This is a genomic window from Pseudarthrobacter sp. CC12, from assembly GCF_039907755.1.
GTDB classification, from domain to species: domain Bacteria; phylum Actinomycetota; class Actinomycetes; order Actinomycetales; family Micrococcaceae; genus Arthrobacter; species Arthrobacter niigatensis.
In genome coordinates this window covers 1-55,438 of the sequence record NZ_JARDJH010000032.1, presented here as the reverse complement: position 1 = coordinate 55,438, position 55,438 = coordinate 1, and the positions used below count along the sequence as shown (strand labels likewise).

At 64.5% G+C, this 55,438-nt stretch carries 55 protein-coding genes and 3 pseudogenes; 36 read left to right on the top strand and 22 right to left on the bottom strand.

Annotated features, from left to right (window positions below; all coding sequences use genetic code 11):
• Positions 1-382: 382 nt before the first annotated feature.
• The 3 genes and pseudogenes from lepB (at position 383) to PV772_RS18295 (ending at position 2,351) form a co-directional block, all read left to right on the top strand.
• On the top strand, positions 383-1,027 hold the full coding sequence (gene lepB / locus PV772_RS18305) for a signal peptidase I (RefSeq protein WP_347887089.1): 645 nt from the start codon (positions 383-385) through the stop codon (positions 1,025-1,027).
• Positions 1,028-1,245: 218 nt separating this feature from the next.
• Positions 1,246-1,377, top strand: a pseudogene (locus tag PV772_RS18300) (c-type cytochrome biogenesis protein CcsB); the annotation flags it as partial.
• Between the two features lie 71 nt (positions 1,378-1,448).
• Positions 1,449-2,351, top strand: coding sequence for a cytochrome c oxidase assembly protein (locus PV772_RS18295; RefSeq protein WP_347887088.1), 903 nt, complete (start codon positions 1,449-1,451; stop codon positions 2,349-2,351).
• Between the two features lie 524 nt (positions 2,352-2,875).
• On the opposite strand, the gene PV772_RS18290 is transcribed toward PV772_RS18295, so the two are convergent.
• Positions 2,876-3,610: a ZIP family metal transporter gene (locus PV772_RS18290; protein ID WP_347887087.1), complete on the bottom strand. Its 735-nt coding sequence runs from the start codon at positions 3,608-3,610 to the stop codon at positions 2,876-2,878.
• A 656-nt stretch (positions 3,611-4,266) separates the two neighbouring features.
• Positions 4,267-4,593: a hypothetical protein gene (locus tag PV772_RS18285; protein WP_347887086.1), complete on the bottom strand. Its 327-nt coding sequence runs from the start codon at positions 4,591-4,593 to the stop codon at positions 4,267-4,269.
• A gap of 644 nt (positions 4,594-5,237) precedes the next feature.
• Here PV772_RS18285 and PV772_RS18280 point away from each other — a divergent pair.
• The 3 genes from PV772_RS18280 (at position 5,238) to PV772_RS18270 (ending at position 7,147) form a co-directional block, all read left to right on the top strand.
• The gene (locus PV772_RS18280) at positions 5,238-5,564 is read left to right on the top strand and encodes a metalloregulator ArsR/SmtB family transcription factor (protein ID WP_347887085.1); all 327 of its coding nucleotides are present in this window, start codon (positions 5,238-5,240) and stop codon (positions 5,562-5,564) included.
• Entirely contained in the window at positions 5,561-6,388 is an 828-nt protein-coding gene (locus PV772_RS18275) for a cation transporter (RefSeq protein WP_347887084.1), read from the top strand. Before PV772_RS18280 ends, PV772_RS18275 begins: the two co-directional genes overlap by 4 nt.
• Before the next feature lie 63 nt (positions 6,389-6,451).
• The gene (locus tag PV772_RS18270; RefSeq protein ID WP_347887083.1) at positions 6,452-7,147 is read left to right on the top strand and encodes a metal-dependent transcriptional regulator; all 696 of its coding nucleotides are present in this window, start codon (positions 6,452-6,454) and stop codon (positions 7,145-7,147) included.
• Positions 7,148-7,172: 25 nt separating this feature from the next.
• Here the strand turns inward: PV772_RS18270 and PV772_RS18265 are convergent, their stop codons facing one another.
• The 3 genes from PV772_RS18265 to PV772_RS18255 all read right to left on the bottom strand — a co-directional run bounded on the left by PV772_RS18265 (position 7,173) and on the right by PV772_RS18255 (position 12,170).
• Positions 7,173-8,423 (bottom strand): Nramp family divalent metal transporter, encoded by a 1,251-nt coding sequence (locus PV772_RS18265; RefSeq protein ID WP_347887082.1) that lies wholly within the window; start codon positions 8,421-8,423, stop codon positions 7,173-7,175.
• A gap of 231 nt (positions 8,424-8,654) precedes the next feature.
• Positions 8,655-9,389 carry a YcnI family protein gene (locus PV772_RS18260; protein ID WP_347887081.1) on the bottom strand — a complete coding sequence of 245 codons (735 nt, stop codon included), beginning with the start codon at positions 9,387-9,389 and terminating at the stop codon, positions 8,655-8,657.
• Positions 9,390-10,253: 864 nt separating this feature from the next.
• A complete protein-coding gene (locus PV772_RS18255; RefSeq protein WP_347887080.1) occupies positions 10,254-12,170 on the bottom strand; it encodes a cytochrome c oxidase assembly protein in 1,917 nt (638 codons plus the stop codon).
• Between the two features lie 577 nt (positions 12,171-12,747).
• On the opposite strand from PV772_RS18255, the gene PV772_RS18250 reads away from it, so the two are divergent.
• The 7 genes from PV772_RS18250 (at position 12,748) to PV772_RS18220 (ending at position 21,362) form a co-directional block, all read left to right on the top strand.
• On the top strand, positions 12,748-13,947 hold the full coding sequence (locus PV772_RS18250; protein ID WP_347887079.1) for a sensor histidine kinase: 1,200 nt from the start codon (positions 12,748-12,750) through the stop codon (positions 13,945-13,947).
• 900 nt (positions 13,948-14,847) lie between these two features.
• A complete protein-coding gene (locus tag PV772_RS18245) occupies positions 14,848-16,788 on the top strand; it encodes a hypothetical protein (RefSeq protein WP_347887078.1) in 1,941 nt (646 codons plus the stop codon).
• Between the two features lie 748 nt (positions 16,789-17,536).
• Entirely contained in the window at positions 17,537-17,836 is a 300-nt protein-coding gene (locus tag PV772_RS18240) for a DUF4193 domain-containing protein (RefSeq protein ID WP_347887077.1), read from the top strand.
• Positions 17,808-18,227 (top strand): hypothetical protein, encoded by a 420-nt coding sequence (locus tag PV772_RS18235; RefSeq protein ID WP_347887076.1) that lies wholly within the window; start codon positions 17,808-17,810, stop codon positions 18,225-18,227. Before PV772_RS18240 ends, PV772_RS18235 begins: the two co-directional genes overlap by 29 nt.
• A gap of 908 nt (positions 18,228-19,135) precedes the next feature.
• Positions 19,136-20,071, top strand: coding sequence for a DUF2971 domain-containing protein (locus tag PV772_RS18230; RefSeq protein WP_237429515.1), 936 nt, complete (start codon positions 19,136-19,138; stop codon positions 20,069-20,071).
• A gap of 167 nt (positions 20,072-20,238) precedes the next feature.
• Positions 20,239-20,556: a hypothetical protein gene (locus PV772_RS18225; protein ID WP_347887075.1), complete on the top strand. Its 318-nt coding sequence runs from the start codon at positions 20,239-20,241 to the stop codon at positions 20,554-20,556.
• Positions 20,553-21,362: a hypothetical protein gene (locus PV772_RS18220; protein ID WP_237429513.1), complete on the top strand. Its 810-nt coding sequence runs from the start codon at positions 20,553-20,555 to the stop codon at positions 21,360-21,362. The genes PV772_RS18225 and PV772_RS18220 overlap by 4 nt, the downstream gene beginning before the upstream one ends.
• 104 nt (positions 21,363-21,466) lie before the next feature.
• On the opposite strand, the gene PV772_RS18215 is transcribed toward PV772_RS18220, so the two are convergent.
• Positions 21,467-22,063 carry a DNA-binding protein gene (locus tag PV772_RS18215; protein WP_237429512.1) on the bottom strand — a complete coding sequence of 199 codons (597 nt, stop codon included), beginning with the start codon at positions 22,061-22,063 and terminating at the stop codon, positions 21,467-21,469.
• Between the two features lie 438 nt (positions 22,064-22,501).
• Here PV772_RS18215 and PV772_RS18210 point away from each other — a divergent pair, with 438 nt between their 5' ends.
• Positions 22,502-22,945, top strand: a complete 444-nt coding sequence (locus PV772_RS18210; protein WP_237429511.1) for a helicase associated domain-containing protein — start codon at positions 22,502-22,504, stop codon at positions 22,943-22,945.
• 103 nt (positions 22,946-23,048) lie between these two features.
• Here PV772_RS18210 and PV772_RS18205 read toward each other — a convergent pair whose 3' ends face one another.
• From PV772_RS18205 to mobC, 3 genes are read right to left on the bottom strand one after another with little or no spacing between them, the layout of a single operon-like run.
• The gene (locus tag PV772_RS18205) at positions 23,049-23,837 is read right to left on the bottom strand and encodes a hypothetical protein (RefSeq protein WP_237429510.1); all 789 of its coding nucleotides are present in this window, start codon (positions 23,835-23,837) and stop codon (positions 23,049-23,051) included.
• Between the two features lie 17 nt (positions 23,838-23,854).
• Positions 23,855-25,414 (bottom strand): relaxase/mobilization nuclease domain-containing protein, encoded by a 1,560-nt coding sequence (locus tag PV772_RS18200; protein WP_237429509.1) that lies wholly within the window; start codon positions 25,412-25,414, stop codon positions 23,855-23,857.
• On the bottom strand, positions 25,414-26,178 hold the full coding sequence (gene mobC / locus PV772_RS18195) for a plasmid mobilization relaxosome protein MobC (RefSeq protein ID WP_347887074.1): 765 nt from the start codon (positions 26,176-26,178) through the stop codon (positions 25,414-25,416). Before mobC ends, PV772_RS18200 begins: the two co-directional genes overlap by 1 nt.
• A gap of 62 nt (positions 26,179-26,240) precedes the next feature.
• Between mobC and PV772_RS18190 the strand changes: the two genes are divergently transcribed.
• Together PV772_RS18190 and PV772_RS18185 are read left to right on the top strand one after the other, a co-directional pair.
• Positions 26,241-26,501, top strand: a complete 261-nt coding sequence (locus PV772_RS18190) for a hypothetical protein (protein ID WP_347887073.1) — start codon at positions 26,241-26,243, stop codon at positions 26,499-26,501.
• A 9-nt stretch (positions 26,502-26,510) separates the two neighbouring features.
• Complete coding sequence (locus PV772_RS18185; protein ID WP_347887072.1) at positions 26,511-26,819, top strand: hypothetical protein; 309 nt, start codon at positions 26,511-26,513, stop codon at positions 26,817-26,819.
• Between the two features lie 416 nt (positions 26,820-27,235).
• Here PV772_RS18185 and PV772_RS18180 read toward each other — a convergent pair whose 3' ends face one another.
• From PV772_RS18180 to PV772_RS18170, 3 genes are all read right to left on the bottom strand, one after another.
• Positions 27,236-28,588 (bottom strand): ParB/RepB/Spo0J family partition protein, encoded by a 1,353-nt coding sequence (locus PV772_RS18180; RefSeq protein WP_347887071.1) that lies wholly within the window; start codon positions 28,586-28,588, stop codon positions 27,236-27,238.
• Positions 28,589-29,078: 490 nt separating this feature from the next.
• Positions 29,079-29,573, bottom strand: a complete 495-nt coding sequence (locus tag PV772_RS18175) for a hypothetical protein (RefSeq protein WP_237429503.1) — start codon at positions 29,571-29,573, stop codon at positions 29,079-29,081.
• On the bottom strand, positions 29,570-29,869 hold the full coding sequence (locus PV772_RS18170) for a hypothetical protein (protein WP_011689558.1): 300 nt from the start codon (positions 29,867-29,869) through the stop codon (positions 29,570-29,572). The genes PV772_RS18175 and PV772_RS18170 overlap by 4 nt, the downstream gene beginning before the upstream one ends.
• A gap of 529 nt (positions 29,870-30,398) precedes the next feature.
• On the opposite strand from PV772_RS18170, the gene PV772_RS18165 reads away from it, so the two are divergent.
• The 3 genes from PV772_RS18165 to PV772_RS18155 all read left to right on the top strand — a co-directional run bounded on the left by PV772_RS18165 (position 30,399) and on the right by PV772_RS18155 (position 32,970).
• Positions 30,399-30,884, top strand: a complete 486-nt coding sequence (locus PV772_RS18165) for a Chromate resistance protein ChrB (RefSeq protein WP_237429502.1) — start codon at positions 30,399-30,401, stop codon at positions 30,882-30,884.
• Positions 30,885-30,965: 81 nt separating this feature from the next.
• A complete protein-coding gene (locus PV772_RS18160) occupies positions 30,966-31,670 on the top strand; it encodes a VTT domain-containing protein (protein ID WP_347887070.1) in 705 nt (234 codons plus the stop codon).
• 196 nt (positions 31,671-31,866) lie between these two features.
• Complete coding sequence (locus PV772_RS18155; protein WP_347887069.1) at positions 31,867-32,970, top strand: alkaline phosphatase family protein; 1,104 nt, start codon at positions 31,867-31,869, stop codon at positions 32,968-32,970.
• An 89-nt stretch (positions 32,971-33,059) separates the two neighbouring features.
• On the opposite strand, the gene PV772_RS18150 is transcribed toward PV772_RS18155, so the two are convergent.
• From PV772_RS18150 to PV772_RS18140, 3 genes are all read right to left on the bottom strand, one after another.
• A complete protein-coding gene (locus PV772_RS18150) occupies positions 33,060-35,033 on the bottom strand; it encodes a DUF2156 domain-containing protein (protein WP_347887068.1) in 1,974 nt (657 codons plus the stop codon).
• Positions 34,937-35,731, bottom strand: coding sequence for a hypothetical protein (locus PV772_RS18145; protein ID WP_347887067.1), 795 nt, complete (start codon positions 35,729-35,731; stop codon positions 34,937-34,939). The genes PV772_RS18150 and PV772_RS18145 overlap by 97 nt, the downstream gene beginning before the upstream one ends.
• A 70-nt stretch (positions 35,732-35,801) precedes the next feature.
• Positions 35,802-36,530, bottom strand: a complete 729-nt coding sequence (locus PV772_RS18140; RefSeq protein WP_347887066.1) for a phosphatase PAP2 family protein — start codon at positions 36,528-36,530, stop codon at positions 35,802-35,804.
• Between the two features lie 156 nt (positions 36,531-36,686).
• Between PV772_RS18140 and PV772_RS18135 the strand changes: the two genes are divergently transcribed.
• Positions 36,687-37,370 carry a response regulator transcription factor gene (locus tag PV772_RS18135; protein WP_237429497.1) on the top strand — a complete coding sequence of 228 codons (684 nt, stop codon included), beginning with the start codon at positions 36,687-36,689 and terminating at the stop codon, positions 37,368-37,370.
• 91 nt (positions 37,371-37,461) lie between these two features.
• On the opposite strand, the gene PV772_RS18130 is transcribed toward PV772_RS18135, so the two are convergent.
• The gene (locus PV772_RS18130) at positions 37,462-37,743 is read right to left on the bottom strand and encodes a hypothetical protein (RefSeq protein WP_347887065.1); all 282 of its coding nucleotides are present in this window, start codon (positions 37,741-37,743) and stop codon (positions 37,462-37,464) included.
• A 130-nt stretch (positions 37,744-37,873) separates the two neighbouring features.
• Complete coding sequence (locus PV772_RS18125; RefSeq protein WP_347887064.1) at positions 37,874-39,328, bottom strand: ATP-binding protein; 1,455 nt, start codon at positions 39,326-39,328, stop codon at positions 37,874-37,876.
• Positions 39,329-39,514: 186 nt separating this feature from the next.
• Here PV772_RS18125 and PV772_RS18120 point away from each other — a divergent pair, with 186 nt between their 5' ends.
• From PV772_RS18120 to PV772_RS18065, 12 genes and pseudogenes are all read left to right on the top strand, one after another.
• A complete protein-coding gene (locus PV772_RS18120) occupies positions 39,515-39,853 on the top strand; it encodes a hypothetical protein (RefSeq protein ID WP_347887063.1) in 339 nt (112 codons plus the stop codon).
• 158 nt (positions 39,854-40,011) lie between these two features.
• Complete coding sequence (locus PV772_RS18115; RefSeq protein WP_347887062.1) at positions 40,012-41,334, top strand: alpha/beta hydrolase-fold protein; 1,323 nt, start codon at positions 40,012-40,014, stop codon at positions 41,332-41,334.
• 91 nt (positions 41,335-41,425) lie between these two features.
• Positions 41,426-42,163, top strand: coding sequence for an ABC transporter ATP-binding protein (locus PV772_RS18110; protein WP_347887061.1), 738 nt, complete (start codon positions 41,426-41,428; stop codon positions 42,161-42,163).
• Positions 42,160-43,062: an ABC transporter permease subunit gene (locus PV772_RS18105; protein WP_011689704.1), complete on the top strand. Its 903-nt coding sequence runs from the start codon at positions 42,160-42,162 to the stop codon at positions 43,060-43,062. Before PV772_RS18110 ends, PV772_RS18105 begins: the two co-directional genes overlap by 4 nt.
• The gene (locus PV772_RS18100; RefSeq protein WP_347887060.1) at positions 43,055-44,023 is read left to right on the top strand and encodes an ABC transporter permease subunit; all 969 of its coding nucleotides are present in this window, start codon (positions 43,055-43,057) and stop codon (positions 44,021-44,023) included. The genes PV772_RS18105 and PV772_RS18100 overlap by 8 nt, the downstream gene beginning before the upstream one ends.
• Positions 44,024-44,028: 5 nt before the next feature.
• Complete coding sequence (locus PV772_RS18095; RefSeq protein WP_237429491.1) at positions 44,029-44,616, top strand: hypothetical protein; 588 nt, start codon at positions 44,029-44,031, stop codon at positions 44,614-44,616.
• A 183-nt stretch (positions 44,617-44,799) separates the two neighbouring features.
• Entirely contained in the window at positions 44,800-45,468 is a 669-nt protein-coding gene (locus PV772_RS18090; RefSeq protein ID WP_347887059.1) for a DedA family protein, read from the top strand.
• Positions 45,469-45,694: 226 nt separating this feature from the next.
• Positions 45,695-46,021, top strand: a complete 327-nt coding sequence (locus PV772_RS18085) for a hypothetical protein (RefSeq protein WP_286404819.1) — start codon at positions 45,695-45,697, stop codon at positions 46,019-46,021.
• Positions 46,018-46,698, top strand: a complete 681-nt coding sequence (locus PV772_RS18080) for a curculin domain-containing protein (protein ID WP_347887058.1) — start codon at positions 46,018-46,020, stop codon at positions 46,696-46,698. The genes PV772_RS18085 and PV772_RS18080 overlap by 4 nt, the downstream gene beginning before the upstream one ends.
• Positions 46,699-47,681: 983 nt before the next feature.
• A pseudogene (locus tag PV772_RS18075) lies at positions 47,682-48,265 on the top strand (prolipoprotein diacylglyceryl transferase family protein); the annotation flags it as partial.
• A 59-nt stretch (positions 48,266-48,324) separates the two neighbouring features.
• A pseudogene (locus PV772_RS18070) lies at positions 48,325-48,633 on the top strand (recombinase family protein); the annotation flags it as partial.
• A gap of 469 nt (positions 48,634-49,102) precedes the next feature.
• Positions 49,103-49,474, top strand: coding sequence for a GrpB family protein (locus tag PV772_RS18065; protein ID WP_347887057.1), 372 nt, complete (start codon positions 49,103-49,105; stop codon positions 49,472-49,474).
• A gap of 1,290 nt (positions 49,475-50,764) precedes the next feature.
• Here PV772_RS18065 and PV772_RS18060 read toward each other — a convergent pair.
• Positions 50,765-51,265 (bottom strand): DUF2975 domain-containing protein, encoded by a 501-nt coding sequence (locus PV772_RS18060; protein ID WP_347887056.1) that lies wholly within the window; start codon positions 51,263-51,265, stop codon positions 50,765-50,767.
• A 343-nt stretch (positions 51,266-51,608) separates the two neighbouring features.
• Between PV772_RS18060 and PV772_RS18055 the strand changes: the two genes are divergently transcribed.
• Positions 51,609-52,103: an HAD domain-containing protein gene (locus tag PV772_RS18055; protein ID WP_347887055.1), complete on the top strand. Its 495-nt coding sequence runs from the start codon at positions 51,609-51,611 to the stop codon at positions 52,101-52,103.
• Between the two features lie 169 nt (positions 52,104-52,272).
• Here PV772_RS18055 and PV772_RS18050 read toward each other — a convergent pair whose 3' ends face one another.
• From PV772_RS18050 to PV772_RS18035, 4 genes are all read right to left on the bottom strand, one after another.
• Positions 52,273-52,455 (bottom strand): hypothetical protein, encoded by a 183-nt coding sequence (locus PV772_RS18050; protein WP_347887054.1) that lies wholly within the window; start codon positions 52,453-52,455, stop codon positions 52,273-52,275.
• Between the two features lie 137 nt (positions 52,456-52,592).
• Positions 52,593-52,973: a DsrE family protein gene (locus tag PV772_RS18045; protein WP_347887053.1), complete on the bottom strand. Its 381-nt coding sequence runs from the start codon at positions 52,971-52,973 to the stop codon at positions 52,593-52,595.
• A gap of 3 nt (positions 52,974-52,976) precedes the next feature.
• The gene (locus PV772_RS18040) at positions 52,977-53,393 is read right to left on the bottom strand and encodes a DUF302 domain-containing protein (RefSeq protein ID WP_347887052.1); all 417 of its coding nucleotides are present in this window, start codon (positions 53,391-53,393) and stop codon (positions 52,977-52,979) included.
• A gap of 61 nt (positions 53,394-53,454) precedes the next feature.
• A complete protein-coding gene (locus tag PV772_RS18035; protein ID WP_347887051.1) occupies positions 53,455-53,712 on the bottom strand; it encodes a metal-sensitive transcriptional regulator in 258 nt (85 codons plus the stop codon).
• A gap of 131 nt (positions 53,713-53,843) precedes the next feature.
• Here PV772_RS18035 and PV772_RS18030 point away from each other — a divergent pair, with 131 nt between their 5' ends.
• The 3 genes from PV772_RS18030 to PV772_RS18020 all read left to right on the top strand — a co-directional run.
• Positions 53,844-54,461, top strand: a complete 618-nt coding sequence (locus PV772_RS18030; RefSeq protein WP_347887050.1) for a rhodanese-like domain-containing protein — start codon at positions 53,844-53,846, stop codon at positions 54,459-54,461.
• Positions 54,458-55,216 carry a sulfite exporter TauE/SafE family protein gene (locus PV772_RS18025; RefSeq protein ID WP_347887049.1) on the top strand — a complete coding sequence of 253 codons (759 nt, stop codon included), beginning with the start codon at positions 54,458-54,460 and terminating at the stop codon, positions 55,214-55,216. Before PV772_RS18030 ends, PV772_RS18025 begins: the two co-directional genes overlap by 4 nt.
• Positions 55,217-55,253: 37 nt before the next feature.
• The coding region (locus PV772_RS18020) for a rhodanese-like domain-containing protein (RefSeq protein ID WP_347887048.1) at positions 55,254-55,438 on the top strand (185 nt) is incomplete at its 3' end.

Sequence of the window (55,438 nt, the reverse complement as noted above, 5' to 3'; positions counted from 1 at the left end):
CTGGCCACCCATGTGCATTGCGGCAAGCCGATGCGCTTAATAACGGCCGAAGAGATGCCGTTATCGCCAAGAACTGAACCGCAGAACACCGCACAGGAACTGCTCCGAAGTGTTATGACGTACCAGTGTGCCTGTGGTTTCTCCTTTGACCGGCCCCTTTAGCCAGGCCGTGGGCACCGGTGGCCGGCGGCCGCTTTCCCTTCAAGACCGGCTACTGAAGAAGGGACGAAGAATGCCAGGGAAACAGGAAAGAGCGCACGGGCCAGATCGACGCAGCGCTAAAAACACGCCGCGGACCCGTCAGGGATTAAGGGCAGCAAAAGCTGCGTCCGGCAAATCCGGCCCTCACCGGGCCACGGCAGCCTGGATCAGGGAGATTGGATTGGTGGTGCTGGCCGCCGTCGTCCTGTCCTTTCTGATTAAAACCTTCTTCTTCCGCGCATTCTTCATCCCCTCCCTTTCAATGGCGGACACACTGAAGGTCGATGACAGGATTATCGTCAACCTTCTCATCCCGGAACCGTTTGGCTTAGCGCGCGGAGACGTCATCGTGTTCCGCGATACCAAGAACTGGCTCCCGGAGACCTCTCCTGGCCCGGACCGCGGCCTTGGCGGCGTCGTTGAGGACACCCTCGGCTTCGTGGGACTCCTTCCCGAGAAATCGGGCAACTATCTGGTGAAACGCGCCATCGGCCTCCCCGGTGACCGGGTGACGTGTTGCACGGCAGCCGGACAAATCACCGTCAATGGTGAAGCGTTGAATGAGACCTACCTGAATGCCGCGGAGCCGGCCTGGGTTCAGCCCTTCGATGTCGTGGTCCCGCCCGGAAAACTCTGGGTGATGGGTGATAACCGCAACTACTCAGCCGACTCACGCGCGCACAGGGGCGCAGACGGTGGATTTGTTAACCTGTCCGATGTGGAGGGCAAGGCCAGCGTGATCGCGTGGCCGCCGAACAGGACCGGGCCCGTGGACAACTACCCGGGCGTATTCACCGGCGTCCCGGCCCCACGCACCGCTGATTGACCCGCATCCGTCCCGGGCACTGGGACAACCGCCCGCGTCCTGACCGTCAACGCTGCCCGGCCGGCACCGGGTCACCGCACTCCATCCACCCGTCCACTCCATGCGCCCTACCGCCTGGCTGCACCACTACAATCGCCACAGGCCCCACACCGCAATCGGAGGCCACCCGCCCATCTGCCGCTTAACCAACCTGCCTGGGCAGTACATCCAGGCCGGCTTACATCCTCGCCCGGGCCGCACGTGGCGGGCGCGGCAACCGCTCGGCCTGGCTGTGCATCATCGGATTCGCCGCCGTAGTGTTCAACTTCACGGTCGTCAACGTGTACTTCCCCGGCCTGCACTCCTACTCCAGACGCACCTGTCCCCGGCACCGCGGCGGCCAAATAACGATGTATCATCGCTTCGATGAAGGGAACCTGCCATGCCACCGATTGACCAGTGGGTCGCCTTCGAACCCCTCGCGGGCTCGCCAATCGCCGTCGCCGCCCTGCTGCTCGCGGCGCTATACCTGAGGGGGGCGATCTGGATGTGGCGGCATCGCCGTCGCTGGGCAATCGCCCGCACGGCATCGTTCTTGACCGGATGCGTCCTGATCTTTGCCGTCACGACGTTCGGCGTGAACGGCCTGGCCGAGGAGTTCGTCTCGGGCCTGGTGTTCCAACAGATCACCCTGTTGACCGTCGTCCCGCCGCTTCTCATCGCCGGCTCGCCGGGGCGTCTTCTCCTGCGCAGTACGCCGCACACCGGCCTCGGACGACTCGTGCTCCGCGCCGCGCACGCGGGACTCCGAGCACGATTCTGGCGCGCCGCACTACACCCCGTGGTCGCCATCGTCGCCGCGATCCTGCTGTACCCGGCTCTCTATCTCATAGACGTCATCAGCATCATCATGCGCATCCCCTTCGGCCACGACGCCCTGTTGTTCATGATCCTCGTCCTCGGCGTCATCTCGGCGATACCGCTATGGTCGTCCGACCCCTTGCCACGTGTCCCATCCTTCGCTGTGCGGTTCGTCGACATCGTCGTCGAGCTCCAAATCCATGCCGTCTTCGGCCTGATCCTGCTCCGAACCGGGACACCGCTTTTCAGCGCATACGCCAACCCCACCGGCGACCATGATCCGATCCTCGATCAGGCGATCGCCGGGACCCTGGTATGGACCTATGCAGAACTGCCGCTATTCGTGGTACTCATCGTCTGCCTTTCCCGCTGGCGCACCCGGGAGATGCGCACCTCGAAGCAACGACAACGCGTCGAGGATGCAGAGCTCGACACATACAACGAATACCTCGCAAGTATGGCCCAGGGGCGCCTTGAGAGGTAGTGGGATCCTCGTGTGTCGCGGCAAGCGCATCAGTCCACGCTTGCCCATCTACTCGGAGGCCCCGGCACTCCCGACGTTAGTGTGAACCGATGAAAAGTCATCAGCCACATCGAACGAGGGTGCAACAACCGTTGCCGCGACAATTGCTGAAGGGTCCTGCAGCCCACCCCCGCTGCGCGGAAAATATACGACGACGATGCCGCCCTTTGGGATTTCCTCGCCGACCGTCCGCGAGCCACCCAGGCGAGCGGGTTCGTTGGCCAGGGGTGTGACGATGGCCAGTCCTTCGGTGGTGTTGTGGGATCGCGAAACCCGCCCCTGGGCTGGGAACACATCAACCTCACCGGCGACTACACCTGGCCCCGCGCCAACCAGATCAAACCCGACAAATACAGGCCACTACGCCGCCCGCAAAACCTTAGCGTCGGATGTTTCACTTTTTCACAAGCCACCTTCACTAAAGCCTAATATTTGCCGGGCGCCCTACCGAAGTGCACTTGCCGAATATGCGCGGATCCCAGGAGCTAGAGGCCGGCCATGACATAGATGGTAAGGAATCCGAGGAAGAACATCGCACCCAGGAACGCGGTTTCGGTGTGTTCATGGGCCTCAGTCAGCAATTCCTCCACCACCAGGTACAGGAGTGCGGCCGCCCCGACAGCCAGGACGAAGGCGAGGACCTGATGACTAGCCCCGCCGAGTGCGGCCGCCCCGCCGAGTGCCCCGACACCGGTGAGCAGGCCCAGGGCGGTGGTTATGGCCACCGCCCGAGTCCGTGACAGACCGTTCCGGATCAGGGTGATGGTGACGGACAGCCCTATGAAGAGGATCTCGATGGTCAGGGCAATCGTCAGGATCAGGCCCTGCTGTGCCCCCAGCGCCGCTCCGAGTCCCACGAGGAGGCCGTCCAGAAGCAGGTCGATTCCCACGGCGACGAGAAAGCCCACAGGGAGCCCGGTTCCTGATGATTCCTGCTTCCGCTCCAATGCCCGGCCGAGCGCGCCAAGTGCCAGCATGATCGCGGTACCGACGACGAAGCCGGTGATCGCCCAGGGCAGGCTTCCTTCGTTCCGCAGGTCCGGGAGCACCTCGCCTGCCAGTGCGGCCATTACGACCCCGGCCGCGAAATGCTGCACAGCGCTGGTGGCCTTCGGTCCCGGCGGACGCAGGACGGCGATGATCGAGCCCAGAATGGCCGCCGCAACGGGAAAGGCCACGAATACCGCGGCCTGGGCAACGGCTGATGGCCCTGTCATCATGTCAGCTCCTGAAGCTTCGGACCCGGGGCCCTTCGGGCCCCAGGGTGTGATGGAGCGGTACCTTTACGGTATTCCTCCGCGGCACGCCGACCGCGACGCAAGGGCGACAACGCCCGGTCGAGTCGTCCGGCTGGCCTGGCACCACTCTAGACAACGCAGCAGCTGCCCGGAATGGAGAGCCACATGAGGACCGCAGAGACAGCCGCCGCCAGCTTCGCTTTGCAGCAGCGGGGGAACGCTTCTGGACGTCACGGGAACAACATCACGCTTCAAGGCGAAGCCGTCCAATTGGGCGCGGACGCAACCGGCAGACCGGAAATGCCGCGTCATCGGAGCACGTTTGCCACCCGCCCCGACGTGGGATCTCGCGAATAAGGGCCCCTCGACGAGCAGGGCCGCCCCGCGAATCCTGGGCCTACACCAGAAGGTGCGCCAATCCCGAACCTTGCCCAGGAACACGGGCTGGCTTCCGGAGTTTGCGGATACCCTGTGCGGGGCGGCTGCGACCGCGTTGCCTTGCAGGGCGGGGTCGCAAGTGCCGCCATGCAGCCGGTCAGGAAGTAATTAGAGGATAAAACTCGCCGGAATCGCACCGCCAAGTGGACGTCGTAGAGCTGTAGACCACCTCGGATTTTCCCCGTGGGCCCGGGGGTCCTTTAGTCACCAGGCTCTCTGGAGGTGTTTCTGTGCTGGGCTGGTTCATCTGACTCTGAGAAGCCGGCATCAGACTCAGCCGGTCCCTCTCCGCGGCCCTCACTGACCTGCGCCCGGTAGCGGACACGGCGGATCCGGCGGGTCATCGAAACCATGAGAGCCACGACAGCTATCACCATAAATGCCGTCATGACGAATCCGAGAAGGCCTGGCGTTACCTGGTCGGCGCTAAGACCCGGCCGAAGTCCGTTCTCACCCGGACTTGGCGAGGGGGTTGCAGTGAAAAAAGCCAGCCCTTGAGTAAAGGCAGCAGCCGACAAGAACTTCATCTATTCCTCACATTATCTGCACACCTGCGTAGCACAGGTTACGGGGCAAAGGCTCGTCCGGATACGTCTGTTCGAACGCGTGGTTTCCGTTGTTCAAGACGATGCCTGCCGGGGACGAGTGCCCACCAGTAGTGAGCGACAGCGGCAGAAGAAAGTGCAGAGTTCCGGTCTCCCGGACCCCGTTATCAACCGGACAAGCCTACCAAGGGACTTTCGAAAAACGGCAAGACAGCTATCCGGCCCGGGCATGGGTGAATACCAGCGTGCGGGAAACCTGGCAAGGCAGGCCGTCTCCAAGCCAAGGCAGGGATCCTCCGCGGTACTGCCGGATGGTTGTTACTTGATCAGCCTGCGAACCTGGTGCCCGCGGATGACGACTCCTGCCGCATGCAGTACCAGGCCCGCTCCCATTACCGGCAGTGAGGCGAAAGCAGCCCCTGGTTCTGGGTCGTGGTCCCCAGGATGCTAAGCACGATGCCGGCAGCAATAAGCCCCATCGCACCAAACACCAAGGCCTTATAGAACTTCAAGTCAACATTCCAAAACTCATTCAGCACGGAAGTCTTCTATCTGCGTGCGTCTCAAAGCCCTTCGGCCTGCCCGCCACAGTTTGTCTGGGTACATTCACGGCTGTACTTTGAGGTATGGAAACGCTCACTCCGGCGCCCGCGCTGGCACGGTTCGGTTATGCGGCCTCGGACCCGACACGGGCCCGGGTCCTCCTGACCCTGTCAGAAGCGCCGTCCTACCCGTCAGATCTTGCCGAGGCTCTGGGTGTGTCACGGCAGAGCATGTCCAACCACCTGACATGCCTGCGAGGATGCGGGCTCGTCGTCGCCGTCCCGGACGGGCGCAGGACCCGGTATGAACTCGCCGATCCCCGGCTGGGCCATGCGATCAGGGACCTGCTCGGCGTTGTCCTGGCGGTGGATCCGTCCTGCTGCGCCCCTGACGGGGCGTGCTTCGCGTGACGGCCGTGCCTCAGGCGCCAAGCACGCTGCGGCGGGCGGTCCTGTTGCGGCGGATCCGGCTCTTCGCCGCCGCGACCATCACCTATAACCTCGTCGAGGCCGTGGTGGCGCTCTGGGCCGGTGGGGTGGCTGACTCCTCGGCACTGATCGGCTTCGGCCTGGATTCGGTGATCGAGGTGGCCTCAGCGCTGGCGTTGTCGTGGCAGTTCTCTGCCAAAGAGCCGGAACAGCGCGAACACCGGACCCTGCGGATCATCGCCATCTCCTTCTTCGCCCTCGCCGCGTTTGTCACCGCGGACGCCCTCCGGTCCCTCACCGGTGCGGGGGAGGCACAACACTCAACGCCCGGCCTCATCATCGCGGCAGTGAGCCTGGCCATCATGCCGGTGCTGTCTTGGGCGCAGCGCCGCGCTGGCCGGGAACTCGGATCCCGCACCGCCGTCGCGGATTCCAAGCAGACCCTGCTGTGCAGTTACCTGTCGGCGGTGCTGCTGGTCGGCCTTGTCCTGAACATCACCCTGGGCTGGTGGTGGGCCGACGCTGGAGCCGCCCTGGTCATTGCCGGCATCGCGGTCCGCGAGGGCATCAACGCCTGGCGCGGCGATGTCTGCTGCACCGTCCCCGGCCTGGACACGCACGACAGCGACGAGTGCTGCGCCCCGGAAAACAAAGACATTACGAATGAAACCGGTCCTCACCGTGTGCTCACGGCCGCTTCCACAGAAGAAGCCAGGAACGGCGGAGCGTGCTGCGCAGGCTGCGGATCGGACCCGAACCGGGCGCCGGTGGCGGTTACCCTCGGGCCGGGACCGGGGCGCCGATGATCGGACCGCTTCGCTGGCAGGTGCAGGAATGAGCTGGTACGACCACGCCCACGGTCAGGGACGGTGAGCAGCCAACTCCGGGTCGCCGACTTGACCGCCGCCGCGCAGGACTATCTGAAGCTCATTTACACCGTGGGGGAGTGGTCCGATGCCCCGGTGACCATCGGGGTTTTGGCCGGCCGGCTCGGTGTCAGCATGTCCACGGCCTCTGAAGGCATCGGAAAGCTCGCGCGTCAGGGCCTTGTCTCCCATGCCAAGTACGGCAGCGTCGAACTGACAGGACCTGGCCTGGAGTGCGCACTGATGATGGTCCGCCGGCACCGGATCCTGGAAACCTACCTGGTCCGTGCCCTCGGCTACAGCTGGGACGAAGTCCACCCGGGAGCGGAAGCGCTGGAGCATGCCGTCTCGGAGGACCTGATCGACAGGATGGATGCTCAACTGGGGCACCCGGGGGCGGACCCCCACGGCGACCCGATCCCCACCGCGGACGGGCAGGTCACCCGCCCGGACGCCATCCCTCTCAAACTCGCACCACCGGGCGGGAAACTCGTTCTGCGCCGCGTCGCGGATGCTGATCCGGCCCTGCTGCGTTACCTTTCCGGACTGGGGCTCGTTCCGGGCACGGAGCTCACGGTCGCTGACCCGAAACCATTCGCGGCCGGGACAGCGGTCCGGGTCGTTGGATCCGGCGAGGACATTATCCTTGGCGATGCGGCACTTGAGGCCTTATGGGCAGGACCGGCAGGGCGGGACTGAACCAGGGGATGGGACTGCTTCTGCCTTAGGACTGACCGGTGAGCGTGAGGGTAATCAGCACGATGTTCAGGCCCACGATCAGGGTGGCGCTTGTCCAGCCGGCGATCTTCAAGGGTTTAGAGTCCGTGTGGATGCCCATGATTTCCCGCTTGCCGGTCAGGCGGATCAGCGGGATCAGGGCGAAGGGGATACCGAAGCTGAGCAGCACCTGGCTCAGCACCAAGGCGAGGGTTGGCTCGATCCCGGCGCCCAGGATGATCAGGGCCGGGATCAGGGTGATGACCCGGCGGGTGAGCAACGGAATGCGGACCTTCAACAGCCCACCCATGATGGTGGCGCCGGCGTAGCAGCCCACCGAGGTCGATGCCAGGCCTGAGGCCAGCAGCCCGATAGCGAAAATAACGCCGATGGCCGGGCCCAGGGCGGCTGTGACGGCAGCGTGGGCGCCGGCGATCGTGTCGGTTCCTTCAATGCCGCGGAGACTGGACGCAGCCAGCAGCAGCATCGAAATGTTCACCACACCCGCCAGCAGCAGGGCGCCGAGGACGTCGAAACGTGTTGCGCGGATCAGCCGGGTCCGGATGGCTGGGTCCTCGGCGAACCCGTGCCGGTCCCTGGCCAGGGCAGAGTGCAGGTAGATCGCGTGCGGCATGACGGTGGCGCCGAGCATGCTGGCCGCGAGCAGAACGGTGTCGGTGCCCTCAAAACGAGGCAGCAGGCCGCCCAGTGCGCTTCCGCCGTCGGGCGGGTTGACGAACAAGCCGGTCATGAACCCGACCGCGATGACTCCCAGCAGCACCAATATCGCGTACTCAAAGGACCGCTGGCCCCGGTGTGACTGCAGGGCAAGGAGCAGCATGGACGCGACACCGATGATGAAGCCGCCGGCCAGCAGTGGCAGCCCGAACAGCAGGTTCAAGGCCACGGCGCCGCCGATGACCTCGGCCATGTCGGTGGCGCCGGCGACAATCTCCGCCTGGGTCCAGTACAGGCGTCGCCGTTTGGTGCCCAGCCGCTTGCCGAGGATCTCGGGAAGGCTCATGCCCGTGGCCAGGCCCAGCTTGGCCGACTGGTACTGGACCAGGACTGCCATGGCGTTGGCCACGACCAGGACCCACACCAAGAGATACCCATAGTTGGCTCCCGCGGTGAGGTTGGCTGCGACATTTCCGGGATCGACGTACGCGATCGCGGCGACAAAAGCGGGGCCAAGCAGCAGGAGCCGGGACCACACCTTACGCGGTGCCGTCCGGAGTTCAAGAGTGGGTGCAGCCATCGGGTCAGTCCTCATCATCGGGGCATTCTGATACGAGGATAACCGAAAGTTAGGCATACCGAAAAGTAGCTTTTAGGGCCGCCGACCTATGCTGGCTTTGGGGGGAAATGAGGCCAGCCCGCCGTTTATTCTGAAGCCCCACTGCCGGTGCATGATGACCTCTTGGTCGGGCCGGGAAGCCTGACAAGGTCGTCGACGGTCAGGCTTCCCGGGACCATTGTGCCGTGAGGATCAGCTCTTTTTGGTCCTACCGGCGCGGAAGAACGCAGCAACTCCTGCGGCGAGCCCGACCAGACCTGCTGCCAAGGCCGCCCAAATCGGCCCTGCAGCGGGCGCATCGGTGTTCACCGCGGCAACCGGCACGGTGGCTTGATTTGCCGCGGTGGGGCTGCCGTGGCCGTCTTCTCCTTGCTCAGCGGCAGTGGTCACAAAGGATGGGGCAGGGTCTTGGGGTTCGGCCTGGCCGTCGACGACAGGGTCGTCCCAGTTCCGGACACTGCCGTCCGAGTAAGACTGGGCAACGGGCAGTGTGACCATGGTCCCGGACTTCGGAAGCCTACCCACGTATACCGAGAACATTTGATACTGATCGGCCGTCAGCTCACTTGCTGTGTCGCTGGCGGTCCAGGTCACGGAGAGCGGCGCTTCGGTGATTGTGGCACCGTCCACGGTCACAGGCTGAGGCAGCTGTCCTCTGACAACTTCGGCGCTCCAACCCGGGACAGGCTTTACCCGGACCGAGGTGAACGGAGTAGCAGTGGGCAGATCGACCCTGATTTTGGTGGTGGCGGCGGTCTTGGACTCGCCGGGGACCCTGAAGATCACCTCTGTGGAGCCACCCTCGGCGGGGGCGACCGGAGTGACCGAAACGTGGGCGGAGGCCGCACCTATGCCAAGGGTCATGAGGGTTGCCGTGGCCGCCCCAACGGCAGATGCCTTGGAGGGGAAAGGGAATTTGTTTTTCATGGGATGTCCTATGCTGGGGCCGCTCAGGACTGGAGTGATAGTAGGCGGCGCAATGAGGGATTGAAGGGGGCAGCGCTCCCTTATGCCTATGCACGCAGGATGGCAGGCAAATGGGAGCGCTGTGCGCCGGTGGCCCGCGGATGCCTCCGGGGCGGCGATTCCACCATACTGAGGGTCCGGTCTTGGAACTGGACGCAACACAGGACTGTCCATTGCCAAAAACATTGACTGGTTGGAGGGCATGCGTCAGAGGTCGAAACCAGCCAACGAGCCGACGGAGTGCCGCTTCGGCCTTGTGAAACAAGGCTGCAACCAGGATTGCAGCCAGAGCGTGGGCCAACGACATGGCCAGTCCAGGGGCTGTGTGCGTAAGAGCGGAATCCTGGGTCTGGGCCAGGCATGCACCGATCCCATTGGCGTGATGGTGGCTGGCCGGCAGCGGCGCCCCGCATTCGGTTTCAGCGGAAAGAAGGCTGAACGCCTGATGGAGCACTACCTGCCCGATTCCAACGACGGCGGCAATTCTTTCCATGGACAGATGGCGGCCCAGGACCAGCGTCACGGCCGTCAAAACCAGCGCGATCAATGGCACCGAAGTCGCCGCAACAGGGAGAGTCCCCCCACCGAGGACATGGGCACCGGCCGCGGACAGCCAAACTATCCCGGTAACCAGAAGAGGCAACACGAGACGCGGTATGCGTGGGATCATCTTGTCCTCCAGTTCTTGTCCGTGCGGTCCGGTTCCTTATCGAAACTGCCAGTGACCACCGCCGAATACACGAGCGGGGTCCCCCCTGATCCCCTGCGGCTTGGGAGAGCGTCGCAGCAGTCTGGGGGCAGCCCATTTTCGGACGGGGGGAGTGGTTAGCTTGCCATATCCATATGCAGGTCCCGGCCGGGGCCGTTAGCGCGGCGGGCATCTGCGGCCCGTGGACCTCGGTGATGGTGCTTGATGGCCATAACTGCAGTGACGGCGAGCCAGAGGGCTGCAGTGGACCACATCACGGGGCCGCCTATTTCCGCGGCTGCGGCCGGTAACGGACCCCAGGGTCTGCCAACGGCTGTGTACCAGGGCAGTTCCATCGCCGGTGCCTGCTCCGTGATTTTCCAGCCGCCGAATGCGTAGAGCGCGGCGGTTCCTGTCAGGACCAGCAGCCGCTGGCGGGCGAGGCCGGAATCCTGGGTGCCGGTGAGGGCGGCGGTGGCCAGGCAGCCGCTCAGGAGGGCGAGCAGGCTCATGGCGCTGTACCCCACCTGCCCTGTGGCTGCCCAGTCGAGGAGCGGGGTGTAGTAGATGGTGATGAGGGATGCGGCGAGGATGAAGATGGCCAGGACGGGGTCTTTGTTCAGCACTGCCAGTCCGGGCTGGACGGTGTGTTCCACGAATTCATTGATACCGGTGCTGCCGTCCGTTCTGGCCCTGACGGTTCGCCGGACCAGCGTTAGGGGAGCGGCGGGGACCAGCAGCAGCGGCACCACGGCCGTGAGCATCATCTGGGTCAGCACGTGGGCGTTGAAGAGGTAGCCCTGGTAGACGTGCACGCCGCCGTTCGTGACGACGAACAGGACCGCTACCCCGGCCAGCCACAGCACCGTGCGGTACAGGGGCCAGGACCGGCCGTCCGCGCGGAGCCGCCGGACGCCGGCCAGATACGCGAAAACCGCGAAGCCGCAGACCAGGCTCCACAGCGGATCCGGGGCCCAGCCGGAGATGTACTCCAGGAGGCCTGGCTCGGGCAGTACGGTGGCCGATTCCCCCGCGTTTGCGTTGGCATTCCCGGTCAGGCCGGCGCTCGTGCTTTGTGGCGGTTCCGTCCGTGCCAGGGCGGCGGCCATCCCGGAAGCGGCACCCATGACTCCGAGTTCGGCCACGGCCAAAGCGGCGAACAGCCTGCCACCCCGGCGCGGGTTCTTTTCCATTCGGTTGATCGACCAATGCCGGTGGACCGCCCCGAACACCCCAAGAATGACCAGTATCCCCAGCTTGGCGAGGACGATCACGCCGTACGGGCTGAGCAGGGCCTCCACCGTGGTGATTCGAGCCAGGGCGCCGAGGGACCCGGTGACGGTGAGGGCGATGAAGCAGATCAACGCGAGGCTCGAGTAGCGCCGGACCGTCACACCCAGCTGGTCCGGCGTCAGAACTTTGCGGAGCACCACCAGCACCATCAGGCCGCCCACCCAGACCGCCGCGGTGGCCGCGTGCAGAAAGATAGCGGTGGTGCTGTCGGCGTGGTCGGTGCCGCCGGAGGCATGGGATTTCATGACCAGCGGCAGCAGGCCGGCAAACGCGGTAGCGGTGGTGGCGGCGAGAAGGCGGGTGCTCCGCAGCCGGAAACATGCCACGGCCACGGCGCCGGCTATCAGGGTGGCCAGGGCCCCGGCGCGCCCGGCATCGATCTTGGTCAAGTAAGTCAGGAAAGCCTCGCTAAGACCCGTCGAAGGGGCGGTGTTGGCAATAAACAGGAAACTGGCGTAGGTGTGTACCGCGGCCCCGCCGGACCAGGCGGACGCCGACCAGCCGGCGAACCGAAGCGCCCGCTCATGGGCGGCCCCGTGGCGTGGGAGTGCAAAAGCCGCCAGCACAAGGGCCCCGATGGTTCCCGCACTGGCAAGGTTGAACACCAGCTTCGCGGTGGCCAGGCCCCAGGTCACGGCCGGGCCTGCCCTGTCCAGCAAGCCCGGATTTGCACCGCCCCCGTACGTGTAAGCCCAGGTGAGTGACAGCATCCCGGCCGTCAGCAGCACGAGCCACGCCGCTACCTGTGTTCTCAGCGACATCGCGCCCCTTCCGCCCTCACTGTTGGCCCAACCCCGTTGGCATTGGGGAGCTGGCTCTGCCGTGCAAGCTTGGCGTGTGATGCTTGGAAAATTCTTGGCATCGCCACGGCCCTCAAATGCCTCCAGGGCCCTCCGTCACCCATCATGGTTGAGGGCACCATCTATGGCTTCGCGATCGCAAACACGTCGCGGGAATGTTGCTTCTGCCAAGGCCTTGACGGGATTTCAACGCTCAGATTCTGGTCAACGCGACTTGGACTAGGTACCAGCGGAAAGGACCGAGTCGAAGAATCGAGTACCTGGGACTGTTGCTTGCGTGATTACCCGACGTTTCAATAGGACCATGATCCATGGGACAGCTTGAAGGCGTTATGTAATTACCTTGGGACTGGCGAAAAACACAGGCCATGCACAGACCGCCAACAGGGGCGGTGACGCTGCCGAACATCGGGAAGTTTCGGCAGCTGTAGCACGTTTCCTCACTGCCGGTTTCGCTGTCCTGGCCCTGGTGGCCGCCCCCGTTGTCTTCTGGATCTGGGTACAGGCGGAAAGGCACGCCCTGGCAAACGCCAGGGACATGACCCAGCGCCTGGCCGACAACGTGGTTGGTCCGTTGATAACAGACGAGCTCCTCGCCCGCGAACCCGCCGCGCTGGAACTGCTCGACCAGAGGCTGGCACCGTGGCTGGCTGAGAGCGGCGTAACGAGGATCAAGGTGTGGGACGAACACGGCCGAGTGGTCTATTCGGACGCCAAGGCCCTCATCGGGCAGGAGTTCGAGCAGGAGGAATGGGCCCGCGAACTCCTTAAGGGCGGCCCGGCGACGGCAACCCTTGAATCACAGACAGCCGAAGAAAATAAGTTCGAGGCGGACGCCGGCGAACTCGTGGAGGTCTATGCACGCTCCGCTTCCCAAAGCGGTGCACCCATGATTTTCGAAACATACTCTTCCGGTCAGAGAGTCCGCCGAGAACAACAAGCAGTCCTGATGGCAGTGATTCCGCCGATGTTGCTGTCATTGGCTGGCCTTCAGCTGACCCAACTGGTACCGGCAGTTCGCCTGGCACGAAGAATCCAAATCCATCAGGCGGCTCGCAACGCCATGTTGCGGTGTGCGATCGAGGCCTCAGATCAGGAACGACGTCAGATCGCCAGTGAACTCCACGACGAGGTGATCCAGGACTTGTCCGGACTGGCGTACGCCCTGGAATCGGAGGAGCGCCGCGGCCCGCGTGACCTGCAACCAGTCTTCACGAATGCACGTAGCATGCTCCAGGACAACATCCGCACGCTCCGGGCCATGACCAGCGAACTCTATCCTCCTGACCTTGAGGAGTTGGGGTTGAAAGCTTCCCTCGTGCGATTGGAGGCGCCACTTATAGAGCGGGGCATGCAACTTACAGTTGAGATCCCGGACAAACTCGTGCTCGGCAGGGACCTGGCCCTCCTCCTCTATCGTGCAGCGCGCGAAGCCCTCGTCAATGTTGCCAAACATTCCGCAGCCCAATCGGTCCGGATTCGGGTCCGGCAAATCGGTCGGCGCACCCAAATCACAATTTCCGATGACGGCGTGGGCTTCAACCCGGCAGAGCCCCCTATGGAGGGGCATCTTGGTCTAAGGATCGTGAGAGACACTATCCAGCAGGCCGGTGGCACCTTTGAAGTGCGCTCCGCGCCGGGGGCCGGAACATCTGTCACCGTCACGCTGGGAGTAATTGCACAGCCCCCCGCTTCGCTGGCACCCCTCCAGCCGGACTCCGTCAAACCGGTGCGCTAACCGACATGTTGACGGACTCCTCATGTTTCCCGGCAACTGGACATAACTTCCGCCGAGTGCCGCCACTCTGACCCGGCTCACCTTCACCACTATTTAGCGCCTTGCCCGGGTCGTCATCACCGAAGCCGTCTTCGCCGCCCTGGCCCGTCACGGGCTCAGCACTGCCATTTCCACCCTCGGCAGGCATCCGCTGCCGGTGCTGATTATCAATCTTTCCAGAGCGTTGTGGCTCGGCGTACTGCTGGCTCGGTACGCCGCGGACCGGACGCCGGAGGGCTGATTTAGATCCGACTGGCTCGGAGGAACCCGGTTCGCGAGCCTCTACCAGCTACAGCAACGATTTTTCGGTCTGCGTCCACGGTGGCGGTTCTTCGCGCGTGCCAATGTCCGTCACCGTCAGCGGACGACGAGATGCATAGCCAGGTCCAGCAAAGCAAGGGACCCGCCTCCACCTCATTTAACAGCGAATTGGGACGCCCGTTGGGTTTTTCCAAGGTCGGAGAGCAACAGTGGGGACGTTCTGATCCTGGCGGTGCGACTGACAACCTCACTGAACTCGGAACCGGCCGCGCCCGGCGTTGTAGGACGTTACGACGCCGGGCCCGGTCACGACTTTCATCTCTTTATGGCTGCGGAAGCGGCTGTGCAGGGAGCACGTCCTACTGCCTCCAGCGGCGTCGGGTAACGACATTCTGGGGACGCAGGTCACGCCTGTGGGGAAGGTGCGACGCGCATGGCCTTAACGACAAGAAGTGGCGTCTTCGCAAGGTTTTTCCAACCGGGACTCAAAGTGTTTTGCAAGAACCTCCCCGTACACATATAGGGCCACCCCACCCCTTTTGGAGGAGCAAAATGAAACCCAACCCACCACAGGCGCCAACAGCGCGCTTGAGGTCCCGATTGAGTACGCGTAAGGCTGTTGCTGCCGTGGCCGCCATCCTACTCACTGGGACTGGAGCAGGAGCTTCCCTGGCCGCCACACAGGTGACCGTGAAGAACCCGGGAAAGCTAATTGCCGTTGGCCCCGTCAACACCGAACACGGTTTTCCGGCCTGGTACGAGGACAGCACCAAAACCCGCGTTGAGCTGTGCCTTGACGCCCTGAACCCTTTGTGTGGATTCCTGCCCGGCGATGTCCCGGACGAAACTGCCCCCATCTCATTCCCGGACAACTTCCCGGAGGAGGCCTTTTACATGCTGGCCGGCTCGGGACTGGATCTGCCCGGCGGAGGACGAGCAGTCCTGGTTCTCGGTCTGGAAGCTGCATTCGCCAACGCGGTCACGGATGGTGACCAGGTAGTGTTCGGCCGCCAGCGCATCGTTGTCAAGGGCGGCCCGGCAAACACGACGCTGGAGTTCAAGCACCCGTATGGCACCATCACCATCGACACCGACGGGTCCGGCGACGGGAAACTCGTCGAAGACATCTCGCCGGCAATCGGTAACTTCAGCACCGCTTTGAAGAGCAATATTGGACCCTTCTTGAAGTGGGATCCTACGGTCGCCCCGGCAGCACCGGAAGGATACCTCGGTGACCCCAACCAGGAACATGCGGTCACGGGTAGCCCCATGAACTACAACAAGTTCTCTGTCACCGGTGGGGGCCTGAACCTGGAAACCGACCAATTCGGCCTCCAGGGCAAGATTTCCACCAACCGCGGAGTCAGCGCCGACGGCGCCATCCACAACGGCGACATGGTAGATGTCTTCGTCAGCAGCGGCCCCGAGGCTCAGCTCCAGGTAGACGGATTGGGATCGACGTTCGAGACAACGCCCATGGTTAGCGATCCGGGATCCGGCCGGTACTATGCCCGGATCAAGTTCAACGGCTCTGCACCGGAGAGCATCAAGATCACCAACATCGGTGACAAGCCCGCCAGCAGCAGCACCGTCAAGGTGGCCAAGCCCAGCACCATCTCCGTTACCAAGGCATCATTTGACGGAACCGCCCTTACGGTCGCCGCAGTATCAAGTGAAACGGGTGCGTTGACTGTCACTGATATCGGCACTCTCGACAACGCAACTCCCGGAACCCAAACCGAGAAATCGTGGCCGATCAAGGCCCCACCTGCAACTGTCACCGTGAAGACTGCCACCGGCGGTTCGGCTTCCCTGCCGGTCACCATCAGCGGCGGCGGCGTCACCCCTGTGGGCCTGGACCCCATCACCGCACAACCGGATCCGGGTCCTGTGACGGACACCGGCGGCGGGACAGGCACGGTCACCCCGGCACCTGTAGACCCGAACGCGCCTGCAACCGCAACAGCCACCGCCGCTTCGCCGTCATTGAACCGTGGCGGCACCGTGCAGCTGGACGGCAGCGCATCCACCGGCGCCGTCAGCTACAAGTGGCGCCAGGTAAGCGGCCCTGCAGTTACCCTGTCGAGCGACACCGCGGCAAAGCCGGTGGCTTCCATTCCTTTCTACGCCAAGAGCACGGACACGGCCCCGCTGAATGAGAAGGGAGATGGCTCGGTAAAGATCGAGCTGATTGTGACCGATAAAAACGGTGCAAAGAGCGCCCCGGCCACCGTTGACGTGGCCATCCAGGCCGACACCGTGACAGTTGACGCCGGTTCCCGCCACCGGATTGGAAAGGACATGAGGATCACGGGTACGTCAACACTGGGTGGCAGCACGGCACTCCTGATCCCGGCCACGACCGTTGTCATCTACGACACCACCCCCGGCAGGGGAGTTACCAAGCTCGGTACCGCACAGGTTGACACCTTGGGAGCCTGGTCGCTGCAGGCCAAGCCGGGCCCGAGCCGGCAGGTCACCAGCGTGATGGTCCAGACCAGCCGTGGCGGGACCGCGACGGGAGCAGTTACCACGCGCTAACCGAGAGCAACAACAGTTCAGGGTTCTGTCCGCTGGCGCGGGCAGAACCCTGAACTATGACCGTGGAGGGGGTGGAGAACAGGGAAAGGCCACTAAGCAGTCCGATTGCAGCAGCGGAAGCAGCAGCGTCGGCCTGCTTGCGCAGGACCTCAAAACCGGTCAAGGACCAGGTTAACCAGCGACCGGGATGGCGTAACCTCTTGTGACTGTCCGTAGCGGCCCGGTACCGCCGGCGCCAGGTCGCAAATACCGGCGAAGGACGCTGGCGCAGCTTTCCAAATCAGCCTTTCAGATTGACGCCGCACATCATTTCCCGGAGATTGCCTGCCCAGCGACGGACCCGAGCAACGAGGTTGCCGAGTCACGGCACGACTGTTTTTCCAATTGGCGAAGCTCCGGTCAAATAGCGGTTGACCGAAGCTCCGGTCCATTATGCGTCCTCGAAGCTTGGGATTGGCCGGGAACTTAGCCGAAGAGAGCCCGGACCAACATGGAGGGGTTAGTGGCTGTTCCCGCGTCAAGCGAACTTTTGAAAGAGACTCTAAAGAGCCGACAACAGTAATTCCGTTAAACGTGCCTTTCTCGGCCGAGTCGCCCGGCTACGACGTGCGGCGGTCGTTGGCATAGGCGTGTCCTTTCCGATGAGTAGGGGAGGGGGAGGAACAGCGCCGCTTTTTGGGGAATTCTTCCCATGTCCTGTACGTTGCAGGACCGGTAACCCACCCCTACAGAAATGAGATGCACCGCCGTGGCAACCGATTACGACGAACTGCGCTCCGACGTTAAGGAGTCCCAGGAAAACTCGTTGGAGGCCCTGAAGTCCGCCAAAGCACCGGATGCCAAGTCAGTGGTTCTGGAGCTCGACGAGGCTGACACCCTCGACGGCCTCACCCCGGGCGGCGAGTTCATTGCCGAAGAGCTCGTTGTCCAGGTCATTCCGCAGGCTGAGGATGAGTTCACCTGCAACTCGTGCTTCCTGGTCCGCCACCGTTCGCAGAAGGCGCGCGAGAAGGACGGCCATGCCTACTGTGTCGAATGTGAGGGCTGAGCCCCACTACTGGCCGGCTGTCCCGGAGCAGGTCTGGGACAGCATCCGCGAAGAATTTACCCTGCCAACCGCGGCAGACATGGAGACCCACTTCCGGTCTCTCGGCGAGCCCGAAGGGATGCGCCGGACCGTCCGGGTGTTTATCGGCGAGGGAACCTTCTGCCCGGGTTTCCAGCTCAAAGTCGGGGTTCTCCACGAACCCGTACTGCGGCTCTTTGACCACGCCGTGGCGCTGAAGGTCCCGCACAACGTGTTCGCCGCGTGGTTGGTCAGCCCGCTGTCAGCCAGGGCGTGCTCCAGACCCCTGGACATGCTGGACAGCATGACGCTGCTCCAAGGCTCCCTCGCTGCTTTCGCAGACAGGTACCGTCCGGTCGAAAAACGACGCTGACGCCATGATGGCTTTTCTCTTTGGCCACGCGTGCATGATTCGAGGTCTTCAGCTGGCTTTGGGTTCTGATCATCAGCTGCGCCACGTGAGGCTCGACTCTCTTGGAGCGGAAAGGGAATAGGGAAGCCTTCCAGCACCTTGTTGCTTATGGGGCCGCTGACCGTTGGCTGCCTCATTCGAAAGGACCCCCTTGCCCACAGCTTTCATTCCCTTCACCATGCGCGCGTCAGCCCGTAATGACCACCGCGGCACCTTCCGCACTGACATTGAACGACTGAGCGCCGGACACCAGCACTGGGCGCCCCTTGACGTGCTCAGGTCCACAAATACCCAGGCTGTTTTCCGCGGTGCTGTCCCGAAGGGGGCACATACAGCGACTGATGCGAGCCTTGCACGCTTCCTCCAGGACCGTCTCGCCACTGTTGACATCCATCTGGACCTCAGCGTCACGATCGAGCGATAGCCGCCCCAAAGCCCCGGACCACGGTCCGGGGCTTGTCTTGTGCCCGCTAAAGTCACGAGTCCGGTCAGGCCAAAGGAACCGCTGCTGCTGACAGGGCTCTTAAATGTCGCGGGGCAACTCATCCCCGGGGATTCGTCCCGGGAGGGTACGCCTGCCCTCAAAAGGAATCCTCGGAAGGTTAAGGCCCAGGAATCACGGCAGGAAAAAGGCCCTTCTGAAGGCAATCCCCCGCCAGTTTCAAAGAGCCGATAATGGATATTATGTCAAGTTGTCAGTTTGACAGGACAAAGTTGCCGTCAAGTCAACATTATCAAATTCGCTTTCAATAGGCCAGCATCAGCAGGGGGCCCTCAGCCCCTACCACTCGCTTGCCCCTCACCGTCGAGAGTCCCCCTGCCGGCGGCCGCATATGACACCGCTCTCCAGTTACCGGAAACTGAATATGATGAGCTACCTGACCACCAATCCCTACGCCCAGGAATTCAACACCGCCAGCGGAATGAAGACCAGGGTGAATAGGGCGGCATGGCCCGCCGACAGGCCTCCCATGACGGTCCAGTCCGGTACCGCATGGCACTACACGTCCCTCAGCGCCGTGGAGAGCATTGTCCGGAGTCAAGAGTTGTGGGCGACGAATTGGCGGGCGACCAATGACAGTACGGAGTTTCGTCATGGAATGGGCTTCCTGAAGGAGGCCTGGGACGCTTTGCAGCGGGACGGTGGACTGGATGAGCGGACGCTGGCACTGCTGACGGAGGCGGGCCCTGTTGAGGCGTACGTGGACTATTTCGATGACGTCCATATTCTGTGCGCTGCGCGTGAGAAGGACAGCCCGTATCAGTGGAACTCTTATGCCAGCGGATCAGAGGGTGTGGCGCTGGAGTTGGATTTGAGGGTGCCGCTGGTCACTGACGTGGATGATCTGCCACGTCGACGGGACGCTGAGTTGTTCGGCTTTCAGTGGTTGAAGGTTGTCTACTCGGATCGGCAAAAGCGCTTGGCTGCTGCCCGCTTCGCGCGGGAGATGGATGCACATATCCGGCAGGGCCGAGACATCACGGTGCAGGCACTCGTGGCCCTGAACGTTGTCACGGCGCTCAATTTCAAGCACGAGGGGTTCCGTCATGAGCGGGAGACGCGCTCAGTGGCGTTATGTGTTGGTGTGGAACTCAAGAACATGCCGCAACTGGTAGAGAAAACGATTGTGCCGTGGAAGGGGATGCCTGGCGTCGCGGGGATTAAACGGCGACCATTACCCATCTTGGAGGTAATGCTTGGGCCGCGCACGCCCCCCGAAGCAGCGGAGCGCGTGGAGGACGTGTTTGCCTCTGCAGACCTCCCTGCGGTACGTGTCACGAGGAGTAGCCTGCCGTTCCGGTAGCAGGCCCTGCATGCTGAGGGGGCCACTGACGTTCGGACGATTCCTTTCTGCATTAGAGTTGCTTTTCGGTTGCTTTAGCCTTGCAGTGCGGAGACAATGGAGGCATGGAAGCAACGACCCGGCATGACATTCATTTGGGGACGACCCGGATGAATATCCATGACCTTGTGCGAGAACTTAATGAGAATCTCGGCACAACGGTCGTACAGACAATGGCCGGCGTCAAGGACCGCACGTCGCCCTTCAGGTGGGCTAAGCCTGACGGCCCGGAGCCCCGCCCGGAGGTCGAATCCCGGCTGCGCCTCGGGCACCGTGTCTGGAAGACGCTTGAGCTTGCCGAGGGCAAGCATGTTGCCTTGGCCTGGCTGATGGGGGCCAACCCACGCCTGGACGAGGAACTTCCCGTCCTTTACATTCAGCAGCTGCGTTCCCGTGAGGTTTTGGGAGCCGCCGAAGCGTTCGTGAATGACACTTTCGCCGCATGATCACGTCCGCCAAGGTGCGCCGGTGCGACTTGACGGGGCTCACTCTTATTAGGGCTGCCGGGGAGATTTCGTTCCGAGTGGCGAAGGACCGCTACGGCGCGTTGTCGGTCAGGAAGAATTCCATCGTTGGCCCGCTGCCGATCGGAACAGTCCCAGGCGGCGATTCCCGGGGCCGCTACGACAGCATCGGTTCAACGGTCTATCTCGCGGACTCCCGTCAGTGCGCCTACGCCGAGGTATTGCTCGGCTTCCGGCAGCAGCGCGCGGCGGTGGCCAAGGCCGCTGAATCCATCGGGTGGACGGTGGAGGACTACATCACCAGTGTCCGGGCGCAGGCCGAGGAGAACGGGGTGGATGTCCCCTGGGCCATCTCTGTGGACTGGCAAATGGACCGTTCGATGTACGAGATCCGGCTCCCCGGTCAGGGATGGTGGGTTCAGATCGACGATGCGGCCACCCTCCGCGCCCTTGAAGTCCTCACACCGACCACCGCAGGGCTGACAGAACGGCTGCAGCTTCTCACGGCCGGATCCCTCACCGGTGACGACCGTGATCTAACAACCCTGCTCTCCCACGTCATCCGCGGCACGGTGCTGGACGACGGCTCAGAACCACTGGGGATCAGCTACCCATCAAAAACACTGACGGGAAGGTGTTGGGCCTACTGGGACCGGCGGGCTGACGAAGGCCTCTCCCCCAGCCGTAACGGCCTGCTGCAGCTGACCTCTCAAAATGTCGGACCTGACCCTGAATTCCACCGCACCGCCGAACTTTACGGCCTACCGGTCCTGGGCGCCCGCCCCTGACATCAGCGAACGCTTCCGGTCACCGGGGACCGACGGGGCGCCCACACCACCCTCGGGCTGCAGGACTGCCGGCCGTCGGCAAAGCCGGGATCCGACTAATGGGATCAAGCCTCGGGTTCCTTGGCACTTTGAGGTTGCTCGGGGGTGATTCGCTGCAGCAGTGCCTCGTGGGCCTCCTGGAGCGCGTCCGCGCGGGCCTGCGCGGCGGCCGCGCGGGTTGCTGCCGCGGCAGCTTCCGCCGTCGCTTCCTGGGCGGCTGACCGGGCCTGCTCGAGCTGCTCGGCATTGTTAGTGAGGCGGCGTTCCAGCTCCTCTATTTTGGCCGTCAGTTCGGTGACAGCGGACTCCTTTTCAGTCGTGACTTTGTCGAGGTCGGCAACAAGCTCGGCGACCTCTTCATTCAACTCCTTTTTCTCCCGGGCCCAGAGTTCGGCCTCCGCAGAATGGCGCTCGTTCGCAAGGGAGGACGCTTCGGCCCAGACAGCCCCGGCCAGACGGGCCGCCTGCTCGAGGATGGCCGCCGGGGTCGCCGCGACCTGGCCGCCGGCAGACTGCTTCTCTTCGGCCCATTCCTTCAGGTAACGGGTGGCGTCGGCGTTGCTGACGCCCGCGGCCGCCCGGACCGTGGATACGGTAGGGCGCCGTTCGGCGCTGATCTGCTCGGCGGCAGCAAAAACCCGGTCTTTAGCGCTCGAGGTCATGCGGAAATCCTTTAGAGTAGTAGGAGTAGTATCAAAACTACTCCTACTACTACTTCCTGGCAATCGCCACTCCTGCCCCATTCCCCCCGCAAGGGGCCCACCGGGTTCCGGCCGGGGGGCCGGCGCATTGAGTACCTGGGGGTCGGGTGTGGCCCGGGGGATGGTTTTGTCCTAGGCTCCTTTGAGGGGCAGAACGTTGGGGGTGACTGTTGGCTCAGGATGCGGTTCAGCATGCGCGGCGCTCTGCTCCGTACTGGGAATGGGTGCAGATGTACCGGCGGGGCATTGAGCCTGCGAAGATTGCTGACGTCTGCGGTGCTGCGGTGACCACTGTCCGCTATCACCTGCAGGTCGCGGCGAAGGCAGATCCTGGTCTTCGCACCCAGCATGCCGCCGCTGCTCCCGCAAAGGTCCCGTCCCGGTACGACGTTGCAACGGATGCAGGACCTGATCGCGTTCTACCGGACGGAGGGACGTCTGCCGGCAGGCCACGCAAGATCCACCCGCGAGCAAACCCTGGCTGGCTGGTTGCAGCGTCGGCGGCGGGAATCAGCAGCGGGAACCCTCTCACCCGCCCTTCGCGAAGGCCTGGGCGTCATCCCCGGCTGGGACCAGGCCCCGTCCCAAAAGGCTGAAGCCGAGGCCCGTTGGCAGCGGCGGCTGAAGGAAGTAAGAGGGTTTCGGAAGGCCAATGGTGAATTGCCGCGGCACCAGAAGACTGATGATCCGCTCGAGCGCACCCTCGGCGTCTGGCTGCACGGCCAGCGCATCAACTGCAACCACGGCAAGCTGGCTCCAAACAAGAAGCTGCGGCTGGATAAAGTCCTGCCCGGGTGGCGCGAGGGCCGGCCCCGCGGGGGCGGCCGCCGCCGGAACTCATAACCGGTATTGCGGTCACCCCGAGCGGAGCAGCCACCTCAGCCCATATCTAGCGGCTGTTCCTCGCGATGGTCGGGGTACAGCGATCGCCCACCCGCGCCCGCCATCAGCGGCTCATGCCCTTTTGAAGGAGCTTCGCCTGGCCGTTGGCTCCACGTGTCTTGCGGGCCTTCGGGTTCCGTCCTGACGGCTTGGCGACGGCAGCGCTGGGCGGGGTTGCCTGGTCCTGGTCCGCGCTGAGTCGTGCCTGCACGGCCTCACGGTCGGCAACGTCTTCCAGGCTGGCGGCTAAGTCCTGCCGGCGCTCGGTCGAGTCGTATTCGAGATCCGCCTCTTCTGCGAGTGACTCGGGACGCTGGTTCTCTTCGGTGACGTCTCGTTCACGGTCCCGATCCTCCCGGTCGGCTTCGGCCAGCAGCTGCCCAGCCCGGTCGTTCTCTTCACGGCCGGTACGGCGTTCCTGTTCTGCCTGTTCGCGGTCCCGTTCAGCTTTAGCCAGGGCCTCCGCCACGGACGCTTCATCGGCACCGAGGTTGTCCAGGTCCAACCCGTAGCGGCGCTGTACCTGGTCACGGATGACCTCGGCCGCGTCGCGCGCAGCCGGGTCGTAGTCCTTCCACGCGGTAGCCGTCTCGTGCACCCTTTCGACGTCCCGGCCACTGGCGGTGTCCCACCACCGGTTGTCCATGACCGGGGCGAACTGAGCGCGGGCCGCTGCCCGCTCCGCATCGAAGCGTGCCTGCAACTCGCGGGCCAGTTGTTCCTCAGCCGCCTGGGCGCGACGCAGCTCCTGTTCGCGTGCCCTGGCCAGTTGCTCACCGAGCCGGCAGGCGACGGTCAGCCCAACGCGCGACATTCCCTCGATTGCTTCTTCGATGCCGTCGGATTCACTCATGGTTCCCCCTCGTTGTGTTATCTCTCGATGTCCGGACCGGTCGACCCGCTTCGGGTGTTCGCGGGAGTGCGTGCCTGCACGTACGTCGGCGGCAGCACCGAACCCGTGGACCGGCCCGAAACCTGCCCGGCTGCACTGGTCCGTACGGCTGCGGCCGCTTCGCTATCCGCTGTGGGCGTGGTCGCAGGGATACTGGGCAGTGATGCTGCGACTTGGCTCAGGTGGTGCTTGACCATGTGGCTGATTTGGCGTGCTCGGCGCAGGTCGTCTGATGCCTTGTGCATGTCGTGGACGGCCTTGGCGACGTTGAGCAGCTGCCGCAGCATGATTGCCTGGGCGGCGGTTCCGTTGCCGCCCATCGACGCTGCCATGAGCATGAGGGATGCTCCCCGGGCAGATGGTCCTACGCTGCGGATGGGCCGGACTGGGTAGCGCCGTAGCTGTGCCGTCTTGGACAGCTCGTCGGCTGCTGCAGCGAGGGGGCCGGGCGTTGCCTCGGTCGCCGTGGACCAGGCGGCGAAGGCGCCGGAAGTCTCACGTGCAACGTGCGCCCAGGTCGCGTGATCGTCCAGCGGGACGGAGCGCAGTGTTTCCCGGAGTCGTGCAACTTCGTCGCTGTACCGCTCCCACATCTGCGGGTCCGGTTCGTGGGCTTCCCGGCCCGTCGTGACCGGCCGGCGTCCACGGGCAGCTGCCTGCCATTCAGCGACAGCATCGGCGGCGCCTTGCGGGCTGTCGGGCCACTCGGCGCGGAGCTTGGGCAGGGCAAGGTCTTTGGCAAGGTGACCGCCGCCGAACCACACCGGCCGGCCGCCCTTCGGGGGACGTTCGGCCACGCTGTAGCCAACCACGACGTCATCGCGTCCGGACGCGTACCTCGGCCGAACGAGTGCACCGGTTCGGCGAAGGCGGCGAATGAATTCGGCCTCATCCTGGGCCGAAGTCGCACAGGCACGAACCTTGCGTTCCAGGGACCGGCGTTCCGGTTCCGGGGCTCCCCGCCTTTCGGATGCTTCACGTTCACCCGGCCGGAGGCCACGGGTGGAATGCGTGGGTGAAAGTTCTTCCAGGCCATACTTTTTCTCAAGCGCCCGGGCGGCTTGTTGGGCGCGGGGGAAGTCGCGCCAGCTGCTCCACTTCGTGCCGTCTTCGCGGACCATGGACGCGGCGATGTGGATGTGGTCGTTCCCGGCTTTGCTGTGGCCGTGGCGGATCGCCACCCACTGCGCCGGCGCGCGTCCGCTGGCTTCGGTGAATCCCATTTCGTCCATGAAGTCCTGCGCAATGTCAGCCCACTTCTGGTCGGTCAGGTCGCCTTCCTCGGCGCGCAGCGACAGCGAGCAATGCCAGACATGGCCTCCGGGAACCTCGACGCCCAAGACGCTTCGGGCCCGGTCCAGCTCTTTGGCAATGGTCTGGGCGGCGTCGGCGTTCAGTTCGTCGTCGTTGTGCCAGGCCATGATCGACGGTGAGCCCGCGACGAGGTGCGGGTCGGCGTGTTCGTTCGCCCGTCCCGGGCCGGCAAGGTAGGCGATGAGCCCGTGCATGCGGGTGCCTTTGGTGATGTTGGGAATCATCAGCGCACCATCGCATCCAGCATCGTATTGAGCCGGTCAGCGACCGCACGCACCCGCGACAGGACTGTGCGGGCAGCTTCCGGGAATTCGTCCATGGCGTTCGCGTGTCGGGCGAGCTGGTTAACGTTGTTCGACAGGGCAGCAAGGTAGCGGCGGGCCGCAATGAATTCAACGGCCATCGCCCGCCGCTCCGCCAGGGACTCGGAGTTCTCCGCGTACAGGGCAGCACTGACCAGAATCTCCGACGCGCTGCGCCCGGTCCGTCCCTCCAAGACCTTCAACTGCGCGCGTTCGAACTCCGACATCGACACCCGCACGTACTGCGTCGCACCGTCAATGTTCGCCCGGCGGCGGCGACCGAACACGCGGGCGGACTTGCGCTCTGGTGTCGGCTCTTCAGACAACCCGCTCCCCTCCCCCAATGCCCAGCGCAGCGCCCCGGGAATCTCCGGGCCACACTGACGAGTGTGCCGCATCACCGGCCCCAGGCCGTGGAGCAACACGCTGGTTATGGCACATAACCACATAGCTTGCTCCGAAAAATCACCCGCACCGGTTTTTGGCGCTTTGGTGGTTTCTGGGCACTGCCCTGCAGGACGCTGCGCGTCTGACTTGTTTATAACGACTGCGTCGTTCCGTTTCGGCTGGTTGAAGCTACTGTCCGGTCCTTCCTTGGCAAGTCTCCACAGCCGGCTTTCGCGGCATATCCTCGCTTCGCTCCGGTATTCCACGGTCCGGCCGCTCCAACTGGCCAATTCCTTCACCGGCCGAGTTTCGGCAAGCGTGCCGAAAGGAACGCGGCATAGGGCAAGCGAAAGGTACAGTTTTGGCTCTCATCTCACCTACGAAAGTGGCCAGGCAATACGGCGTCTCCCCGACGCAGCTGCGGCAGTGGCGGCGGCGCGGCATCGGCCCCGAATACTTCCAGTTCACAGCACGAACCGTCAGCTACTCCGACGACTACCTGCGGGACTGGTTCAACGATCCCCGGAACGCCCACCTCCTGGCGCAAGACCCTCCGCCTACCTCGGACATGTCATGCCAGGATGGGCGCGTCCGGCGGAGCCGGCATCGGGATGATCGTTAGGCTGGATCCATGGCTACCCTCGACATTGAACAGACACGAAACCAAGCCCGCGCGCTGCTGGACTCCCGCATTGAATCCGTCACTGCCCTGGTAAAGAGCCGCCAGCGAATCACCGAGTTGCGGGACCAACTCGTCGCCGCCGAACGCGATGACAAGCGCGCCTACGTGCAGGCCACCCGGGACGGATGGAGCGCGGAGGAACTGAAGAAACTAGGCCTTGAACCATCTGCGGTAAAGCGCCGGCGGGCGACAAAGCGCTCCACCGAATCCGCACAGGATGCCGCCCAGGGATCCGGCACATCCTTCAGCGAAGAGTGAGCTTAGAACCCACGCTGTTGTGAAACCCAAGCCGCCGCGCTGACACCCCTGAAAAGTCGCTGCACACAAAAAAGGACCGGAACATTCCGGTCCTTTTTGTCCTTCGGCAAAAGGAAATCTTTCATTCACTCTAGCGCACCCATGAAGGGTGCATTGGTTAAGCGCCCGTGCGTTGCCGGCGGCTTTTAAACACCGCGACCCGGACGACGCCAGGTACCCGTCACGTTGGTATGCGCGGCACCCCTGGTGGGTTCCTGCCCAGGCGGCGCCTAATGGCGGTCCGCCGCTGGTGAGTGGCTGCCGTGGTTCGCCCCGGGCGGCGGACCGCCCGACGTTTGCGAGGTTCCCGGCCCTGCCGTGGTGATTGGCGGGGAACCCTTGCCGGGCGGTGGTGTTCCGCCCGGCAAGGGTTGGTTTTAGGCCGCTTGGGTTTCTTCCTCTGGCGTGCCGCTGTCGATGATCAGCTGTTCAACAGTTGAGGGCTTGTACCCCCAAAGGACCAGTTGGTTCAGGTAGTCCCTGTGGGTCTGGGACGGGGACCGCCACGAGTCCTTCGCGATGGTCTTCTCATACCCCGCGCAGACCAGCGCGATCAAAGAAGACTCGGGCCGTGCGGTGGATTTCGCCACGTGCGTGCGGAGCGGGTTCCACGCCCAGGTCTTGGCCTCGTCAACCTTTGCCCCGACCATGCCAGCGGCTACCTCGCCGTCGTAGCCGCTGGCCGTTTCGGGGTGGTGGGTGATCGCGTGGACGGTGAAGTACTGCCACCCCTTGGGTGGCTGCTTCTTCGCCAGCAGGCCGGTCACGAATTCACGGCGTACCACCTGCGCGGACAGCATCGCCTTGTTGTTCTCAATCAGGGTTTTGCGCTCGGCCTTTTGCTCCTCGGTCATAGGGCCTTTCTGCGCTGGGCGGCCGCCGTCATAGCGTTCGTACTTCGGGGCGAAGCCCGTCTCCTTCCACCCCGCGATCACGTCGTGGGTCCGGTGCTGGCCCCGGTAGTCCGTGGTGATCAGAACGGCGTTGGCGTCCTCCTCGGTGGCCGGTTCCCCGTCCTCCCGTTTGGCGGCGGTGACGTAGAGGTTGTCGTCGTCGGCGTAGTGTCCGGCATCCTCCACGATGGTCGTTCCCTGGGCTTCCAGATCGGCGATCAGCGCGGCGAGGGCGGCAGCGCTTTCGCGCCGGTCGCGCAGCCGCTGCGCGACGTGCAGAAGCTGGTCAGGTTCGTCCATGATCACCGACTCGAGCTCCTCCGTGGCCTCTTCATCTGACTCAAACTCAGCCATGATTAGCGCCTCTTCGATGGTCCATCCTTTGCGCAGGGCGGCGGCTCCCGCGTCCGAGGACTTGGCCTTCAATGCGGACTCCACCGTTGTCTTGGTGCGCCCGGTCTTCTTCGCGATCGCGGCCGCCGAGACACCGATCAGGGACAGTTGGTGGTAGGCGTCGGCTTCGTCCGCTTCGGTCAGTTCAGCGCGCTGGATGTTTTCCACCACCTGAGTCACGATACGTTCGGCTTCCTCGGGGCTGTCGATGATCATCACCGGGATCAGGGTCCGCTGCGCTTCCACGGCGGCGCGGGTGCGGCGCTGGCCCATCAGCACGTGCACGGTGCCGTCGTCCTTGCGGTGGGCGATCACCGGTTCCATCACGCCATGTTCTTTGATGCTGGCAATGAAATCGGGTGTCAGGGCGGCGTCCTTCCGGACGTTAACGTCGACGGTCAGCGTGGCCGGGTCGAGCATTTCAAGCGTGGGTGTTGCGTTCATGTGGGTGTTGCTCCTTTTTTGCCGAAAGGGTGGTGGGTGGGGCGGCTCAAGGTGACCGGCCAGCGTCCCCTCTCCCCCCGACGCTTCTATGTCTGTCAAGCGGCTCGAAAAGGGTGCGGGCGCGGACCAAGTTGTTTTGCCGGTGAGTGGGGCGGCTCGTGGTGACCGTTCAGCTTCCCCTCTCCCCCGTAGAGGGAATTTCGGTCCGGTCGTGGGAAGCGCTTTCTTCGTGCTTTGCCTGATGCACGCCGCCCTCACCACCACGCTTCGGGCTTCATGGTTCCCGGGTTCGGTGGTCTCTCGTTCCTGCGGCCAGAATTGGAACGCTGTGGGTACTCGGATAGCTGTAAGGGCCCCTACAGGGGCCGAAGTGGGCCGGCTGTGGCCGGTTGGTGATCGGTGGGCTCCAGCAGACCAGCGCCGGGTAGTGGTCATTGAACAGACAGCCCTGGCATGGTCCGGCGTCGTCCCGGTTTGCGTTCGGCCGGGCTTAGAGCCCGGTTAGCAGCTCGCGGGCTCTGTCGAGGGCGTCTTGGCACGTGCGAACCATTTGCCCGGGTTCGTTCGAGGTTCGGTAGAGGTCGCGTGCCCATTCGAATTCGGCAGCTGCCTCGCGGTAGCGGGCTTCGTCGAACAGTCGCCTGCCGATCTGGTATCGGATCATGGCCTCGCGGACGCGGGTCCCGGCCAGTTGTAGTGCTTCTTCGTGGATCCGGGCCGCCTCATGCCAGGCGTATTGGCGCTGGTAGGCGCGGGCGAGCACCAACAGGGGTAGGAGCCGGTCCCGGGCTGTTGCCGCCAGTGCGTGGCCGGCGCGTATGGCTTCCTCTGGCTGGCCGAGAAGCGATAAGATCCACACCCGTTCAAGGGCAGGGCAGGAGTCGAGGCGGGCCCACAGCGCCTCCCTGTCCAGGACGATTTCCCGCAGCGTTATCGGGTCCGTTCTCCACAGACTTCCCTGGACCTGGTCCGGGTCGGGTATCACAGGACCGGTGCTGCTTGATCAGAGCCCGGGACGGCGCGGCGCCTCCAGAGGTCCCTCTCGAGGGTGGTTCCGTACGGTACGTCGGGGCTGGCCTCCACCGTGAACAGCGACTGGCCGAGGCGGGTCATTAGGATTCCTCGTCTGTCCCCCGACTCTGCGGTGTCCCGGACCTGCTTCACGGCGACGGCCAGGTCCTCCTGGAGACAATGCGGATTTTCTACGACCACGACCCGGACAGCGGGGCTATCCGGCGCCGTGGACAAAGGTCCCCCGGGTGCAGGGTTGGCGGTGGTCATGTGTACCCAATCTCCTAGATCTGATCACATTCTGACTAACCATCGGTACCGGCCGGGATGGAAGGCACGTGCTGGTCAGCCGGACGGCAGTTGCACGATCTGCGCCAGCATAACCGAGCTTCCTGTATGGTCCACCAAAAGACGGCGTCAATTCGGGGCGTTGTTTCGGCGGCTTCACCGGGGTCGGACGCACCAGCCCTTCGACGCTGTGCGGGCGGCTGGTCGGCCATTAGGAGCTACGGACCGGGCGCACACTTACCGGGGCCGCAGTCTTCCGGCGACCGCGGCGGAGGCTTTTTCTTCCTGCTGTGCTGCCGCTGAAGTACCGAGGGCCTGTGATGCATGTAGGGCTGCGATGCATGTAGGGCTCTCCCGTCGGAATGCCCCTGCTTCGGAGTCTCTTTGGCCGCCGGGGCAGGTTGTACGGCGCGGATAAGGGTGGCGGACACCTATTGTTCCGGGCAGTCCGTGCGCACACTGGATTCGGAGCGGCCGGGTGTGGCCAACGGCGCCCGATAAGCTGGGGTCCATGACGTGGTTGGTGCTGATAGTCAGGCTCCGTGGCGCTGCACCCCGGTATCGGCGCCGCGTTTACGCCGCTCTCGCTGACGGCGGAGGTGTCGCCGTTTCCGGGGGTGTCTGGGCTATCCCGGATACCGTGATGCATCGTCCGGCCGTGGATGCCGCCGTAAGGCATGCCCTGGCCGGCGGCGGTGACATCGTTGTCATGGCCACCACGACGGACAATGGCGCCAGTCATGAGGTATTCGAGGTGAAACTTTCCGAACGGCTCACGGCCGAGGCAGAGGCTATCACCGGCAGGTGCACAGGTCTTGCTGCCGCGGCCGCGGCCGGGTGCGGGCGGGGTGGGCTGTCGACGGATCTACATGCCCTTCAACGGGACGTCCGCCGCTTGGCGCGCCTGGACGTGATCGGGCTTGAGGTCGTCGCGTCAGCTGAAGCGGCTGTGGCCCGGGCAGGGAATTTACCGGCGGCGTGTGAGTGCCGGGTTTGAGGAACGGGCCCGGTCGTTGCGGATTGCACCGGGCAGCTGTTCTCAGCGTCTGCTCAGCATGGTTGCCCTACGGTGAGGGCCATGGTTTCTTTGGCGCTGCCTGCCGGTGTGTTGTCCCGACCCGTTGCCGGGCTGCTCCCGCCGTGGCTTGATCCGAACGAGTTCCTGCGTGATCCTGCCTTGGCTCCATGGGTCGTCGGGGTCGTGTGTGTGTTCCTGTTCGTCGAGACCGGTCTTCTGGTCGGGTTCTTCCTGCCGGGGGATTCGCTTCTGTTCACGGCGGGATTGCTGGTGGCCACCGGCACTATTCAGGTGAATATTCTGTTTCTGGCGGCCGCCGCGTTCGTGGCCGCTTTCGTAGGCGACCAGGCCGGGTATCTGATCGGCCGCAAAGCGGGGCCCGCGGTATTTCGGAAAGAGGATTCCCGGTTTTTCAAACGCAGATACGTGGACCAGGCGCACCGCTTTTTCGAGAAGTACGGACGCCGGTCCGTTGTTCTGGCCCGCTTTGTTCCGGTGGTGCGGACGTTCCTTCCGGTCACGGCCGGCGTCGCCGGGATGAGTTACCGTTCCTTCTTCGCCTTTAATGCCATCGGGGCTGCCTTGTGGGGCGTAGGGGTGACGTTGCTCGGGTTCTGGCTGGGACGCTACGAGTGGATCGGTTCGAACATTGACCTGATTTTCGTTGTCATCGTTGTAATCTCTTTCGTCCCCATCGCAGTGGAACTGCTCAAGAGCCGACGACGTACCGCCGCCGCTCAGGGACGGGAGCACGAAAGATGCTGAACAAGGTAAGGGACGCAGGCGCTGGGGACCGGCCGAAGCTCTTTCCGGCGGCTGCTCCTTCACCGGTTGCCCGCAGGAAGATCAGAGCATCCCAAAGGCTCATTTCTGGCAGGCTCAGTCGCAGGGGCCGGGAACTTTGCGGCGGCGTCACCGCAGGGATATCCGTCGAGGAAAATTCTGAGGACAGGAGCTCAGCGTGACAGCCCGAACTCGTTCGCTACGGAAGAGCACGCTCCCGCGGCGATCCCAGACCGCCACGCTGATGGCGATGGTCGCCCTCGTCGTCACGGCGGCGGCCTGCCAGTCGCAGGGTGGGCCGGTGCAGGGACAACGGGCCGGCACGCCGGGCCACGTGTTCGTGATCAATCTGGAGAACAAGGGTTATGACCGGGTGTGGGACAGCGGCTCCCCGGCCCCGTACCTCTCCGGAACTCTGCGCGCCCAGGGCGTGCTGCTGACCAACTATTACGGCATCTCGCACAACTCGCTGCCCAATTATCTCGCCCAGATCTCCGGGCAGCCGCCTAACATGAGCACCAAAAAGGACTGCCCCGTCTACACGCCGTTTACCGGCACGGGTGTTGATTCACAGGGACGGCTGATGGGCGACGGGTGTGTGTTCCCTGCCGAGGTGCCCACCATCGCCGGGCAACTGAGCGCCAAGGCGAAAGCCTGGCGCGGCTACATGGAAGACATGTCCGCACCCTGCCAGCACCCGGAGCTCGGTGCCGTCGACGAACATGTGGCGGCCTCCCCCGGTGACCAGTACGGCACCCGCCACAACCCGTTCGTTTATTTCCGTTCCCTGACCTCCACCCCGGACTGCGCCAAAAACGTCGTCGACTACTCCAAGCTCGCAAAGGACCTGCAGTCGGTCAACACCACGGCCAACCTCTCCTACATCACCCCTAACCTCTGCCACGACGGGCACGACAGTCCCTGCGTGGACGGGACCGCCGGCGGCCTCGGTACGGCGGATGAATGGTTGAAGAGCCAGGTGCCGGCGATCCTGGCCTCCCCCGCCTACCAGCAGGACGGCATGCTCGTGATCACCTTTGACGAGGCCGACGGCGGGGCCGTCGGCCCCTCGACGGGCGTCACCGGCGGCACGACCGGAGGAAAGGTCGGCGCCCTGGTGCTCTCCCCATTCACCGCCCCGGGGAGCAGCTCGGACCGCCCCTACAACCATTACAGCCTGCTGGCCACCATGGAAGACATCTTCGCCCTGCCGCGTCTCGCGGGCGCCGGCGAACCGGGGGTCAACACCTTCGGGACCGACGTTTACCGTTCCGGTCCCTAGGAAACGCCTCTCCGCAAAGGGGAGGTGAAGGGGGTCCTTCGTTTGCGGCCGCGTTCGCCGTCCTGGGCCGGCGGAGGGGGCACCGGTTGTTACGGCCGCGGCGGTGTCGCGGCGTGAGGTTTCACCGTTTGCGCCTCACCGGGGTTTCGGGAGGGTGACTGGTGGCCGGTCTGTCGGGCGTGTTTGATGGGAAGTTTTTTGTATTTGGCGCGTCCGAGGACATGGCGGGCCAGCGTCAGGGTTTCGCGGAGTTTGATGGCGGGGAGGTATGCGCGGGTGATGGCGTTGCCGATGGCCGGAAGGGCGGCCGCGTCAGGGTAGAGCATGTACAGGGGTTCATAGCGGGGCTGGAACTTCGCTTTGAATGCCAGCAGGGACCTGAACCCGTAGACAGGTTCCAGGGCCGCGCCGAGCCGGCCTAGGAAGCGGTCGAGACCGCCGGTTCCTCCCGTTTCGGGGGTTTCCACGGTGGATGGTGTGGTGCCGCCCAGCCGGGCCAGTGGTGCTCCGGAGAGACTGATATAGCGGCAGCGCTCGGCTTGGAGGTCCAGGGCTGCGGAGGCGATGAGGAATTCAATGCCGGCACGGAACCCTGTGCTGCGGCGCCGCATGAAGTCCAGGGTCCAGCCTTCGATAGCGCCGTTGCGGTAGACGGGCAGCCAGGAAGTAACGGCGTGGATCTGGTGGGTGTCGTCAATGGCGAGCAGCAGGCGGACGTTGGGGTCGTTGAGTTCGTCCAGGCCGCCGAGGGTGAAGCCCATTTCCGGGACCTTTTTATCGGCTACCCATTCTTCGGAGATTTCCTGGATCTGGGCGGACAGGGTGAGGGGTGCGTCATGGTAGGTGGTCCATTCGGCGCGGATCCCGTTTTTGGCCGCGTTGTTCAGGGCCGTGCGGATGTCCTGGAATTTTCTTCCTTTGAAGGACAGCGTGCCCAGTTCCAGAATGGTTTCCTGGGCTACCTGCACGGATCCCCAGCCAAGAGAAGCTGCGTGGTCGCGCAGGTGTTGGGGTACGGAGTAGAAGCACGGTGTCCAGCCGTGACCGGTGCAGAATGCTGTGAACTCCGCCAAAGAGGACTTTCCCTGGTGCCGGGGGCCGACCGGGCCTCCAAGGGTCAGGGCGATCCCGGCGATGGTCCGGTAGGCAATGAAGCTTTCTCCGGTGGCGGAGAACCAGTAGGTGTTCCCCGGCCAGGTTGTCATCCACGACAGGGTGCTGCCCTGCCCTGTTTTCAGAATTTCCCGGGCCCGGGCGGTCCCGGCGACGTGCTGGGCCGGGACCGGGTGCAGGAATGTTTTGAGGATCAGGACGGCGGTGACGGCCCAGAAGACGGTGCCGGTGCCTTCATAGAGGATGACCGCGGGGGTGCTTTGGGGGAAGAACGCCGGGGAGAGATCGAGCAGGTATCCCAGCGGCAGGAACCTGTCGGGAATATCGGCCAGCAGGTCAAGCGGCGCCGGAGCGGGCATGAAGCCGGGGGCCAGGAGGATGCCGGCGAGCAGGTAGACCGAGGCCAGGGCGGCGGCTGTTTTCCCGGCGCTGACCGCGAGGCTCCGGTAGGTTCCTGCCGGGGCGGTGAGGGGGAACAATTTGCGGGTCAGCAGCAGCACCAGCGTCAGTGCCACCGGCAGCAGCAGCGGCAGTATCAGGGCCAACGGGTGTGTGTAGCCGGGGACCTCGATAGGGCCCGCCGCTTCGCCGGCAGCGGTGTTTGGGGACGCCGGGGACAACGCTGCGGCAATGGTGATTCCTGCCAGAACGGACAATGCCAGCTCGATCAGCACGGCGCCGGCCCAGGCGAAGCGGCGTCCCCGCCGCAGCCCGTCGGAGAGCAGCAGCAACAAGAACGACGGGAGGACGGCCATGAAGATCCCGCCGGCACCGGCGCGCAGCTGCAGTTGCGCCCTCGCGCATTCCTTGGCCTGTCCAGGTTCTGTGCAGAGGCTTTGGAGTGTCTGCGGGTCTACGGGCTGGATGTTCGTAAACAGGAACCGCAACACCGAGAGGGGCCCGGCGGCGTGCGGGGCCAGGCCGGCGACGACAGGTCCGACGGCGGACACGGCCACCAGCAGGGCGACCAGGACCCGGCCTTCGTGCCGGGAGGTGACGGGACGGCCGAACCGGGGTGCAGGACCGGGCCGAGGAGGGCGCCGGCAACGGCGGCTCCGAGCCGGACCAAATCCGCGAACCCGCCTGTATAGAGGGCCAGCAGGATCAACAGGGCGAAGACGGCCAGGCGGATCCGGCGCCGCCAGAGGGTGGGCATGGTCGCCGTGCCGGCCATGAGTGCCCCGGTGATGAGTGCACTGGGGCCGAGGAAGAGGTGCCCGCTCATTTCGCGTGTCCAGGCACCCATCACCTGGTGCGCGGCGGCCAGGAAGCCAAGAGCGGCGGCGATTCCCAGGATCTGGGAGCCAAGGGCGGCTGCAGCGAACCGCGCACTGCCCATCCGTGGTTCCAGGGCCAGCCCCACCATCAGGGTCAGGGCACTTCCGAGCAGGTACCCGGTCAGGTTATGCGCCCAGAAACCTGAGGCGGGCAGCGCCCACCAGTGGCCGGGCACAGAGTGTGCCGCCGCGGCCACGTTCGGGCGCAGGGTCCCGGACGGGCCGTCGATGAGACTGGACGACACCGCTCCGGCGGCCCAAAAGATGAAAATCCAGCCAAGTGTGGCCGGCGCGCGGCGCAGCTGCCGGAGCGCAAAGGCCAATGCCCTTGGAATGACCGGTTTCCCGGGCTCCTGAGGGGTCGCAGCCACGGGGTTCCTTTCAACGGAGGGGTAGCACGCTGACACGGGAGTGGCCCTCCAGGGCCTCTTTCCGCACGGGTTACCCCCGGGTACGGTCCGTGGCCGTGCGGTCTAACTTCCGGATCAGCTGCACGCGGCCGATCCGGGGTGCAATGAGGGTATTCCATACCGGCAACCAGGCCAGGACCGCCGCGGTGCTGATGAACACCGAACCGACCACGTCACTGAGGTAATGGACCCCGAGGTAAAGGCGGGAGAACGCGACGACTGCCGCGAAAAGCGAACCCGCGACCAGCGCTGCCAGCCGTTGACCCTTGCTGCGGGCCAGGACCAGCACGGCGGCGAGGACCAGGGAGACGGCGAAGGCCGTGTGGCCGGAGGGGAAACTGTTGTGGCCTGTTTCAACGACCAGGGACGCTGTCACGTCCCCCGGCGGCCGGGAGCGGCCCACCAGTGCTTTGACCGCTGATGAGGCCAGCCAGCCGGCGGCGACGACGGACCCGAACGCCACCGCCTGCACCGGGTTGCGGCGGACCCCGAGCAGATACAGGCAGATGCCCAGGACGAGCGTCACCGCTCCTACCGGTCCCAGTCCGTAGTGGATGGCCTCGCTCAACCCGGTTAGGGCACTGTTTCGGCCGTGGCTCAAGGCAATGTCCAGTCCCAGTTCCGGTGACACCGGCCCGAAAGACTTCGCCACCATTCCGGCCGCGGCGGTGCTGGCGAAGATGGAGGCAGCCACGGTGACCCACCACCAGGACTGAAGTCCGGGAAATATTGTGCTCCGGCGGGCCGGGGAGGTATCCATGGTGCAGTCCTGACAGTTCGAGTGCTGATGCGCGGGGCGTGCCACCAGCTTGCGGCACCGGCTCTGAGAAGAACCTGAGAGGGGCTTCGACGTTTCTCAGGTTCCGCACAACAGGACTCCGGGATACTGCAGCTATCAAAGGAAAGGGGTGCGGACATGCGGGTTCTGCTGGTCGAGGACGAAAAGATGCTGGCCGAGACGGTCCGGCGCGGGCTGGTCAACGAGGGGTTCGTCGTGGATGTCACCCATGATGGTGTCAGTGGTTTGTGGGCTGCGACGGAGAACCCGTATGACGTGATTTTGTTGGATCTGATGCTTCCGCTCAAGAACGGTTACGACGTTCTGAAGGAGTTGCGGGAGCGGCTGGTCTGGACCCCGGTGCTGATGCTGACGGCCAAGGACGGGGAATACGACCAGACGGACGCCTTCGATCTGGGAGCTGATGATTACCTGACCAAGCCATTCAGCTTTATCGTCCTCGTTGCCCGGATCCGTGCCCTGATCCGGCGGGGCGCGCCGGAGCGGCCTGTCACCCTCACGGTGGGTTCGCTGACGTTGGACCCGGGCAGCCGCAGCGTGCGCCGGGGCGATACCGTCATCGAACTGACGGCCCGGGAGTACGGTCTGCTGCATTACCTGATGCGCAGCCATGGCCAGGTCGTGTCCAAAGCCCAGATCCTCGACAACGTCTGGGATCCGGCGTTTGAAGGCGGCGACAACGTGGTGGAGGTCTATATCGGCTACCTGCGGCGCAAGATCGATGCCCCGTTCGGGCTGCAGACCTTGGCCACGGTCCGGGGCATGGGGTACATGCTGGGCGCCGACCGGCCGGCCGGGTGAAAAACCTCCGCCCTTGCCCTGATTGTCCTGGTCCGGCGCGGCGCCTGAGGCCGCCTGCGGAGGTTCCGGCGCCGGTCGGGCCGGGGCTGGCTTAGGCGGTGCCGGCGTGGAACCGCCGGTGTGTGTGCGGGGCGGCTTCGCCGAATTCGAGTTCCTCCTCGATCAGCCGCTCATCGGTGTGGACTTCCTTGGGGTAGCCGGTGAGGACGTCCAGGTCAGAGCCGCCGGGGCTGTGTACTGCCGGGGCGGCAGTGTGGGCAGGTGTCGCCGGCGGCGGGGTTTTTCCGTACTCCGCCGCGGACGCCGAGCCCATGCCGAGGCTCAGAGCGACGACGACCGCCAAAGCGGTGCCGGGTATGCTGCGAAGGTTCATGGGGACCACACTTCCTCACCGCTGCTGAGGAACCGCTGTGACGATCCGTCCCGCAACCCCGGCTTCCGCGGTCCGGATACCGCCGGCGCCAGGCCGGGGCTCCCGGATGGCTGCGAAGCCGGCCGGACACTTACGGGGTATCCGGCGCCCGCGGGTCTCCCGCCGTGACCGGGTCCTTTGGTTGGCGGGGTTCCGGTGCCGGGGCGAAGCCCAGTTCGAAGCGGCATCCGCCGTCGGGGGTTTCGCCGGTGCGGATCCAGCCGTGGTGGGCTGTCATGATGCCGGCGGCGATGGCCAGGCCAAGGCCGCTGCCGCCGCTTTCGCGGGACCGGCTTTGATCCAGCCGGACGAACCGTTCAAAGATCCGGTCCCGGTCGGCCGCCGGCACCGGCGGGCCGTCGTTATCGATCGTGATCTGTGCCCCGCTGCCGGTGTTGCGCAACGTGATGCTGATCCGGGACGCGGCGTGCCGGTCGGCGTTGTCCAGGACGTTGCGTATGACCTGGGTCAGGCGCCGCGGATCCCCGGTGATTCGGGAGGGTTCGAGGCTGACTTCGATCCGGCGGGTGCTGGTGGAGCGCAACCGGCGGACTTCTTCGTTCAGGACATCGTCGAGGTCCACATCTGTAGTTTCCAGGCGCAGGCCGCCGTCGTTCGTTTTGGCCAGGGTCAACAGATCCTCGACCAGATACCGCATGCGGGCCGTTTCGCCGGCGAGAACGGTTTTCATGTGCTCCCACGTCGCCCCCGAGGTGTCGGCGGCGGCGATCTCCACACCGGCACTGAGGGTCGCGAGCGGGCTGCGGAGTTCATGGCTGGCATCCGAAACGAAGCGGCGCTGTTCCTGGTCCGAGGCCTGCAGCCTGCCCAGCATCATGTTCATCGTCTCCGCCAGCGCCTGGATCTCATCACTGGTCGGCGGGACGTCAACGCGGCCGTCCAGGTTCCGGGCGCTGATCCCTGCGACCTGGCCGCGGATCCGTTCAACCTGCCGCAGGGACCGGCCCACCAGCACCCAGACCGACACGCCCACAACTACCAGTAACAGCGGGGTGGCTCCGAGGATGAACCAGGCCACGGTGGACACCGTATCCGCCTGGACCTGCACCGTCGCGGCCACGACGACGGTGTAAAGGCGACCGCCGACGTCGGCGCCGGTCGCGACGATCAGGAAATCATCATCATCGCGCAGACTGGGCAGCCCGGACACATCCTGCGTGAGAGTCTGCCCGTGACCGGGCCGCAGGGAAGTGAGGGCAACCGTCTTCGCCGCCGGCACCGAGGCGGCAAAAACCGCCCCGCCGGGAGTGAGAATCTGCACATACTGGCCGGTGTGGGCGGTCGAGACAATGTATTGGCCCGCTTCGGCGACATCCTGCCCGGAGATCTGCGCGATCACATCCGCCGCCTGCCGCCGGGCGGCCGTTTCCGTTGAAGCGACCAAAGAGGTCTGCAGCAACACGAGCAGGACCAGCCCGCCCACGGCCAGAGCCGCCGCGACCACCAGAACCGCAGTTGCCGTGGCGCGCTTGCGCACACCCCACCGCGCGCCGCCGGCAGAGGGCAGAACCCGGTCAGTATCCATAATCCAAGGATGGGCCCGGCACGGTGCAGATACCAAACCCCTCCCGTGGCAGGGTACCGGATCCGGTTCAGCGGGATCTCAACCGGGTTAAGGGTCCTCTCAGGTCCCGCGGGACACACTGGATCCATAGCCCCCCGCACCGGGAGGCGCCGGCGGACCCGCAACCCGCCACGAAAGGAGCCGGACATGAACGTCAAAGACCTGAAAGCCAGGACAAAAATCGTCATCGTCAGCGCAGGAGTCCTCGGCCTGGCCGGACTCGGCATCGGGGCAGCAAACGCTGCCACCCCCTCCCCGTCACCGACCACCACCCAGTCCGTCACCGCGGATACCCCCACCCCGGGTGACACGGCCGACACCCCGGGCACGGTGGAGAAGGCCACCCCCGGCGACGCCGCCGACGCCCCGGGCGCGGCCGAGGGAACCGAAAAGGCAGACGCCCCTGAAGCCCCCGGTGATACCGGACCGAACGTCGAACAGACCGGTGAGCACACCGATCCGGGCGACGCCCCCGGAACCCCGTAACACCGGGCACCCAGGGAAGAAACCAGCCGGCGCCACGGACCCCCCAGCCCTCACCGCCGGCATACCAGGACCCGCGAAGCACCCCGGCTTCGCGGGTCCTCCTGTCCCCGGTAACAAACCCCCGGCGTCCACAATCTCCTGACCTGTTAGAGGACCGCATGATCACCCTGACCGGAGTGGAGCTGTTGAGCGGGGCAGTCCCGGCCAGCACCGCTGTTGCTGCCGCGGCGGCCGCGCTCTTCCTGCTGATCCGCCGCCGGCGGCGCTGGTGGATGGCCACGGGCGGGGCCTTTCTGGCCGCGGCACTGCTGGCTGCGGGGACGGGCTGGGTTCTGGTCCACGCCGCGGGGGTTTCGGCCCAGGAGCTGCCGCTGCCCGTGACCGTGTGGATGGGGCTCGCGTACTGGGCCGTGCTGCTGGCCGGGCTGAACCTGGCCGGAAGCTCCCGGCGCCGCAGAATCCTGGCACCGGTGGCCATGACGGCGCTGATTCTGGTGGCGGCGTTACAAGTGAACATCTACTACGCCGCGTACCGGACCCTGGGTGACATGACCGGGGCCAGTACCGCCGCCATCGGGGCGCTGCCGCAGGCCGCGCGCGCGGTACCCCGCACCATGCCCGGGCCGGCTTCCGGCCCGAAGACCGGCCCGGTGGCCTCGACCTGGGTGAAACCGCCGGGGCTCCCCGCGGCCGGGACGATAAGCTCGGTGCAGATCCCGGGTATCGTTTCAGGTTTCGCTGCACGTCCCGGGTACGTCTACCTCCCCCCGGCCTACCAGGCCCCGTCCCGGCCGGCGATGCCTGTCCTGGTCCTGGTGGCGGGCCAGCCCGGCTCACCGGCGGACTGGATCACCGCCGGAGGAGTAGCAACAACCATGGATGCCTTCGCAGCAGCGCACGAAGGGCTCGCCCCGGTTGTCGTTATCCCGGATGTCAACGGCTCGGCGCCGGGGAACACCATGTGCATGGATTCGAAGATCGCCAACGCCGGCACCTATCTCGCCACCGATGTTCCGGCGTGGATCAAGACCACCCTGAGAGTGGATCCGGTCCCGGCCCGCTGGGCGGTCGGCGGGTTCTCCTTCGGCGGGACCTGCGCCCTGCAGATGGCGGCACTGCACCCGGACATCTACCCTTCCGCGATCGACCTCAGCGGCGAAGCCGAACCCGCGCTGGGCCCGGACCGGTCCGCAACTATCGCCCAGGCGTTCGGCGGCAACACGGCAGCCTTTGATGCGGTCTCGCCCCTGAAGGTCCTGGCCGCCGGGCACTACAGCCACAGCAGGATCTACCTTGCCGCCGGGGCGCAGGATGGAACGTTCTCCGGATACCAGGCCCGGACCGCTGACGCGGCCGCCAAAGCCGGCATGAGCGTCAGGACCGCCCTGGTCCCGGGCCAGGGGCACTCCTGGGAGATCCCCCGACAAACGATGGGACCGGCCCTGGACTGGCTGGCTCCGGCCCTCGGCCTGAGCCGCTGACGCCCGGGGGCTCAAGAACGAGCGTCCGGGGTTCAGGGGTTCAGGCCCGTCCTCAGGTTTCTCTTACCGGCGTCGTCATAAGTTGCGGTGTATGACGGACATGGCAATCGAAACCAGCTCACTGGCTAAGGCTTACGGATCCAAGCAGGCCCTCCAGGCCCTGAGCCTCGAGGTCCCTCGAGGGGAAATCTTCGGGCTACTCGGACACAACGGGGCGGGTAAAACCACCACCGTGAACATCCTGACCACCCTGCTGCCGGCTACGTCCGGCACAGCCCGCATCGCCGGCCATGACGTGGCCACCGGCGCTGACCTGGTGCGCCGCTCGATCGGTTACCTGCCGGAGAATGTCCAGTTCTACGACAACCTCACCCTCACCGAGAACCTGACGTTCTTCGCCAGGCTCTCCGGGATAGCGGCCCCCGCAGCCCGGATCGAAGCGGCCCTTGAAGCCGTGGACTTCACCGGCCACGGCCACGAGAAAATGTCCACGTTCAGCAAAGGGATGCGTCAACGCGCCGGCATCGCCCAGGCCATCCTGCACGAACCGGCGGTGCTGTTCCTGGACGAACCGACCTCCGGGCTGGACCCGCAAGGGGTGGCCAACCTGCGGGAAATCATCATCGGCCTCAACCAGTCACTGGGAATGACGGTGTTCATGAACACCCACCTCCTGGCCGAAGTGACCAAAACGTGCACCAGCATCGGAATCCTCAGCTCAGGGCGGCTGATCTACCAGAACTCCGTCGCGGCCACCCTCGGGGCCTTCCCCCACCAGGCATCCCTGGAAGACATCTACCTCCACATCGAAGCCGGCACCCCGTCATGAATCCCTGGGCCGCCACCGTCAGTCATGAACTGCGCAGCGCCGGACGTGAACGTCTGCCCCAGTTGCTCCTGGCCGTGTTTATCGGCATGACCGCAGTCTCGGCGTTCATCGGCTCGGCCGCGAAGGCAACCGTCACGAACGTGTACAACTCAGCCGCCGGCCAGGGACTGACAAGTGCCCCTAACCCCTTCGGCAACGTCCCGGCCCTCTACTACGCCCGCAATACCGTCATTTACATCCTCCTGATCGGGGCTCTCCTGGCTGTTGTGACCGGTGTGCAGTCCGGGATGCGGGACCGGCGTGCCCGGACGATCGACCTGGTCCTGACCCGGCGCCTGTCCCCGGCCGGGTACCTGGCCGCGAAATTTACCGGCATCAGCCTGGGACTCCTGGGCGTGCTGGCGGCCTCGGCGCTGATCAGCATGGCCTCCATCAGCGCGGTCACCGGCAGCATCCCGGCACCCGGCCAGCTGCTCCGGCTCACCGCCCTCTTTGCCCTGGCATGGATCTTCCTGCTCTTCTTCGTGGCCCTGGGCATGCTGGCCGGGCTCCACGCATCCAGCTACACCGCCGCGCTCCTGGTTCCCATCGTGGTCTGGAGCGTCATTATTTTCGTCCTGCCCCTGCTCGGCACCGCCGTTCACCCGGTCTCGCTGTTGAACCCGGTGACACCTCCCGCGGCCCCGCAGACCGGGATCTTCGCCGTCACCGGCTCCCTCACCGGCCCCCTGTCCCTCGGGGAGCAGTTCAAACACGTCGCGTCGATCCTGCTGCAGGACCCCCAGGCCAGCGGCACGATGACCGGCGGGATCATGGTCATCCTGGCCTTCCTCGCCGTCGGGGTCACCCTGATCGTCCTGACCGGCCGCGCGAGCATGCGAAAGGAACTCCATGACTAGCCTCCTCACGCTCTGCGGGAAGGAAATCCGGGACTTGTCCCGAAACCGTTCCATGCGGCTGCTGATCACCTTCCTGGCCCTCATCGTCGTGCTCTCCGTCCTCGTAGCGGCCGCAGACTTCCGTGCCAAAACCGCTGACTACACCAGCTACCTGGCCGCCCTCAAAGCCAGCGGCGGCACCGTCACCGCACCGCCCCCGGACCTCTTCCCGCTGCAGATGCTGCGGGCAGCGATGGAGTACCTGGAAATCGTCGGGGCACTCTTCGCCGTGATCCTCGGCTACGGACTGATCGCCAAGGAAAAAAACAACGGCACCCTGCAACTGATCTTCACCCGTCCCCTGGGACGCCACAGCTTCGCCGCCGGCAAAATCCTGGCCGCCTTCACCATCTGGGCCGCCGTCACCGCAGCCCTGTTCTCCGTCATCACCGGGGCCCTGCTCATCGCCGGCAACGCCCCCCTGACCGGCACAGACCTCACCCGACTAGTACTCGCCGCAGCCCACACCACCATCTACCTGACCATGTGGTCGCTCGCCGCGCTGGCCCTGGCCGCCCTCACCCGGACCCCGGCCACCGGCCTGGTACTGGCCCTGGTCCTCTGGCTCATCGTCGTTCTGGTGATCCCCCAGATCGGCGACACCATGGATCCGGACAACCAGATCCCCGGAGGGCTGTTCGCAAGCCTCCAAATCGACAAAGCACACGAACACGCCGTTATGGCCAACTTCACCGGCTACGAAACAGCCCGCGACCTCATCGAACAAACCTCCCTCACCAAACAATACGAACGCCCCCTCTTCGCCTGGCTCGGTATCAAAAACCAATACAACCAACAGAGCCCCGCCTATGTATGGGCCCAGACCTTCAACCACACCCTCTGGCTCCTCGCCGGCTTCACCGCAGCAACGGGCTCCGCGGTCCTGGCCGCCACCCGGCACAAACTCCTCCGAAAGGCCTAAGAACAATGAAAACGCCCGCCCTTAAAAAAATCCTCCCTCTGGCCCTCATCGCCATCGCCATCCTGGCCGCCATCCTGATCTGGCAAGGGGCCTCCGGCCCCGGCAGCCCCACGGCCGGCACCACCGGCACCGCCGCGGCCGGCCCCGCAGCGACCGTACTTCCCGTGACAAAAAACCCCATCACCGCCACCGGGACCGCCACCGGACTGACCATCAGCAAGGCCAAGGCCGAAGACAACACCGACCCTCAAACCAACGCCGCAGTCCCGGACCGCCTTCAGTTCACCCTGAGCAACTCCACCCCCGCGCCGCTTACCGGCCTGGAGGTGTACTACACCATGAAAGACACCGCCACCGGACAGACAGAGTCCTACTACCAGAAACTCGACGGGCTGACCCTGGCACCTGATACGTCAGCGACAGTGTATTTCGACAACGCCACCGGCACCGGGCACTACCCGGAGAACAAATACAGCCTCTACCGAACCTCCACGAACGAAGTAAAAATCAACGTCGAAGCCGCCGCACCCGGACTCGCCCCGGTCACCGCCACCGCCACGAAAGCCAAAGGCACCGGAGAAAAAATCGACTAACCCCCTACCGGTCAAGCACTGGTGCAGGAATAAGACTCAGGACGCCCTCAGGAACCGCCAGCCATGCTGGTAGTACCGGAACGAAACCGCAGGAGGCACCATCATGCAGATCCCTAATAGCCCGAACCCGGCTGCCTGCCCCGGACCTCCGCGCCCGGCGGACCGACAGCAGAGGGCCAGCTCATGACCTGGATCATCGACGCCGTCCGCAACGCCGGGCCCCTGCCCGCCTACCTGATTATCAGTGCGCTGGTCTTCGCCGAAGACGCCTTCTTCATCGGTTTCATCCTGCCCGGGGAAACCGCAGCCGTCCTCGGCGGGGTCCTGGCCAGCCAGCACCACCTGCAGCTCTGGCTGGTCCTGGTCTTCGTCATCGCAGCCGCTATCGGCGGGGACACCGCCGGATACCAGATCGGACGCCGTTTCGGATCCCGAATCCTGGAAATCTCCTTACTCCAAAAACGCCGTGCCGGGCTGGACCGCGCCCGGGACCTGCTTGCCCGCAAGGGAGGATCCGCCGTGTTCCTGGGCCGGTTCACCGCGTTCTTCCGCGCTGTCATGCCCGCCCTTGCCGGGCTCTCCCACATGCCCTACCGCCGGTTCCTGGCCTTCAACATCGCCGGCGGCGCTACCTGGGGTGCCGCCGTGGTCCTCGCCGGCTACTTCGCCGGAAGCGCCTACCTCACGGCAGCCAAAACTTTCGGCCCCACAGCAACCATCGCATTGCTGGCAGCCCTTACCGCCGCCGCGGCCGCGTGGTACGTTCGAAAAAGGTCCAAAGCCAAACCTCCGGGCGGCCCAAAGCAACACCTCCGGCCGCCACGTATCGCCCGGCACGGCGGGACCACCTAAACTCCCGCCACGGGCCGGAGGCCGGCACCAGTCAAAACCTGCACAATTCAGGGATCGTCATCGATGACGCGTACAGACGGCCGCCGCAACTGACCACCCAAGCGCGGCAGGGACAGGCGACCGGCCGGCCGCACGGCCCCGCCCGTCCATGCGCGGACAAAAGATCAAAACCGATTAGCCGAAGCGTCCGCAATCGAAGAAGAAGAAAAAGAAGAAGGATAACCCCATGAGTTCTCAGCAACCCCTGACTGCACTGACTGAGGCAAATGCCAGCCACGCAGAACGTGATGACGACACCTCCATGACACTGGACTCACAGGCGGAGGACATTATCCGGACCGTCCTGTCAGGAACGGACCCAACAGCCGCACCCGCCAGGCACCGGCTGCGCAGTCTGCTCGCCGTCCACCCCGGCGACCACATCGCTGTACTCAGACACCACCTGATCCAAACCCGCGCACCGCTGTCTCCGCCTCCGGACCGGGCCGCCGTAAACCAACGCCCGGAGATGCGTCCACGATTCATCACCACAACCGACGGGGAACGGCCATGACATTGCACCCGGAAACAGCACTCCGCCCCGGCTCCGCAGCAACCTCTCCGAACAGCCGCTACCGGCTGCACTATCAAACGGACGGGAACCTCGTCCTTTATGGCCCCGACGGGCCCCTGTGGGACTCCGGGTCCAACGGCCGCGGTGCCGGGGCATGCATCATGCAGGCCGACGGGAACCTAGTCCTCTACGGCCCCAATGACGAATACGTGTGGGACACCGAAACCGACAACAACCCCGGAAGCCGGCTCGTCATCCAGGACGACGGAAACGCAGTCATCTACCGGCCCGACGGTTCCCCGCTGTGGGCTACAGAAACATGCCAGCCGCCAGGCAGCGCCGACTCCCACGTCCTGCAGTCAGGATCAACACTCACCCCCACCCACGGAATCAGATCCGCCAACGGGCTCTACGGACTTCTTTACCAGACTGACGGGAACCTCGTCTTTTACGGCCCCGACGGACCCCTGTGGGACTCCGGGACCAACGGCCGCGGCGCCGGGGCATGCATCATGCAGCCCGACGGGAACCTAGTCCTCTACGGCCCCCACGACGAATACGTGTGGGACACCGAAACCGACAACAACCCCGGAAGCCGGCTCGTCATCCAGGACGACGGAAACGCAGTCATCTACCGGCCCGACGGAAACCCAACATGGGTAACGGGAACCCACTAAGGGCCGCAAGAGGGCGGCATTCCATACCCGTCACTGGCCCTGCGAACAAAATCGCCGGCGGCGGCCCGCCGGCAATCGTAGGGTGGAAAAGTCACCCGCCTCGACCACATGGCCGCCAGGGCACCTCGCGCCAGGAAATCGAGCTCCAATCCGTGGCCTTGCAGGGGAGACGCGCCGGTACAGTCTGGAGGCTGACTCAGAGTGGAGTGCAGGAGCCGCTGGCCTTTGCCGCACGAACGATAAATGGGCACAATTTCTGCTCCGAATGCGAAGCACAGCCACCGGCCTCCGGGCAGCCACAAAAATGCCGTAGTCACCGTCCACTGGAAAGTGGACGGTGCCAAAGTACACCACGTAGATTCGCGTGTATCCGATATGCCCTTCGGGGCCGGATCCCCGCCCCCAGGTGCAGGGTGCGGTGGAAGCCTCTGAAGCAGTCCGGTGGAAAGAACGCACACGCGCAGAATGAGGCGATATGCCCACCTCACACATCACGCAATTTCTCCTGGAAGCAACAATTCCGGACCAGACTCAGGAACCCCTCGGGTCCGACTGCCTCTACGGGCTCTACACCAGCTGGTGCATTCTGCATCGCATCAGCCCCCTCGAGGCCCGCCACTTCCGCGACGCGCTCCAACACCACGGAGTAGAACCAGGCAAGACTCGACGAAGAATCGCAGGTCCCGCCGCCGCCGACTACATAATCTCCAGCTACCCGCCGTTTTCCAGCAACGCTCTATAACGACCACGTACCGGCACCACGACCGCGCACCGCTCGCCTGATGAACCCCCCACCCCGACATCGTCCGCGCCGCCGGCACGTTGGGCGGAGGCCACCGAGCGATGACAGGTTCCGCCGACTGATCAGCACGACAGCGGAGCAATTACCGCCCGGCCGCGCCGAACCATAGGCTTAGCCTTCACGTTCCCCGTTCACCATCCGGCAGGATGCCATGGCTGCGTAGGCTCCAACAGAGTCATTCATCCCATCACCGACCGTCAGTGCGTTCCATCTGGGACCGCTGACCATCCACTTCTACGCGCTGTGCATTCTTGCCGGCATCGCACTCGCCCTCTGGCTCGGGTCCCGGCGCTGGCAGCAGCGCGGCGGCCAACCGGGTCAGGTGCTGTGGACATCTGCCTCTGGGCGATTCCGGCCGGACTCATCGGCGGCCGGATCTACCACGTCATCACCGACCCCGAACTGTATATCCTCCCCGGTCGGAACCCGTGGAACGCCCTCGCCATCTGGGACGGCGGCCTCGGCATCTGGGGTGCCGTCGCCTTTGGCTGCGCCGGCGCCGGGATCGGCTGCCGCAGGCTGAAGGTCTCCTTCGTCGCTTTCCTGGACGCCGTCGCCCCCGGCGTCCTCTTCGCCCAGGCGCTGTGCCGCTGGGGAAACTGGTTCAACAACGAACTCTACGGCGACCCCAGCACCCTGCCATGGAAGCTCCAGATCCACCAGGTGGACCCTGCCTCCGGGATCGCCGCGACGGACGCGTCCGGGGCGCCTGTGGTCTTAGGATTCTTCGAGCCGACGTTCCTGTACGAGTCGTTGTGGTGCGTCTGGCGGGTGACTTCTAGCTCGGCGCAAAGTCCACTGACCGTTGTTTCGGGCTCGCCCTGGACATTGAGCGCGGAATTGGTTTTGTCAGCCTCACCGACTCGATCGACACCACCACCGCCTCCGGACGCTTCTTCTTCAACGTGATGGCCTCCCTGGCGCAGATGGAACGCGAACTCATGGTCGAACGCACCCAGGCGGCCCTCCAGGCAGCGCGCGAACAGGGCCGGGTCGGCGGACGCAAGCGTGTAATGATTGAGGCCAAGATCCGCTCAGCTCGGAAGCTCCTCAGCTAGGGAACGCCGCCCAAGGAAGTTGCTGCCAGCCTCGGGGTCTCGGTGCCCACGCTGTACCGCTGGGTCCGGGCCTCGAACCCTGAAGCAGTTGCAGTCCCGCAGCTCGGTCTTTGGTGCAAACGACTGTTGAAAAAATGCATGACGGTGCAGACGACTTCTGAAACTGACGAACGTAGCGGCGCGTTTCCTGGGCACGGTGATCGACCGGCTTACGGGCGAGTCTGCTGACACGACCCGGCATGCGAGACCTTTGGTGCTGCCCTGTCCGTGACTTGCGAGCTCAGGTCCTCGATCCAGCACCAAGCGGGTCCCAACTGTGGCAACACCTTAGAGGGCCTATCGGGCGCCACCCAAGGCGGCAGCGGCGTGGCCTCAAAGAGTGCAGACACCATCGGGACCAGAATCGGACGGATGGACGACGAACAGCCGGTGACACTTGTGGCGAGCAGATTCGAGGAATGGGCGGACCACTATGCCCGGTTCGCCGCGGCGATCCTCGAAGTGCTCCCCGAAGCCCACTGCGAACACATTGGGTTCGACTTCCGTGCCCGACCTGCCGGCGAAAGATGTCATAGACGTGATCGTTGGGGTCAAGGTTTCGAGCGTTCAAAATGCAGCCCGGGCGCTGAAAATGGCGGGGCTCGACCTCGAGGGGATGAAGCCCGGCCATTGCTGGCTCGCGTGGCCAAGCCGCCGCCATCGGGAATCCGTGGTGCACGTCGTCGCATTCGAAGGCACTGAATGGTCTGCACGCATCGCATTCCGCGATCTGCTCAGAGAAGATCCGGCGGCCCGCGCCGAATACTTTGAGGCCAAGAAGATTGCAGCCGACGCAGCCTCGGGCTGGAGTGACTACACGGCTGCCAAATACCCCACCGTCGCGCGCCTTCTAACTCGGACCAATCGAATGCCCTGACGACGCCCAGCGGCAGGTCCCAGAAAGGGGAAATTTGCACGCCGAGGGATCCTCTATCGGACGCTCAGTGTCCCGCTGAGCCACCGGATTACGGGACGGGTTCGAACCTTGCCCTGACGGACAAGTTAGATGACCAGGGCGCCGCAGGGACGAGGGATCAGAGCTAGACTCGCTCTCACAACTAGGTTGGGGGACCAGATGTCTGGCAGCGACAAAGTGAATATTCCAAAGCCCCTTCAAATCGCCCTGGTCACGACTTCGATCGTTCTCACGACGGTTTCATGCTCATTCTCCGGCACAACCCCGCCAAAGAGTCCTGACATCTTCATTGACCCCGAGGCTCGAGTGTGGCTTTGCGGCGAGGTCATCAGCAGGGGACGCGCAGTTCCCTCTGTCGTTCACGCCAACCTCAGCGAGTCCACCATCGTGGAGCACACCAGCATGTCCGGAAACGTCTACCTACAGCTAACTGCTACTTGCCACGATGGGACGGACTACTCCGTAACTCCCTCGGAGTCAGCGACCGTTGTTCAACGAGTAGGGGATGCGTCGGACGGAACCGTTTTCCTAGTGCTCAGACCTCAAGCCAAGAAATTCGACATCAACTTTGGTACCAAGTCAGAGCAACCCGGCAGTGTCCTAGTTCGTCTTGAGGACCACAATTCCGAATGAGCTGTCGCCACAGGGCGGCAGCGCCGTGCTGATTGCATTGACTTGGGTTGCACGGGGATCGTCCCGATAGAGGATCAGGAACAGGTGCGTCAAAGTCCATGCCCCATCCTTTATCTGAATGCAATTACTGCGACAGCTGTTGGACGAGGCTCGGTATGAACCCCAAGGTGCTGATTAGTGCCAGTATGGCAATGCCGTACCCAACGGCGAGAGCAGCGATTGCTAGCCCTTTGCCTCGCTCGTCCCTGACGTGGATTTGGTTCAGGGCAACGTGCCCAGCGCCCACTGCAAAAACAGCAAGAACAGCGACTCCAAAAACCCATAACCCCGATGCTGCCAGGACAGCAAGAACAATCGATGCAATGGCCAATTTGTTCAGTCGATGGGTTGCTGTGCGAGTCGCGTTTGTAGGTGTACTCACTTGGTCCCCCAACCTAGTTGTGAGAGCGAGTCTAGCTCTGTTCCGTCGTCTCCGCGGGGCGCATGGTCACTTGAGCTTGTTCATTATGGCCAGGTTTTGAAGCTGCCCGTTAGCCGGTCCTTCCACGGGCGCTTTGATCACCGCCGCGACGTCGATTAAGGGAGCTTCCAAACGGAGGGCAACCCGGCGTCGTCCGTCTAATTCTGCGAGTACACGCGCAGTGACGGGCTATTTCCAAGAAGAAGGGTTAGAGCTCCCGCTGAAACCAGCGCAATGAGCCCTCCCGCGACAAGCCCCAGCATCACCCCTGGCGGCGTGTAGCCTGCTGCGTTCAGTGCGATGAAGGCCAACGCAACGAGCGCGACGAATGCGAGGAGGCATCCGATTACCGCGCCGAACCACTTGTGAGCTGATGAGTCGGCTCTTGGTTCGAGCGCGCGGCGGACCAGCTGCAGCCCTATCACGGCAATGACCTGCCAGCAGAGGATCGCGCAAATACCCCAGAGAATGGCCGAGACAGCGAGTGGACCTACTTCAGGAAAAAGCGAAACCGCCCTCTCCACCGCCTTCGGCAATACCCACACCTGTACCAGGATGGACAAGAGCAGGAATGCCAGCAGAGCGACTGACAGCGCGAACAACGCTCTGCGACCAAACATCGAGCGCGGCTGGACCTTCACTTCCCCCTCGTTCCCCATATCCGCAGCATAACCCCGCCGCCATGAGGCGCCCCAGCCATTTACGAGCGGAATCAACCGATGCCAAGCCGCTACACTCGGCGCGTCTCGTCAGCCGCCGGTGCTTTACCGGACACTTGAAACCCTAGCCGGATCGATTTCCCAGAAATGGCTCAGGCAGGACGCTGGTGGGGCCGTAACGGGGTGGAGTGTCGGCCTTCGGGACACGCCCGGCCAGATGATGAGCCCGGTTCCACCAGGGGCTTGTCCTTTAGCCAGTTCATTTCGGGTGTGGGGAATGCATCCTGCCAGGTGGTGTTGGACATAGAATCAACCCATTCGCACCGACTTGGGGGAATACACCATGAAGCCGGTCATCCTGCTGGATATAGACGGGGTGCTCAACCCTGCCATATGTCCTGGCAGCGGCGGGGATCGGCCGCTGCTTCGCCTCGCCAACGATAAGCGTGCTCTGGTCCGCCGGCTGGCCCGCAGCGGACGCATCGCCTGGGTATCAACTTGGCCCGCCGACATGATCGCCGGACTGGAGGCTCAGCTGGAGTTCGACAGGGAGCCGCTGCGGGTCACCATGGTGTTCCGCCAGGCTGACGCTGATGTACCAACGCCGAAACTGACCTCGGTGAAGCGGTGGCTGTACAGGATGGGCGCCGCGGAGGAGGCCGGATGGGACTCCGTCGTGTGGATCGATGACGTCCTCGGCACAGACGCCCGGGCCTGGGCGCACGGGCACGACCAGCCGGTACACCTGGAGCAACCAGACCCCGGGCAGGGCCTGACAGAAGACCAGGTAGCCCGCGTCGAGCGGTTCGTCCGCACCTGCGCGTCGCCCGCACCCTAGCCGATTCAGCGGTCCGCCGCCCTGAGGCCTGGTTCTTCGAGGGTACTTGGGGACTGGTGGTTAGCAGGTGTTGGCCATTTGCTGGCGTCGATGAGCCGTTTTCGGAATTCCCCTTCACCGCCGAGGGCCGGCTCTTGCACGTTACTGAAAACCTCGGGCCCGGGTCCTGTCAGAAGTCGATGACGACGTCGAAAAAGTTGGCCGGCTGCCCGGTGACGGCGGCAGCCGCGGAGCGGACCGCTTCAGGGATTTCCTCCAGCGTCCGCGCATGAGCGGACAGCTCGGGCATCTGCACCGCCTTGGCCGTGTAGAACCCGTCCGAGGCGCTGGCGATGTATACGTTCAGCTGCAAGCCTTTCACCCTCCAGTCAGCCTCTGGAAGTTGCTGCACGGATAATCGGAAGCCGCCTGCAGAGGTGCACATCAGCCTGCAGGAAAGGTGGCTCCCTTTGTCCGGCGGGGCGGAGGCGTCCGCAGATCCGCCTGGTGTTAGAGCCTGGCGTAGGCCCAGCCGTCCCATTGGCGCTGGGCCAGGTGGGCGATGGCCGCGGGAACTGTGCCGATGTCGGGGATGAGGTCTTTTTCTTCCAAGCCCGCTGAGCGCATGCTGTTGCCGCAGGCGATGATTCTCACGTCCAGTTGCCGGGCGTCTGTGACAGTTTCGGCGGCTGGGGAGCCTGCTGCGAGGAGTTTCACGCCTGGCCCTTGGATAACCACTTCAATGCCCGCCTCAGGGTGGAGTGCTGCGCGGGCGTTCGTGGCGCTGCGGAGAATACCGGCCAGGGTGTCCGGTTCGAGCGGGCCGGCGGCGTGAATAAGAAGGCCCTTGCCCGCTTTCGTGGCTTCTGCGGTCGTTCCGTTGGTTGGCATCTTTTACTCCGTTGTGTCTCTGAGCGCGGCTAGGGCCTTGCGGAGGCGGGTGCCGGCGTCGTCCGCGACGTCCTTGACGGCGGGCGCGTCGCTGAGCTGGACCATGGCCTGCGGGTCGATCGCCTCAACTGTGGTCTCTTGGTCACCGGCTTGGCGGCGCACCACCACGTTGCAGGGCAGCAGCGCACCCATTTCCGGTTCAGCGGCGAGGGCACGGCTGGCAAGGGCCGGGTTGCAGGCCCCGAGGATGACATAGTCCCCGACGGCGTCCGCGGCCTCGGCGCCAATCTTGGCTTCAAAGGTGGACCGGACGTTGATTTCGGTCAGGATCCCGAAACCCTCCGCGGCAAGGGCCCTGCGCGTGCGTTCCAGCGCTTCGGCCCAGGGAAGGGGGACGGTGGTGGCCAGGGTGTAGGTCATGGATGCTCCTCAAAGTTGCCGGACGGTCCGTTGCTTTAGGTCCGCTGTTGGAGCGGGCTGGTTAGGCGAGGGAGAGGAAAAGCTTCTCCAGGTCTTTTGTCCCCATGCTTTCATCCTTTTGGACAATGCACTGCTCCAGGCCGGTGGCGATGATGGCGAAACCGGCGCGGTCAAGGGCCTTGGACACGGCTGCGAGCTGGGTGACGATGTCCTTGCAGTCCCGGCCTTCTTCAAGCATCCGGGTGACGGCGGCCAGCTGGCCTTGGGCGCGCTTGAGGCGGTTGATCACTGGGGTGAGTTCGGTGGGGTTCAGTTCCATGATGTTCTCCGGAATGAGAGAGAGGTAAACAGTTCCTAGAGCATATACCCTAGGGGGTGTATTTGACTACCCCCAGGGGTATGTCTAATACTTATGGGGGTATCCACCCGACCCCTTCCGAGAGGCCACTTATGACTTCCCCCGCCAAGGCAACCGCTGTTACCGCACTCGCACCTGAGACCCTCCAGTCCTGGATCAAAGAGCACCAGGACCTCGTGGTGATCGACGTGCGTTCCGCCGCTGAATTCGAGTCCATGCACATCCGCGGCTCCTACAACGTGCCGCTGCCGCTGCTCTCCGAGCACACCGACGAACTCGCCGCCAGGCTTGGCTCACGGGTGGTCCTGGTCTGCCAGTCCGGCGTCCGCGCCGAGCAGGCCCGCCAGCGCATGGCCACAGTCGGCCTGGACACCGCCTACGTGCTCACCGGCGGTGTCCCCGGCTTCGCCTCCGCCGGCGGCGACGTAGTCAAGGGCAAAGACCGCTGGGACCTGGAACGGCAGGTCCGCCTGGCCGCCGGCTCCCTGGTGATGCTCGGCCTGGCCGGCGGAAAGTTCGTCTCCCCCAAGGTCCGCATGCTGGCAGGTGCCATCGGCACCGGGCTGACCTTCTCGGCCGCGACCAACACCTGCGCCATGGGCAAGGCCCTGTCCGCGATGCCTTGGAACAAGGCAGCCACGGAACCCACCCGCGAAAGCGCCATCCTGCAGCTTCCCGTTCAGCCGGCTGAAAAGGGCGCAGCGGCATGATCGCGGCCCTGGGACTGGGGCTCGTCGTCGGCGTCGTACTGGGCGTAGTAGGCGGCGGCGGGTCCATCATCGCCGTTCCAGCCCTGGTGTACGGCGTGGGCATGAGCCCCGCCCAGGCCATTCCCACCTCGCTACTGGTTGTGGGAATCTCCTCGCTGGCAGCACTCTTTCCCCGGTTGCGGGAAGGCCTGAACTGGCCCGTGATCGCCCTGGTGGGTGCCGCCGGGATTCCGGCAGCATGGGCCGGCGCGGCCGTGGGCAAGCTGCTGGATCCGAACATCCTGATGCTGGCCTTCGCCGTGATCATGGTGGTTGCGGGCATCCGGATGCTGAGCAAACCCCGCGAAAGCGAGGGCTCCTGCAGCGTTGGACCCAACCGGGCCTTCCGGTCCTGCGCCCCCAAGGCCGTTGGAGTGGGCCTGCTGGTCGGGTTCCTCACCGGACTCCTCGGCGTGGGCGGCGGCTTCCTGATCACTCCCGCGCTGACCATCTTCCTGGGCCTGCGCATGAAGCAGGCCGTAGGAACATCTTTGGCGATCATCGTGGTCAACTCCGCCGCCGGGTTCAGCGCCCACGCAGCCGGCTACACCATCGACTGGGCCACCACCCTGGCGTTCGCCATCCCGGCAATCGTGGGATCGCTGGTCGCCGCACGGCTTGCCCGCCACCTCCACGACAAACACATCCGCATCTCATTCGCGGTGCTCATCTTCGCCGTCGCGGCATGGGTCACCGCCGGAACCATCACCGCCTGACCCAACCCACCCCTGCTAAGCCCGAAGGAGAACCCCCATGGCTGAAATCACCATCACCGAAACCGAACAGCGCCGTTCCACCGCCCGGATCCTGGACGTCCGCGAGGACTTCGAAGTCGCAGAAGGCATGATCCCCGGCGCCCTGCACATCCCCATGGGCCAGCTGCAGGCCCGCCTGGGCGAGCTCGACCCGGCCGTCCCCGTGATCGCCGTCTGCCGCAG

Excerpts from the sequence above, each read along its gene's own strand:
- PV772_RS18235 (WP_347887076.1), top strand. The coding sequence starts at position 17,808 with ATGCCTACTGTGTCGAATGTGAGGGCTGAGCCCCACTACTGGCCGGCT.
- PV772_RS18040 (WP_347887052.1), bottom strand. The coding sequence starts at position 53,393 with ATGACCTACACCCTGGCCACCACCGTCCCCCTTCCCTGGGCCGAAGCG.
- PV772_RS18060 (WP_347887056.1), bottom strand. The coding sequence starts at position 51,265 with ATGGGGAACGAGGGGGAAGTGAAGGTCCAGCCGCGCTCGATGTTTGGT.
- PV772_RS18280 (WP_347887085.1), top strand. The coding sequence starts at position 5,238 with ATGGAAACGCTCACTCCGGCGCCCGCGCTGGCACGGTTCGGTTATGCG.
- PV772_RS18290 (WP_347887087.1), bottom strand. The coding sequence starts at position 3,610 with ATGATGACAGGGCCATCAGCCGTTGCCCAGGCCGCGGTATTCGTGGCC.
- PV772_RS18250 (WP_347887079.1), top strand. The coding sequence starts at position 12,748 with ATGACCCAGCGCCTGGCCGACAACGTGGTTGGTCCGTTGATAACAGAC.
- PV772_RS18210 (WP_237429511.1), top strand. The coding sequence starts at position 22,502 with ATGCAGGACCTGATCGCGTTCTACCGGACGGAGGGACGTCTGCCGGCA.
- PV772_RS18095 (WP_237429491.1), top strand. The coding sequence starts at position 44,029 with ATGAAAACGCCCGCCCTTAAAAAAATCCTCCCTCTGGCCCTCATCGCC.
- PV772_RS18205 (WP_237429510.1), bottom strand. The coding sequence starts at position 23,837 with ATGAGTGAATCCGACGGCATCGAAGAAGCAATCGAGGGAATGTCGCGC.
- PV772_RS18100 (WP_347887060.1), top strand. The coding sequence starts at position 43,055 with ATGACTAGCCTCCTCACGCTCTGCGGGAAGGAAATCCGGGACTTGTCC.
- PV772_RS18135 (WP_237429497.1), top strand. The coding sequence starts at position 36,687 with ATGCGGGTTCTGCTGGTCGAGGACGAAAAGATGCTGGCCGAGACGGTC.
- PV772_RS18115 (WP_347887062.1), top strand. The coding sequence starts at position 40,012 with ATGATCACCCTGACCGGAGTGGAGCTGTTGAGCGGGGCAGTCCCGGCC.
- PV772_RS18085 (WP_286404819.1), top strand. The coding sequence starts at position 45,695 with ATGAGTTCTCAGCAACCCCTGACTGCACTGACTGAGGCAAATGCCAGC.
- PV772_RS18045 (WP_347887053.1), bottom strand. The coding sequence starts at position 52,973 with ATGCCAACCAACGGAACGACCGCAGAAGCCACGAAAGCGGGCAAGGGC.
- PV772_RS18180 (WP_347887071.1), bottom strand. The coding sequence starts at position 28,588 with ATGAACGCAACACCCACGCTTGAAATGCTCGACCCGGCCACGCTGACC.
- PV772_RS18105 (WP_011689704.1), top strand. The coding sequence starts at position 42,160 with ATGAATCCCTGGGCCGCCACCGTCAGTCATGAACTGCGCAGCGCCGGA.
- PV772_RS18215 (WP_237429512.1), bottom strand. The coding sequence starts at position 22,063 with ATGACCTCGAGCGCTAAAGACCGGGTTTTTGCTGCCGCCGAGCAGATC.
- PV772_RS18130 (WP_347887065.1), bottom strand. The coding sequence starts at position 37,743 with ATGAACCTTCGCAGCATACCCGGCACCGCTTTGGCGGTCGTCGTCGCT.
- PV772_RS18160 (WP_347887070.1), top strand. The coding sequence starts at position 30,966 with ATGGTTTCTTTGGCGCTGCCTGCCGGTGTGTTGTCCCGACCCGTTGCC.
- PV772_RS18220 (WP_237429513.1), top strand. The coding sequence starts at position 20,553 with ATGATCACGTCCGCCAAGGTGCGCCGGTGCGACTTGACGGGGCTCACT.
- PV772_RS18295 (WP_347887088.1), top strand. The coding sequence starts at position 1,449 with ATGCCACCGATTGACCAGTGGGTCGCCTTCGAACCCCTCGCGGGCTCG.
- PV772_RS18165 (WP_237429502.1), top strand. The coding sequence starts at position 30,399 with ATGACGTGGTTGGTGCTGATAGTCAGGCTCCGTGGCGCTGCACCCCGG.
- PV772_RS18230 (WP_237429515.1), top strand. The coding sequence starts at position 19,136 with ATGAGCTACCTGACCACCAATCCCTACGCCCAGGAATTCAACACCGCC.
- PV772_RS18090 (WP_347887059.1), top strand. The coding sequence starts at position 44,800 with ATGACCTGGATCATCGACGCCGTCCGCAACGCCGGGCCCCTGCCCGCC.
- PV772_RS18200 (WP_237429509.1), bottom strand. The coding sequence starts at position 25,414 with ATGATTCCCAACATCACCAAAGGCACCCGCATGCACGGGCTCATCGCC.
- PV772_RS18265 (WP_347887082.1), bottom strand. The coding sequence starts at position 8,423 with ATGGCTGCACCCACTCTTGAACTCCGGACGGCACCGCGTAAGGTGTGG.
- PV772_RS18185 (WP_347887072.1), top strand. The coding sequence starts at position 26,511 with ATGGCTACCCTCGACATTGAACAGACACGAAACCAAGCCCGCGCGCTG.
- PV772_RS18260 (WP_347887081.1), bottom strand. The coding sequence starts at position 9,389 with ATGAAAAACAAATTCCCTTTCCCCTCCAAGGCATCTGCCGTTGGGGCG.
- PV772_RS18055 (WP_347887055.1), top strand. The coding sequence starts at position 51,609 with ATGAAGCCGGTCATCCTGCTGGATATAGACGGGGTGCTCAACCCTGCC.
- PV772_RS18255 (WP_347887080.1), bottom strand. The coding sequence starts at position 12,170 with ATGTCGCTGAGAACACAGGTAGCGGCGTGGCTCGTGCTGCTGACGGCC.
- PV772_RS18110 (WP_347887061.1), top strand. The coding sequence starts at position 41,426 with ATGACGGACATGGCAATCGAAACCAGCTCACTGGCTAAGGCTTACGGA.
- PV772_RS18120 (WP_347887063.1), top strand. The coding sequence starts at position 39,515 with ATGAACGTCAAAGACCTGAAAGCCAGGACAAAAATCGTCATCGTCAGC.
- PV772_RS18125 (WP_347887064.1), bottom strand. The coding sequence starts at position 39,328 with ATGGATACTGACCGGGTTCTGCCCTCTGCCGGCGGCGCGCGGTGGGGT.
- PV772_RS18035 (WP_347887051.1), bottom strand. The coding sequence starts at position 53,712 with ATGGAACTGAACCCCACCGAACTCACCCCAGTGATCAACCGCCTCAAG.
- PV772_RS18285 (WP_347887086.1), bottom strand. The coding sequence starts at position 4,593 with ATGAAGTTCTTGTCGGCTGCTGCCTTTACTCAAGGGCTGGCTTTTTTC.
- PV772_RS18170 (WP_011689558.1), bottom strand. The coding sequence starts at position 29,869 with ATGACCACCGCCAACCCTGCACCCGGGGGACCTTTGTCCACGGCGCCG.
- PV772_RS18030 (WP_347887050.1), top strand. The coding sequence starts at position 53,844 with ATGACTTCCCCCGCCAAGGCAACCGCTGTTACCGCACTCGCACCTGAG.
- PV772_RS18140 (WP_347887066.1), bottom strand. The coding sequence starts at position 36,530 with ATGGATACCTCCCCGGCCCGCCGGAGCACAATATTTCCCGGACTTCAG.
- PV772_RS18080 (WP_347887058.1), top strand. The coding sequence starts at position 46,018 with ATGACATTGCACCCGGAAACAGCACTCCGCCCCGGCTCCGCAGCAACC.
- PV772_RS18025 (WP_347887049.1), top strand. The coding sequence starts at position 54,458 with ATGATCGCGGCCCTGGGACTGGGGCTCGTCGTCGGCGTCGTACTGGGC.